Annotated in this window: 46 protein-coding genes and 1 other RNA gene (2 of these 47 cut by a window edge); 27 read left to right on the top strand and 20 right to left on the bottom strand. The window is 33.1% G+C overall.

The annotated features are described in order from the left end of the window. Both LG651_RS08470 and LG651_RS08475 read left to right on the top strand, forming a co-directional pair. A protein-coding gene (locus LG651_RS08470; protein ID WP_226696040.1) for a cysteine desulfurase family protein crosses the window boundary here: on the top strand, positions 1 to 848 show its 3' portion. 292 nt of this gene lie to the left of the window's left edge; the window shows 848 of its 1,140 coding nt (coding positions 293–1,140); its start codon lies off the left edge, out of view; it ends in the stop codon at positions 846 to 848. Between the two features lie 90 nt (positions 849 to 938). After that, on the top strand, positions 939 to 2,384 hold the full coding sequence (locus tag LG651_RS08475; protein WP_226695707.1) for a hypothetical protein: 1,446 nt from the start codon (positions 939 to 941) through the stop codon (positions 2,382 to 2,384). A 6-nt stretch (positions 2,385 to 2,390) separates the two neighbouring features. Here the strand turns inward: LG651_RS08475 and LG651_RS08480 are convergent, their stop codons facing one another. Together LG651_RS08480 and LG651_RS08485 are read right to left on the bottom strand one after the other, a co-directional pair. Continuing rightward, positions 2,391 to 4,853, bottom strand: coding sequence for a TonB-dependent receptor (locus LG651_RS08480; RefSeq protein ID WP_226695708.1), 2,463 nt, complete (start codon positions 4,851 to 4,853; stop codon positions 2,391 to 2,393). Positions 4,854 to 4,865: 12 nt separating this feature from the next. After that, complete coding sequence (locus LG651_RS08485) at positions 4,866 to 6,554, bottom strand: M23 family metallopeptidase (protein ID WP_226695709.1); 1,689 nt, start codon at positions 6,552 to 6,554, stop codon at positions 4,866 to 4,868. 174 nt (positions 6,555 to 6,728) lie between these two features. Here LG651_RS08485 and LG651_RS08490 point away from each other — a divergent pair, with 174 nt between their 5' ends. The 4 genes from LG651_RS08490 to rny all read left to right on the top strand — a co-directional run bounded on the left by LG651_RS08490 (position 6,729) and on the right by rny (position 9,137). Beyond that, the gene (locus LG651_RS08490) at positions 6,729 to 7,019 is read left to right on the top strand and encodes a hypothetical protein (protein WP_226695710.1); all 291 of its coding nucleotides are present in this window, start codon (positions 6,729 to 6,731) and stop codon (positions 7,017 to 7,019) included. A 12-nt stretch (positions 7,020 to 7,031) separates the two neighbouring features. Next, positions 7,032 to 7,325 carry a cell division protein ZapA gene (locus tag LG651_RS08495; protein ID WP_226695711.1) on the top strand — a complete coding sequence of 98 codons (294 nt, stop codon included), beginning with the start codon at positions 7,032 to 7,034 and terminating at the stop codon, positions 7,323 to 7,325. A 54-nt stretch (positions 7,326 to 7,379) separates the two neighbouring features. Next, a non-coding RNA gene (gene ssrS, locus LG651_RS08500) (6S RNA) lies at positions 7,380 to 7,504 on the top strand. Between the two features lie 58 nt (positions 7,505 to 7,562). Further along, positions 7,563 to 9,137, top strand: a complete 1,575-nt coding sequence (rny, locus tag LG651_RS08505; RefSeq protein ID WP_226695712.1) for a ribonuclease Y — start codon at positions 7,563 to 7,565, stop codon at positions 9,135 to 9,137. Between the two features lie 98 nt (positions 9,138 to 9,235). Here rny and xerD read toward each other — a convergent pair whose 3' ends face one another. Then, positions 9,236 to 10,135 (bottom strand): site-specific tyrosine recombinase XerD, encoded by a 900-nt coding sequence (gene xerD, locus LG651_RS08510; protein WP_226695713.1) that lies wholly within the window; start codon positions 10,133 to 10,135, stop codon positions 9,236 to 9,238. 69 nt (positions 10,136 to 10,204) lie between these two features. Between xerD and aroQ the strand changes: the two genes are divergently transcribed. From aroQ to LG651_RS08530, 4 genes are all read left to right on the top strand, one after another. Next, positions 10,205 to 10,624 carry a type II 3-dehydroquinate dehydratase gene (aroQ, locus tag LG651_RS08515; RefSeq protein WP_226540009.1) on the top strand — a complete coding sequence of 140 codons (420 nt, stop codon included), beginning with the start codon at positions 10,205 to 10,207 and terminating at the stop codon, positions 10,622 to 10,624. A 65-nt stretch (positions 10,625 to 10,689) separates the two neighbouring features. Further along, complete coding sequence (locus LG651_RS08520) at positions 10,690 to 11,262, top strand: RNA polymerase sigma factor (protein ID WP_226540011.1); 573 nt, start codon at positions 10,690 to 10,692, stop codon at positions 11,260 to 11,262. 68 nt (positions 11,263 to 11,330) lie between these two features. Beyond that, the gene (locus tag LG651_RS08525; protein WP_226695714.1) at positions 11,331 to 11,468 is read left to right on the top strand and encodes a hypothetical protein; all 138 of its coding nucleotides are present in this window, start codon (positions 11,331 to 11,333) and stop codon (positions 11,466 to 11,468) included. Between the two features lie 20 nt (positions 11,469 to 11,488). Next, complete coding sequence (locus LG651_RS08530) at positions 11,489 to 12,301, top strand: mechanosensitive ion channel family protein (RefSeq protein ID WP_226695715.1); 813 nt, start codon at positions 11,489 to 11,491, stop codon at positions 12,299 to 12,301. A 361-nt stretch (positions 12,302 to 12,662) separates the two neighbouring features. On the opposite strand, the gene lpdA is transcribed toward LG651_RS08530, so the two are convergent. Next, the gene (gene lpdA / locus LG651_RS08535; RefSeq protein WP_226695716.1) at positions 12,663 to 14,039 is read right to left on the bottom strand and encodes a dihydrolipoyl dehydrogenase; all 1,377 of its coding nucleotides are present in this window, start codon (positions 14,037 to 14,039) and stop codon (positions 12,663 to 12,665) included. A gap of 107 nt (positions 14,040 to 14,146) precedes the next feature. On the opposite strand from lpdA, the gene LG651_RS08540 reads away from it, so the two are divergent. Then, positions 14,147 to 15,430 (top strand): NAD(P)/FAD-dependent oxidoreductase, encoded by a 1,284-nt coding sequence (locus LG651_RS08540; RefSeq protein WP_226695717.1) that lies wholly within the window; start codon positions 14,147 to 14,149, stop codon positions 15,428 to 15,430. A gap of 3 nt (positions 15,431 to 15,433) precedes the next feature. Here LG651_RS08540 and LG651_RS08545 read toward each other — a convergent pair whose 3' ends face one another. Together LG651_RS08545 and msrB are read right to left on the bottom strand one after the other, a co-directional pair. Further along, positions 15,434 to 15,985 carry a DUF1572 family protein gene (locus LG651_RS08545; RefSeq protein WP_226695718.1) on the bottom strand — a complete coding sequence of 184 codons (552 nt, stop codon included), beginning with the start codon at positions 15,983 to 15,985 and terminating at the stop codon, positions 15,434 to 15,436. 51 nt (positions 15,986 to 16,036) lie between these two features. Beyond that, a complete protein-coding gene (msrB, locus tag LG651_RS08550; RefSeq protein WP_226695719.1) occupies positions 16,037 to 16,513 on the bottom strand; it encodes a peptide-methionine (R)-S-oxide reductase MsrB in 477 nt (158 codons plus the stop codon). A gap of 159 nt (positions 16,514 to 16,672) precedes the next feature. Between msrB and LG651_RS08555 the strand changes: the two genes are divergently transcribed. Continuing rightward, positions 16,673 to 17,506 carry a M48 family metallopeptidase gene (locus LG651_RS08555; protein WP_226695720.1) on the top strand — a complete coding sequence of 278 codons (834 nt, stop codon included), beginning with the start codon at positions 16,673 to 16,675 and terminating at the stop codon, positions 17,504 to 17,506. A gap of 64 nt (positions 17,507 to 17,570) precedes the next feature. Then, positions 17,571 to 18,863: an MFS transporter gene (locus LG651_RS08560; RefSeq protein ID WP_226695721.1), complete on the top strand. Its 1,293-nt coding sequence runs from the start codon at positions 17,571 to 17,573 to the stop codon at positions 18,861 to 18,863. 7 nt (positions 18,864 to 18,870) lie between these two features. Here the strand turns inward: LG651_RS08560 and LG651_RS08565 are convergent, their stop codons facing one another. Both LG651_RS08565 and LG651_RS08570 read right to left on the bottom strand, forming a co-directional pair. Continuing rightward, positions 18,871 to 19,254, bottom strand: coding sequence for a hypothetical protein (locus tag LG651_RS08565; RefSeq protein WP_226695722.1), 384 nt, complete (start codon positions 19,252 to 19,254; stop codon positions 18,871 to 18,873). 77 nt (positions 19,255 to 19,331) lie between these two features. Continuing rightward, positions 19,332 to 21,881 (bottom strand): ATP-dependent Clp protease ATP-binding subunit, encoded by a 2,550-nt coding sequence (locus LG651_RS08570; protein ID WP_226695723.1) that lies wholly within the window; start codon positions 21,879 to 21,881, stop codon positions 19,332 to 19,334. A gap of 260 nt (positions 21,882 to 22,141) precedes the next feature. Here LG651_RS08570 and gyrA point away from each other — a divergent pair, with 260 nt between their 5' ends. Then, positions 22,142 to 24,700 carry a DNA gyrase subunit A gene (gene gyrA, locus LG651_RS08575; protein ID WP_226695724.1) on the top strand — a complete coding sequence of 853 codons (2,559 nt, stop codon included), beginning with the start codon at positions 22,142 to 22,144 and terminating at the stop codon, positions 24,698 to 24,700. A 28-nt stretch (positions 24,701 to 24,728) separates the two neighbouring features. Then, entirely contained in the window at positions 24,729 to 25,982 is a 1,254-nt protein-coding gene (locus LG651_RS08580) for a tetratricopeptide repeat protein (RefSeq protein WP_226695725.1), read from the top strand. An 80-nt stretch (positions 25,983 to 26,062) separates the two neighbouring features. On the opposite strand, the gene LG651_RS08585 is transcribed toward LG651_RS08580, so the two are convergent. The 5 genes from LG651_RS08585 to LG651_RS08605 form a co-directional block, all read right to left on the bottom strand. After that, complete coding sequence (locus LG651_RS08585; RefSeq protein WP_226695726.1) at positions 26,063 to 26,959, bottom strand: transglutaminase family protein; 897 nt, start codon at positions 26,957 to 26,959, stop codon at positions 26,063 to 26,065. Between the two features lie 9 nt (positions 26,960 to 26,968). Then, positions 26,969 to 29,527, bottom strand: coding sequence for a circularly permuted type 2 ATP-grasp protein (locus LG651_RS08590; protein ID WP_226695727.1), 2,559 nt, complete (start codon positions 29,525 to 29,527; stop codon positions 26,969 to 26,971). A 3-nt stretch (positions 29,528 to 29,530) separates the two neighbouring features. Next, positions 29,531 to 32,869, bottom strand: a complete 3,339-nt coding sequence (locus LG651_RS08595) for a transglutaminase family protein (RefSeq protein ID WP_226695728.1) — start codon at positions 32,867 to 32,869, stop codon at positions 29,531 to 29,533. A 138-nt stretch (positions 32,870 to 33,007) separates the two neighbouring features. After that, complete coding sequence (locus tag LG651_RS08600; RefSeq protein WP_226540206.1) at positions 33,008 to 34,012, bottom strand: sugar kinase; 1,005 nt, start codon at positions 34,010 to 34,012, stop codon at positions 33,008 to 33,010. Between the two features lie 29 nt (positions 34,013 to 34,041). After that, positions 34,042 to 35,082 carry a GMP reductase gene (locus LG651_RS08605; RefSeq protein WP_226695729.1) on the bottom strand — a complete coding sequence of 347 codons (1,041 nt, stop codon included), beginning with the start codon at positions 35,080 to 35,082 and terminating at the stop codon, positions 34,042 to 34,044. A 167-nt stretch (positions 35,083 to 35,249) separates the two neighbouring features. Here LG651_RS08605 and LG651_RS08610 point away from each other — a divergent pair, with 167 nt between their 5' ends. Then, positions 35,250 to 36,629 carry a response regulator gene (locus tag LG651_RS08610; RefSeq protein ID WP_226695730.1) on the top strand — a complete coding sequence of 460 codons (1,380 nt, stop codon included), beginning with the start codon at positions 35,250 to 35,252 and terminating at the stop codon, positions 36,627 to 36,629. A gap of 1 nt (position 36,630) precedes the next feature. Here LG651_RS08610 and LG651_RS08615 read toward each other — a convergent pair whose 3' ends face one another. Together LG651_RS08615 and LG651_RS08620 are read right to left on the bottom strand one after the other, a co-directional pair. Then, positions 36,631 to 37,011 (bottom strand): RidA family protein, encoded by a 381-nt coding sequence (locus tag LG651_RS08615; RefSeq protein ID WP_226695731.1) that lies wholly within the window; start codon positions 37,009 to 37,011, stop codon positions 36,631 to 36,633. Positions 37,012 to 37,024: 13 nt separating this feature from the next. Next, a complete protein-coding gene (locus LG651_RS08620) occupies positions 37,025 to 39,787 on the bottom strand; it encodes a putative LPS assembly protein LptD (RefSeq protein WP_226695732.1) in 2,763 nt (920 codons plus the stop codon). Between the two features lie 155 nt (positions 39,788 to 39,942). Here LG651_RS08620 and LG651_RS08625 point away from each other — a divergent pair, with 155 nt between their 5' ends. The 10 genes from LG651_RS08625 to bshA all read left to right on the top strand — a co-directional run bounded on the left by LG651_RS08625 (position 39,943) and on the right by bshA (position 51,259). Then, a complete protein-coding gene (locus LG651_RS08625) occupies positions 39,943 to 41,079 on the top strand; it encodes an N-acetylmuramoyl-L-alanine amidase family protein (RefSeq protein WP_226695733.1) in 1,137 nt (378 codons plus the stop codon). Between the two features lie 48 nt (positions 41,080 to 41,127). Continuing rightward, a complete protein-coding gene (locus LG651_RS08630) occupies positions 41,128 to 42,057 on the top strand; it encodes an MlaD family protein (protein WP_226695734.1) in 930 nt (309 codons plus the stop codon). A 17-nt stretch (positions 42,058 to 42,074) separates the two neighbouring features. Then, complete coding sequence (locus tag LG651_RS08635; RefSeq protein WP_226695735.1) at positions 42,075 to 43,382, top strand: (Fe-S)-binding protein; 1,308 nt, start codon at positions 42,075 to 42,077, stop codon at positions 43,380 to 43,382. A gap of 3 nt (positions 43,383 to 43,385) precedes the next feature. Further along, positions 43,386 to 43,766 carry a hypothetical protein gene (locus LG651_RS08640; RefSeq protein ID WP_226695736.1) on the top strand — a complete coding sequence of 127 codons (381 nt, stop codon included), beginning with the start codon at positions 43,386 to 43,388 and terminating at the stop codon, positions 43,764 to 43,766. 1 nt (position 43,767) lies between these two features. Beyond that, on the top strand, positions 43,768 to 44,406 hold the full coding sequence (locus LG651_RS08645; protein WP_226695737.1) for a hypothetical protein: 639 nt from the start codon (positions 43,768 to 43,770) through the stop codon (positions 44,404 to 44,406). A gap of 4 nt (positions 44,407 to 44,410) precedes the next feature. Then, entirely contained in the window at positions 44,411 to 45,202 is a 792-nt protein-coding gene (locus LG651_RS08650) for a (Fe-S)-binding protein (protein WP_226696041.1), read from the top strand. A 45-nt stretch (positions 45,203 to 45,247) separates the two neighbouring features. Beyond that, on the top strand, positions 45,248 to 45,733 hold the full coding sequence (locus tag LG651_RS08655) for an ABC transporter ATPase (protein WP_226695738.1): 486 nt from the start codon (positions 45,248 to 45,250) through the stop codon (positions 45,731 to 45,733). Positions 45,734 to 45,815: 82 nt separating this feature from the next. After that, positions 45,816 to 47,033, top strand: coding sequence for a phosphoserine phosphatase SerB (gene serB / locus LG651_RS08660; RefSeq protein WP_226695739.1), 1,218 nt, complete (start codon positions 45,816 to 45,818; stop codon positions 47,031 to 47,033). A gap of 130 nt (positions 47,034 to 47,163) precedes the next feature. Then, positions 47,164 to 50,088: a glycoside hydrolase family 3 N-terminal domain-containing protein gene (locus LG651_RS08665; RefSeq protein WP_226695740.1), complete on the top strand. Its 2,925-nt coding sequence runs from the start codon at positions 47,164 to 47,166 to the stop codon at positions 50,086 to 50,088. 34 nt (positions 50,089 to 50,122) lie between these two features. After that, a complete protein-coding gene (gene bshA, locus LG651_RS08670; protein WP_226695741.1) occupies positions 50,123 to 51,259 on the top strand; it encodes an N-acetyl-alpha-D-glucosaminyl L-malate synthase BshA in 1,137 nt (378 codons plus the stop codon). A gap of 3 nt (positions 51,260 to 51,262) precedes the next feature. Here the strand turns inward: bshA and LG651_RS08675 are convergent, their stop codons facing one another. The 5 genes from LG651_RS08675 to LG651_RS08695 are packed head-to-tail and all read right to left on the bottom strand — an operon-like array spanning position 51,263 to position 56,515. Further along, positions 51,263 to 51,916, bottom strand: coding sequence for an alpha/beta hydrolase (locus LG651_RS08675; protein WP_226695742.1), 654 nt, complete (start codon positions 51,914 to 51,916; stop codon positions 51,263 to 51,265). Positions 51,917 to 51,920: 4 nt separating this feature from the next. After that, positions 51,921 to 52,253 (bottom strand): hypothetical protein, encoded by a 333-nt coding sequence (locus LG651_RS08680; protein ID WP_226695743.1) that lies wholly within the window; start codon positions 52,251 to 52,253, stop codon positions 51,921 to 51,923. A gap of 6 nt (positions 52,254 to 52,259) precedes the next feature. Next, the gene (locus tag LG651_RS08685; RefSeq protein WP_226695744.1) at positions 52,260 to 53,513 is read right to left on the bottom strand and encodes a dihydroorotase; all 1,254 of its coding nucleotides are present in this window, start codon (positions 53,511 to 53,513) and stop codon (positions 52,260 to 52,262) included. Then, positions 53,510 to 55,435, bottom strand: a complete 1,926-nt coding sequence (locus LG651_RS08690) for a BatA domain-containing protein (RefSeq protein WP_226695745.1) — start codon at positions 55,433 to 55,435, stop codon at positions 53,510 to 53,512. The genes LG651_RS08685 and LG651_RS08690 overlap by 4 nt, the downstream gene beginning before the upstream one ends. Positions 55,436 to 55,483: 48 nt before the next feature. Next, positions 55,484 to 56,515, bottom strand: a complete 1,032-nt coding sequence (locus LG651_RS08695) for a glycosyltransferase family 2 protein (RefSeq protein ID WP_226695746.1) — start codon at positions 56,513 to 56,515, stop codon at positions 55,484 to 55,486. Positions 56,516 to 56,590: 75 nt separating this feature from the next. Here LG651_RS08695 and LG651_RS08700 point away from each other — a divergent pair, with 75 nt between their 5' ends. Continuing rightward, positions 56,591 to 57,671, top strand: the 5' portion of a protein-coding gene (locus LG651_RS08700) for a M61 family metallopeptidase (RefSeq protein ID WP_226695747.1). 815 nt of this gene lie beyond the right edge of the window; 1,081 of the gene's 1,896 nt are visible here — the first part of the coding sequence; its start codon is at positions 56,591 to 56,593; the stop codon falls past the right edge of the window.

Below are 57,671 nucleotides of genomic sequence, written 5' to 3' on the forward strand. Positions count from 1 at the left end.
ATCATGCTGTTTTAAATACGGTTAACATGTTACATGAAAATTATGGTGTAAAAGTAAGTTATGTAAAACTAGAAACAAGTGGTGATATAAATTTAAATCATCTTGAAACATTAATGCAAACCAAAGCTAAAACTTTGGTTAGTTTAATGCATATAAACAACGAAATAGGCAATGTTTTAAATTTACAAAGGGTTGCTAATTTGTGTAAAAAAAATGATGTTTTATTTCACAGCGATGCGGTTCAGTCTGTAGGTAATTATAAACTTAATTTAAAAGAAATAGCTGTTGATTTTATTGTTGCTTCTGCGCATAAATTTCACGGTCCAAAAGGTGTAGGATTTGCTTTTATTAGAAAAAATTCAAATTTAAAACCTATTATAATAGGTGGCGAGCAAGAGCGGGGTTTGCGTGCCGGTACAGAAAGTTTACATAATATTATTGGTATGGAAACGGCTTTAAAAATCGCTTTTGAAAACTTAGAAAGTACTGCAAATTACATCACAGACTTGAAACAATATTTTATAGAGCAATTACAAAATAAAATACCAAACGTCGATTTTAACGGCACTAGTAGCAATTTAAATAATAGTGCATACACTATATTAAATGTACAGTTACCCTATTTAGCAGAAAAATCGAATATGATTTTATTTCAACTAGATTTAAAAGGTATAGCTTGCTCAAGGGGAAGTGCATGCCAAAGCGGAAGTGAAAAAAAGTCGCATGTTTTAACCGAAATTTTGAATGAATCGGAATTGCAAAAACCTTCATTAAGATTCTCATTTAGTAAATACAATACAAAAGATGAAATAGATTATGTAGTTGAAGTATTGAAAGAATTATACTGATGCATATTATGTTAAAAATCTTTCATTATTTCACTATCGTGTGAAAAATCTTTAACTTAGTAATGTTGATTATTTCAAATAAACTAAGTTATGAAGAAACAATTACACCTTTTAATATCTCTATCGGTACTACTTTTACTTTCCTTAAAAGTAGATGCACAAGTTGGAATTGGAACAACTACACCCGATGCTTCTTCTATTTTAGATATAGAATCTACAACCCAAGGTGTTTTAACACCTAGAATGACTACTGCGCAGCGTTTGGCGATAGCAACACCTGCCGAGGGACTTTTAGTGTTTGATACCAACGAAGATGCATTTTATTATTACGATGCAACTGCAACTAATTGGGTTAAATTGGAAGGTGCCGTTATGAGAGATAATTATAAACTAGTAAAAAGTGTGGCCGATTTAGCTGATGAGCTTGCAGCGGGTGGTGGTATAGAATATCAACTTACCTCAAATACCTATTACGAAATAAATGGAACTATTAATTTAGCTTTTCCTATAAATTTAAATGATGCTTATATAGCTGGCGAAGATACAAATGAAGATGTACTTATAGGTACAGGTACTATTTTCTCTGGTGCTACAGGAGGCTCTATTAGAAACCTTACACTAATAACTTCGGGGGCTGTGTTTAATTTAAATGGTACAGGAGCAGAAAACTTAATATTTCGAGATTCTTTTGTAGCGAGCTCTGGTAGCGTAGGAGCAATTTCAAATTTTAACCTAGTTTTTATTAGTACTGCTCAATTTTTAGGTAATACTTCAGGTATAGTTTATACCAATATTAATAAGTTGTTATTAAATACTTTAGGTTGGAATGGAACTAACGGTGGAATTTACGAAACTTTTACAGGTAACTTTGATGTTATAACCAAACAAGGAGGTTTTAGTGAAGTTATTGGAGCCACGGCTGCCATAGATGTAACCGGTATTACATCAACTACTGGGGGGTATTCTATACGTATTGTAGATTTTTATGGAGGAGGAAATTACATTAATGGTAGTTCCCCTTACACCGGATATAATTTTACGAGAGATTGGGATGTAAATAGCCCAGGTATACCGGTTGAAACCGATGGAGTTGCTTCAGGTAATTTTTATTATGACGGACCTGTGACAACGGGATTCTCTCAGACTATTGCAGCAAATGGAATTGACTTTCCAGTTCAAGGAACAGGTACTTTTACTGCAAATAATTTACTTCGGTTTGATTCGAACGTTATAGGAAATACATTAATTTACGACGGAGCAAAGGATAGAAAATTTCAAATTAATGCTTCTTTGTCAGTTAGAGTAGGAAGTGCTTCTGGCGATTTTTATGCTTTCTTTATAGCTAAAAATGGTACTGTTATAAACGAATCGAGAGCTTTAATTCGGATTGATAATAATGATCAAATTCAAAACGTATCATTAAATGCTAATATAGAACTTGTTTATCTGGATGAAATAGAAATTTATGTTCGACGCCTAACAGGTGTTGGTTCTGATACGTTAGTTATATTCTCTGAAAATTTAAGTATTAATTAGTGTAAATTAAAACCGCATTCGTGTTCTTACATTAAAAACACGAGGTGTTAAATAGTTAGGAATTGCGTATTGTGTTTTGGTGTAAACATCGCGCACCCAAGTATTCGTTATAGAGTTTTGAACATCGAACATATTAAAAATTTCGAATCCAAATGATAGCTCTTTAAAGGGCTTTTTCCATCCTTTATTAAATTGTTTTTGGTTATCTACCAAAACATATTGTAAACCTAAATCGGCACGTTTATAATCAGGTAAACGATTTTGATATACATAAGGATCGGCATAACTTGGTGATCCACCTGGCAATCCAGTGTTATAAACTAAGTTTAAGTAAACCTTTAAGTTAGGTAAGGTTGGAACATAATCTTGAAACAAGGCAGCAAACTTTAAGCGTTGGTCTGTTGGTCTGGCAATATAGCCACGATTGTCCAAGTTTTCTTCGGTTTTTAAATAACCAAAACTAAACCATGATTCTGTACCCGGAACAAATTCACCATTTAAGCGCATATCTAAACCATAAGCGTAGGCTTTTGCATCGTTATTCGCTCTGTATCGAATACGTACATTTTCTAAGGTATAGGTGTTAACATCGCTTAACCCTTTATAATACATTTCTGTGGTAAGCTTAAAAGGGCGGTCCCACATTTTGAAACTATAATCATTTCCTAAAACCACATGAAATGACTTTTGAGCTTTAACATTAGGTTGCACTTCACCATTCGAATCTCTAAGCTCCCTATAAAATGGCGGTTGATAGTATAAGCCCCCGGCCAATCTAAACAACATGTCTTTTTCCCAATCTGGTTTTATGGCAAATTGTGCTCTTGGGCTATAAACAGTTTGGGTATGCGTTGATAATCCTTCGCCACTTACAGTCCAATTATGCGCTCTTAATCCAGCATTGTACCAAACCTCGCTATTGCCAATGGTGCTCCGCTTGCTCCATTGTGCATAGGCTTGAAAACGGTTTATTGAAGTGTTGTTGGTGGCGCGAACGTTTTGATATGGCTCTAAAGGTCCTGTGTAGGGTGTGTATGGTTGCTCGTTTATTGGAGTGGTTTTTGGTGGACGAATAGAAAATCCTGCAGAATCAATGACTTCCCATTCTACTAACCGGTCTCGAATGTCTTCGTTGGTATATTTTAAGGCCCATTCAATTCTGTGCCCTTTTATATTTAAATCGCCTTTGTGTTCAATATTTGTAATTAATGCATCTAAATCGTTTCTTCCATGATTTAATTGGCTACCAACACCTTCGCTAAATTCTACTTCACCTAAATTTTCATCGCCGATATTTGAGTTAACTTCACCAAGTCTGTATTGCGCCAAAATATCGAAATACTCTTCTTCTGTAGTATGATATGTTGATGCGGTTAAATGTAAATTTAACTTATCGTTTACAAAATAAGAACCTTTAAAAGCTCCAAAAAGTGTTTGGTATTGATCTTTTTCCTGTCCGTCGTAAAAAACTAATAAAGCAATAGGGTCGGTAAGAGTACCAAAATTCGTTTGTCTGGTTTGTGGTTGGTAGTTATATTTATTTAACGAAGCATTTCCTAAAAAACTTAAATGGAATTTACTAGAAAATTTATAAGTAAAAAAGCCTTGAGCATCAGCAAAAACTGGATTAAAATTAGTTTCTGTTTCTTTAGCATCAACAAGTAAACTATTATCTCGATATCGTAAACCTACAATACTCGAAAATTTATTGTTTTTACTTGTGTTTTCTACCGATACACTTGCCCCTAATAAACTTAAGTCGGCATTAGCTTCAAATTCGTAAGGTGTTTTATAGGTTATATCTAACACAGAAGACAATTTGTCGCCGTATTTGGCTTGAAATCCGCCTGCCGAAAAATCAACATTTTGTACCAAATTTGTATTTACGAAACTCAATCCTTCTTGTTGCCCAGAACGAATTAAAAACGGTCGATATACTTCAATGCTGTTTACATAAACTAAATTTTCGTCGTAATTTCCACCACGAACCGAATATTGTGTGCTCAATTCATTATTGTTACTCACACCAGGTAAAGTCATTAACAAGTTTTCTACACCAGCATTGGCACCGGGAATATTACGAATTGTTTCGGGTTTTAAGGTTACAACACCTTCAATGGCTTTACGGCTAGTATTGGTAACTACAACGGCTGCAATTTGCTCAATAGTTGTGCTCATTACAGGGTTAAATTCGGTTTCTTCTGCATTTTTTAAGTTAAACGTACTGGTTACTTTTTTATGAGAAAGGTGCGTAAAGGTTAGCGTTATATTTTTATTTGCTGGTATTTTTAGTAAGTAAAAACCATTAGCGTTGGTTTGTGTACCGTAGTTAGCTGTTTTTATATTTACATTTTCAATGGGTAGGTTATTTTCATCTAATATAATACCCTTTACAATTGCAGTTTGAGCAAAAATATTAACTGAAAACAGTAAAAATAGAGTAGTAAAAAATAAATGTTTAAATTTCAATGGTTGGCGAATTTATTTTCTGTATAATGTAGCTTCAAAAGTAGAACTATTTCCAACATTATCGGTAACAATCACTTTTAATTTATTATTGGTTTCTTTTATATTTAGATCGTTAAAATCGAAGGCTAGTAAATTTTGTTTGTATTCATATTCCATTAAAATCCATTTATCGTTTAGGGTAGCGCGATAGCTTTTAATACCAGACTCTTTATCTTGTATGTTTAATTTTAAAAATCTGTAATCGCTAATCCATTGCTTGTTTTTAAAGTTAGTCGCTTTTATTTTTGGGGCAATGGTATCTGTTGCTAAAGTATAAGTACCTAATACTTTGGTATGTGCAATTAATTGATTTGTTTCGTGTTTTGTTGATGTGTAGATTGGAACATTTTTTTTATCTCCAATTAAACGTGCGATATATAATTTGTTTTGATCGGCTTTTTTATATCGGCTAACGTTAAAATGTAAGCTAAAACTTTTTTTTGTGGGTAAAATATTTTCATGCAATATTAACGTGTCGTTTTTCACATTAAAATCTAAATAAAAGTCTTTATAAAAGGTATAAGGTTTAAAGTTAACAGAAACAATATCCTTTTTTAAATTAGTAGTTTGGGAAGCATTAATAAAATAAGGTGTCGTTTTTAATGTTTGTTTGTTTAGTAGTTCTTGTTTTGTACCTTTTATATTAATGGTAACCCAGGCTTCATTATTTTTGTAGTCTGCAACTCTTATTTTGTAAACAGCATAGGTACTATCCTTAATGGTTAAAAAGCCGTTATTTTCAACATTTTTGTATAAACTTAGGGTGTTATTCTTTATAAATAGTTTCTGGATGCGATCTCGATTATTAATATAGTGTTCATAATCTATAAGCTGATTAAGATTTCTAGTTTCATCAAAAGAAAATTTACTAAAATCAATTTCAAAATTTCTATTTCCGTTAAATACAGTTTGAATGTTGTAAACGCCGTTTGAATTTGTGGCAAAATCTTGTCTATCAATTGTTTCTATGCCAAAACCAATTACGCCAATGGCCTCAATGTTTTCAACTGCATAATCTCCATTTTTTAACGGAATAAGTTTTAATTTCTGTTTTTTGTTCGATTTGTTTATTATGGCATCTTCACTTAGTGGGTAAGCATAAATTGAATGAACTAGAGGGTAAGAAGAGTCCTTAACATCAATACCAAAGAGCATAGGATTAATTGGGTGTTCTGCTTTATTTCTAATTTCGTAATGTAAATGTGGGCCACCAGAACCACCGGTATTTCCACTGTACGCAACTAATTCACCTTTTGTAACAAGTAACTCTCCGGCTTTTGGAAACAACTCAATTTCGTACGATTCTTGTTCGTATTGATGTTTTTTTACATAGGCTTCAATTTCTGGAGCAAATTTTTGTAAGTGTGCATAAACAGTAACATAACCGTTTGGATGCGTAATGTATAAAGCTTTGCCATATCCAAAATGCGACACTTTTATACGGCTCACAAAGCCATTGGCAGAAGCGACTACATGCAGTCCTGTTCGCCCTTGAGTTTTTATGTCTAAACCCGAATGAAAATGATTAGATCGTAACTCAGCAAAAGTACCAGATAAAATTATTGGAATTTTTAAAGGATTGCCAAAATAATCTTGCGGGTAAGGATTTTGCGCAAAAAAGACGAGAGGGTAAATAAAGAAAAGGGACAGGATTAATTTCATAGCAAATTATTAGGCTAAAGTAAATATTTGGGATGAAAAACACAAAGCAGTTTAAAAATAAGGAAAATTCAACTTTTTTTAATAATAAACGCATCATTTAAAATTTTATTAAAAAACAATTGTAAAATTTAACTAGGTATGTTAACTTTGTTAGATAAGTATTGAATTTTGTAAATGAGTAATATTGAAGATATTGTAGTTTCGTTAGAAAACAAAATAAACAAAGTATTACATCAACTAGAGCTTTTAAAGCAGGAAAATTTTAAATTAAGCAATGATTTAGAAGCTTCGAAGCAACAAATTTTAACTCAAAAAGAGCAATTAGCAAATTGGGAAGAAAAATATGAAGCTTTAAAAATTACAAATGCAATACTTGGTAGTGACGAGAATAAAAGAGAAACTAAGCTTAAAATAAACGCATTAATCCGAGAGATAGACCATTGTATAGGTCAACTATCAGACTAAGCAAAATAATCAATGTCAAAAAAGCTTAAAATAAAGCTATCTATTGGAGATAGAGTTTATCCTTTAACAATTGACCCAAGTCAAGAAGAAGGTTTGCGAAAAGCAGCAAAAAACATTGATGTTTTAATAAAACAATTTGAGCAAAGTTATTCTGTTCGAGATAAACAAGATGTTTTGGCCATGTGTGCCTTACAGTTTGCGACTCAAGTAGAACAGAAATCTATAGATAATACGATTGTAAACGAGCATACAGAACAAAAACTAAATGCTTTAAATAATTTGTTAGACAATTATTTACAATCTTAACGTTCTTTAAAATAAACAAAAGTTACTGCCTGTATTGGTTATTTTTTTTGATAAACTCAACGTTAATTCTTTAAAAAGGGTGAGTTTAAGTTGTAAAAGCATGCTGCTAGTGCCATTTATGGTATCTCGAGCAGACCCTTGATCAGCTTGTTAGCCCTAAACTTGTTTTTAAGGAGTTTATACAAAACTTTATACCGATGCAGGCTTTTTTTATATATAAATTTTCAAAAATTAACGATGGATAACTTAATCATATTTGTGGTAGGTGGTGTAGTAGCAGGCCTTGTAATTGGCTTTATAATTGCAAAAATATTAGAAAAAAATAAGGCTTCTCAAATTATTAAAGAGGCAAAAAAATCGGCTTCTTTAATATTAAAAGATGCAAAAAATGATGGCGAGAATATTAAAAAAGATAAAATATTACAAGCCAAAGAAAAGTTTATTGAACTTAAAAGCGAGCATGAAAAGGTTATTTTATCTCGCGATAAAAAAATGGCAGAGGCCGAAAAACGTACACGAGATAAAGAGTCTCAAGTTTCAAGTGAATTATCTAAGAATAAAAAACTTAGTCAAAGTCTTGAAGATAAAATCAAAGATTACAATTACCGCTTAGATGTTTTAGATAAGCGTCAAGAAGAAATAGATAGACTTCACAAAAACCAAGTACAACAACTTGAAGTTATTTCAAGTCTTTCAGCAGAAGAGGCAAAAGAGCAGTTGGTAGAATCTTTAAAAGGAGAAGCCAAAAATGATGCTATGGCATTTATACAAAGCTCACTTGAAGAAGCTAAACTAACTGCCGAACAGGAAGCTAAGAAAATTATTATTAACACCATACAACGCATTGGAACTGAAGAAGCGGTAGACAATTGTGTATCTGTTTTTAATATAGAATCTGATGATGTTAAAGGTAGAATTATTGGACGTGAAGGGCGAAATATTCGAGCTATTGAAGCTGCAACAGGAGTAGAAATTATAGTTGATGATACACCTGAAGCTATTATTTTATCATGCTTCGATTCTGTACGTCGTGAAGTAGCACGTTTATCGTTACACCGATTAGTAACCGATGGAAGAATTCACCCTGCAAGAATTGAAGAAGTGGTTAGAAAAACCAGAAAACAAATTGAGCAAGAAATTATAGAAGTAGGAAAGCGTACCGTTATAGATTTGGGTATACACAACTTAAATCCGGAACTTATAAAAATGGTTGGTAGAATGAAATACCGCTCATCTTACGGGCAAAACTTATTACAACACTCACGTGAAGTTGCTAAACTTTGTGGTGTTATGGCGGCAGAATTGGGCATAAATCCTAAATTAGCTAAACGAGCTGGTTTACTTCATGATATTGGTAAAGTGCCAGATGCGGAAGCAGACATGGAAACGCCTCACGCTATTTTAGGTATGCAATGGGCAGAAAAATTTGGTGAAAAGCCAGATGTTTGTAATGCAATTGGAGCACACCACGACGAAATTGAAATGAAATCGTTATTAGCGCCTATTATTCAAGTTTGTGATGCTATTTCTGGTGCACGTCCAGGTGCAAGACGCCAAGTTTTAGATAGCTACATACAACGTTTAAAAGATTTAGAAGATATTGCTTTTGGTTTTAATGGAGTTAAAAAAGCTTATGCTATACAAGCAGGTAGAGAACTACGTGTTATAGTAGAAAGTGAAAAAGTAGACGACCAAAAAGCTGCGGATTTATCGTTTAACATATCTCAAAAAGTACAAACAGATATGACGTATCCTGGGCAAGTAAAAGTTACTGTTATTAGAGAAACAAGAGCGGTAAATATTGCAAAATAATATTATGATTCGTTTGAGCGGTAATTAATAATTTACTGTTTCAGTGTATAAAAAATAAAAATCCAAATTCATAAACATTTGAATTTGGATTTTTTGTTTTAGTGATTTCTTGGGTGAAATTCTTCAATAACTTTAGTTAAATGGCTTTTGTCTAAATGCACATAAATTTCGGTGGTAGTTATACTTTCATGACCTAGCATAAGTTGTATGGAACGCAGGTCGGCGTCATTTTCTAATAAATGAGTGGCAAAAGAATGCCTAAAGGTATGTGGAGAAACATTCTTTTTTAAATCTATAGCTTTTGCTAAATTTTTAATAATGGTAAAAACCATAGCCCGTGTTAATTGCCTGCCGCGTCTGTTTAAAAACAGAGTATCTTCAAAACCCGATTGTATTTTTTGATGATTTCTAATGTGTTTTATATATATGTTAATATATTTTTGTGTTGCATTAACTATGGGTACAAAACGTTGTTTGTCGCCTTTGCCTGTTACTTTAATAAAGCCTTCTTCAAAAAATAAATCAGATAATTTTAAGTTTATTAATTCACTAACTCGCAGTCCGCAACCATATAATGTTTCTAACATGGCACGATTGCGTTCACCTTCAGGTTTACTTAAATCTATGGCTTTTATTAGGTTATCAATTTCTTCTTCAGAAAGTGTATCGGGTAGTTTTCGTCCAATTTTTGGCGATTCAATTAAATCTACAGGGTTGGTTTCGCGATAATCTTCAAAAACTAAATAGCTAAAAAAGCTTCTTAATCCAGAAATAAAGCGCGATTGAGAACGTGCGTTTAATTGTTTTGCGGTTTCATAAACACAACGTTGCACGGTTTCTGTATTAATATTTACAGGAGAAATTTCAATATTATTAGCTTTTAAATATTGAATAAGTTTTAAAATGTCTAGAGCATAACTTTCAATAGAATTTTCCGATAATCCACGTTCAATTTTTAAATACGTTTTATAATCCTTTAAAGCTGCTTGCCATTTCATTCTTCAAAATTACTAAAATATCTGTTTAGAAGGTATGTTGAATAATTTCAAATTTTTTACATTTACTTTATGAAAAAACTTATCATAATTAACGGACCAAATTTAAACTTATTGGGTAAACGCGAACCCGAAATTTACGGTAGTTTAACCTTTGAAGATTATTTAGAGGATTTAAAGTCTAAATTCCCTAAGGTTGAGATTAGTTATTACCAATCTAACGTAGAAGGGGAGCTTATAAATAAGTTGCATGAAGTAGGTTTTAGTTTTGATGGAGTTATATTAAATGCTGGTGCTTACACGCATACTTCTATAGGTTTGGGCGACGCCATTAAAGGTATAGAAACTCCTGTTGTAGAAGTACATATTTCTAACACTTTTGGCCGCGAATCGTTCAGGCATCAATCTTATATTTCACCAAATGCAAAAGGTGTAATTTTAGGTTTTGGCATGTTAAGCTACGAATTGGCAATAAAAAGCTTTTTAGATTAAACCGTATATTTATGTGACTCAGTTAACTATACTGTGTCACAATGTAATTGAACCTTATTTTTGCATTGGAAGAATTAAAGATAGATAAATCCTTAGAAGATGAAAAGCTTGTAGCTTTAATCATTCAATCAAAAAGTGCCGAATTGTTTTCTGTTATCTACGATAGGTATTCAGAAACTGTTTACCATAAGTGCCTTAGTTTTGTTAAAAACAAAGAAGAAGCTCAAGATTTAGCCCACGACATTTTTGTGAAGCTTTTTGTTAAGTTAAAAATGTTTAATTTCAAATCTAAATTCTCAACATGGGTTTACTCATTTACCTATAATCATTGTGTTAATTATGTGCAGCGCGAACAAAAAAAGCGCAGAGATAAATTTTTAATAGCCGATGATTTAGGAAATTACTCTAAAGAGGTTGAAGAAATTGATGAAGAAGTTATTTTTAGCATGAAAGCCGATAAACTTCAAAAAAGTTTAGAGCTAATAAATCCCAATGATAAAATGATTTTGTTTATGAAATATCAAGACGATTTATCTATTGAAGATATTCAAAACGCTTTAGGTATTGGTAAAAGCGCTGTTAAAATGCGCTTAAGTAGAGCCAAAGAACGATTAGTTAAAATTTATAATGACTTTTGATTATGGAAAATCCGTTTAAAAAAGTAATACATAATGAAAAGCTACCAGACATTATCAAAGAAAGGGTAATGAATGATATTGATATTGTAAAACTAGCTTTAGATTTTACAGATTTGATGGTAATTAAATACCCTGATGCTGTTACCGATTTTTTAAAAAATGATGATGAGGATGATTTTAATGAAGATAAAAAACAAATTAATTAAACCCATAATAACCCTTTACAATGAATACAATTAAGCTAGATTTTACACTTCTAGAAACTATAGGTAACAATGTTTACAATGCATTGCCAAAGTTATTATTAGCCATAGCCTTAATTATTGCAGCATGGTTAATACTTAAAGCGGTTATGTTTGTTGTAAAAAAATCTTTAAAATTTACAAAGATAGATGTACTATCTGAAAAGTTAAACGAAACGCCTTTATTCGGGTCTAATTTTAATATACAACTAGATAAAGTTATATTAATATTTGTAAAATGGTTTTTAATACTCATTTTTTTAATAATAGGTTCAGATTTTTTAGGATTAAGTTTTATAAGTAACGAAGTAAGTAAACTAATAAACTTTTTACCAAAAATATTTACAGCATTAGCCATTTTTGTTTTTGGTATTTATGGAGCTAACTATTTAAAAGAATCTATTCGGTCGTTATTAAAGGCTGTAGATGTTGGAGGTTCTAAAGCCATTAGTCAAGTGGTTTTTATTCTTGTAGCTTTAATGGTGTCTATATTAGCATTAAATCAAGCAGGTTTAGATACCGAGATTATTACAAAAAATATATTTTTAATATTAGGTGCTGTACTAGCAGCCTTTACAATAGCTTTTGGTTTAGGTTCTCGCGATATTATTTTACGTTTACTTTTAGGATTTTATTCTAAAAAGAATTTTAAAGTAGGCCAAAGAGTTTCTATAGACGGAGAAGAAGGCGTTATTATTGCTATTGAGAGTATTAGCATGGTAATTCGTTTCGCCGATAAAAAAGTAGTCTACCCAATAAAATACATTTCCAATAAAAAAATTGAAATTTTAGAATAAAAATTGTGACCTTTTAAAAAGTGCTGTGTCTTATAATAAAGATTCGTTTGAATAATTTATAAGATGATAAATAAATTCGCACTTGTTATTATTAGTTTACAAATTGTTTTTATTGTTGTAATGACGGTTCGTTACTATTATTCCAGTAAATTATTGAAAGAATCGAATAAGCAAAAAATTAAAAACATTAAAAGAGGGAAATAATGTTTTTAGCCCCAAATTGCTTATGGTTTTAACTTATGTTGCAATTATATTGTTATGGTTTGGTTAGAGATGGTTATGGTTAATTTCTTAATTGCAACAATACAAAAAGGCTCAATATTTACATTGAGCCTTTTTTTTATAAAAACATAATTTTAATTTATATGTGTATACACTCGTCGTAAGCATCAGCTACAGCTTCCATAACCGCTTCACTCATGGTTGGGTGAGGGTGAACAGCTTTTAAAATTTCATGTCCAGTAGTTTCTAATTTTCTTGCAACAACGGCTTCAGCAATCATATCTGTTACGGCTGCACCAACCATATGGCAACCTAACCATTCGCCATATTTAGCATCAAAAATTACTTTTACAAAACCTTCTTTGTTTCCGCCAGCACTTGCTTTACCAGATGCAGAGAATGGGAATTTTCCAACTTTAATATCTAATCCTTTTTCTCTTGCCGCTTTTTCTGTTAAACCAACTGATGCAATTTCAGGAGTACAATAAGTACAACCAGGTATATTACCATAGTCTAAAGCTTCAACATGCATTCCAGCTAATTTTTCAACACAAATAATACCTTCAGCAGAAGCTACGTGAGCTAAAGCAGCGCCAGGTGTAACATCGCCAATAGCAAAATAACCAGGAATATTAGTTTGGTAAAAATCGTTAACTAAAATTTTATCTCTATCAACTACAATTCCAACATCTTCTAATCCTATGTTTTCAATATTAGTTTTAATACCAACAGCACTTAAAATAATATCGGCTTCAAGAATTTCTTCGCCTTTTTTAGTTTTTACGGTAGCTTTTACACCATCTCCAGAAGTATCTACACTTGTTACTTCGGCCGATGTCATAATTTTTACACCATTCTTTTTAAACGAACGCTCTACTTGTTTCGATACGTCTTCGTCTTCAACAGGAACAATATTTGGTAAATATTCAACAATAGTTACTTCGGTTCCCATAGAGTTGTAGAAATATGCAAACTCTACACCAATAGCACCAGAACCTACAACAATCATTTTCTTAGGTTGTTTTGGTAAACTCATAGCTTCGCGGTAACCAATTACTTTTTTACCATCTTGTGGTAAGCTTGGTAATTCTCTAGAACGAGCACCAGTAGCAATAATAATGTTATCGGCACTATATTCAGTTCCATCAACATCTACTTTTTTACCTGGCTTTATTTTACCATAACCATTAATAACGTCTATTTTGTTCTTCTTCATTAAAAACTGAACACCTTTGCTCATACCATCTGCAACACCACGACTGCGTTTTACAACAGCATCAAAATCATGCGAAGCTTCTTTTACGTTTAAACCGTAATCTTCAGCGTGCTTTAAGTATTCAAATACTTGAGCAGATTTTAATAAAGCTTTTGTAGGGATACAACCCCAATTTAAACAAACACCTCCAAGATTTTCTTTTTCAATAATAGCGGTTTTAAAACCTAGTTGAGATGCTCTAATAGCAGTAACGTAACCTCCTGGTCCACTACCAAGAACAATAATATCGTATTTATTCATTTGTTAAATTTTAGAGTACGAATTTACGAAATCGATTTTTAATAATGAATTTAGAAGGCTTTAATTTTATATCTTTAATCTTACATTTGTATCGAAAGATTTAATTTATGAATATTCCCAAAACGAGTTTCCCAAGAGTTGTAATTATCGGAGGTGGTTTTGCTGGTGTTGCACTAGCAAAAAAATTAGCAAAACAAGAAGCGCAAGTTGTTTTATTGGATAAACATAATTACCATACGTTTCAACCACTGTTATATCAAGTTTCAACTGGAGGGTTAGAGCCAGATTCTATTGCATATCCAATACGTAAGGTATTACAAAATTTTCCTAACTTTTATTTTAGATTGGCTAATGTTGAAGAAATTGATACCGAAAACGAACGCGTAATAACCAATATAGGAGATTTAGATTTTGATTATTTAGTTGTTGCATCTGGATCGGTTACAAACTATTTTGGAAATACTGAAATAGAGAAAAACAGTATGGCTATGAAAACCATACCGCAATCGCTAAATTTAAGAAGTTTAATTCTGGAAAACTTTGAAGATGCGCTGTTAACTTCAGATTTAAACGAACGCAACGCCTTAATGAATTTTGTTATTGTTGGTGGTGGCCCCACCGGGGTAGAGCTAGCCGGTGCATTAGCCGAAATTAAAAAAGGCATTTTACCTAAAGATTACCCAGATTTAGATACGCGAATGGCGCAAATTCATATTATTCAATCGGGAGATCGTATTTTAAAAGGAATGAGCGAGAATGCCTCGAAAAAGGCAGAAGATTTTTTAGAGAAACTAGGTGTAAATATCTGGAAAAATGTTCGTGTAACAAACTATGATGGTGAAACCGTAACCACAAATGGCGAACTGTTGCTAAATGCTAAAACAGTTGTTTGGGCAGCGGGTGTAAAAGGTGAAACTATAAAAGGTTTAAATAGTGAAGATTTTATAACCAGAGGAAACCGAATGGTTGTAAATGAATTTAACCAAGTAAAAGGGTTTGATAATATTTTTGCAGTTGGCGATGTAGCTTGTATGAAAACTGAAGATTTCCCTCATGGATTACCAATGATGGCGCAACCAGCAATACAACAAGGCGAACAATTAGGTGATAACTTAATAAAACTTGTTGAAAATAAACCTATGAAGCCTTTTGAATACACAGATAAGGGCGCAATGGCAACAATAGGAAGAAATAAAGCGGTTGTAGATTTAAAGAAATTTAAATTTCAAGGCGTTTTTGCTTGGTTTGTTTGGATGTTTGTACACTTATTCTTTTTAATTGGTTTTAGAAACCGCATGGTGGTTTTTATAAATTGGGTTTACAACTATATTCGTTTTGATAGAGAAGCACGACTTATTATACGTCCGTTTAAAAATAGAAACATTGAATAGTTTTTATAAATCGTCGGTAAAATGACGATTTTCTTTTTCTTGACTAAACTTTGAAGCATTATATGTTTTTGAATCGCCTTTTGGAATAGATAGAGATTTCCATTCGTAACCCTTTAACAGTTTTCCAAGAAAAACAATTTGCCCAATATGATAACTGTAATGCGCTAGTTGTCTATTTATAGCTTCAATTACTGTGTGACCACCGTTTCTTATGTAAATTATTTCATTTAGATTGGTTTCATTTAAAGAAGAAATGGCTTTAAATAAACAAGACCAGCCACTTTCCCAAGCTGCAACTAAAGCTTTAAAAGATGTAAAGGAATCGATAAACTCTTCATCTCTATTACGCCATGCCTTTTCACCATCTTCAGTTAAAAAATTTGTCCAACGGCTTAACATATTACCAGACAAATGTTTAACTATTACGGCAATGCTATTGGCGTTTTCATGGCTTTGCCATTGCGTATCCTCGAATGTTAATTGTTCAAGGGTTTTATCGCCTAAACTTTTATAATATTCAAATTGTTTTATAATACTTGTTAGGTAACTTTCCATATCATATATTTTTATATAATATTGAAAATTAACAAGTAAAACGTTATAAAGCTATTCTTTTGGTATAAATTTTAAGGCAGCACCATTTATACAATGACGTTTTCCTGTGGTATCTCGGGGGCCATCATTAAAAACATGACCTAAATGCCCGCCACAAACCGCACAGTGTTCTTCAGTTCTAGCATAACCAATTTTATAATCTGTAGAAAAAGCTACATTACCTTTAATTTCTCTATCAAAACTAGGCCAACCAGTACCAGAATTAAACTTGTGTTGGCTTTCAAATAAAGGCGTATTACAACCTTTGCAAACATAGGTGCCTTCTTCTTTATTTTTGTTTAACTCGCTACTAAAAGCGCGCTCCGTTCCAGCTTGTCTTAATACATAAAATTCCATGTCTGTTAACTGAGCTTTCCATTCAGCTTCTGTTTTAGTAACCTTAAAAGTTTCTTTAGAGTTTTTGTTTTGCGATTCGCCTTTACAGTTAAATATTAGCAAGGTTGAAAAAATGAATAATATCTTTTTCATGTAAATTATTTTTTAAGTTAAGTCGTATATATGTTTACAAAATAACAGCTTAAACTAATAATTTTATGTTTAATTTAAGTTGTGACTAATTAAGTTAAATTGTGTCATAAAATACGACATTGATTTACTATTTTTATAATCTATTAAAACCATATAATAATGAACACTAAAAAAATATTAATAGCAGTAGGGATACTTTTTTTAATAATTTCCTGTGCTACCAATCCGTTTACAGGTAAAAAAACAATGGCTTTTGTTTCTAACGACCAGTTGTTTCCATCATCGTTTTCACAATACAATCAGGTGTTAACAGAAAGCAAAGTTATTACAGGAACCTCTCAATCTGAAATGATAACTAGAGTAGGGCAACGTATAGCAGTTGCTGCAGAACGTTATTTAACAGCAAATGGTTTTGAAGGCTATTTAAACGATTATAAATGGGAATATAAATTAATAGAGTCTGAGCAAGTTAACGCTTGGTGTATGCCAGGAGGAAAAATTGCTTTTTATACAGGTATTTTGCCAATTGCAGATAACGAAACAGGTGTTGCTGCCATAATGGGGCACGAAGTAGCTCATGCATTAGCAAACCACGGGCAACAACGTATGAGTGCTGCTTATTTACAACAAGGTTTAGCTGTTGCAGGTAATGTGGCTTTATCAAGCGACCAACAAGCTTTAAGTATATTTAATCAATCTTTTGGTGTAGTATCTAATGTGGCAGGTATGTTACCTTTTAGCAGAAGTCATGAAACTGAAGCAGATAAAATTGGCATTTATTTAATGGCAATTGCAGGGTATAATCCAGATGAAGCTTCAGTGCTATGGGAACGTATGAAAGCACATAGTGGAGGACAATCTACTCCAGAGTTTTTAAGCACTCACCCAAGTAACGATTCTAGAATAGCAAACTTAAAATCTTTATCACCTCATGCTAAAAAAGAAGCAGAAAAATACGGAGTATCTTCATTTAGACCGTTAGGAGACTTTTAGTTTAAAATATTTAATTACTTTAGAAGCTGTCAATAAAATACATTGACAGCTTTTTTTATTTATTATGACAACACTTAAAAAAGGAAGTGAAAAACTTTTAAACGCTTGGGCCTTTTACGATTGGGCAAACTCGGTTTACACTTTAACTATTGCCTCTTCAATTTTCCCAATATTTTATTCAGCATTATTTATATCAGAAATTAAAACTATTGAAGCTTTTGGTATAGAATTTAAAAGCACAGCTTTAATAACTTTTGTAACTGCTTTTACATTTTTAGTAGTTGCTTTTACATCGCCTATTTTATCTGGAATTGCAGATTATGTAGGAAATAAAAAGAATTTTATGAAATTCTTTTGTTATCTAGGTGGTGCAGGTTGTATTGGGTTGTACTGGTTTAGTTTAGATAGGATTTATTTAAGCGTTCTTTTTTATTTTATGGGTTTAATAGGCTATTGGGGAAGTTTAGTGTTTTATAATTCGTATTTACCTGATATTGCTTTTGAGGAACAACAGGATAGTATAAGCGCCAAAGGGTTTTCATTAGGCTATTTTGGTAGCGTTATATTACTTATCGTTAATTTAGCGATGGTAATGAGTCAAGAGGACGGTGGCGCAAAAATGGATATGATGCGTTATTCTTTTATAACGGTAGGTATTTGGTGGATTGGTTTTAGTCAATACAGTTTTTATTGGTTACCAAAAGGTGTTTCATCGGGGCATAAAATAACTAAAGCAATATTATTTAATGGCTTAAAAGAGTTAAAACAAGTATGGAAACAACTTAAACAAAACTTAAGATTAAAACGATACTTATATGCTTTTTTTGTGTTTAGTATGGCGGTACAAACCATTATGTTGGTTGCAGTTTATTTTGGTGAAGAAGAAATTGCTTGGAGTAACGACGATGCGAAAACAACCGGACTAATTGGAAGTATTTTAATTATTCAACTTGTTGCCATTTTAGGTGCATTTTTAACATCAAAAGCGTCATCTAAATTTGGAAATATAAAAACACTCATTTTTATAAATCTAATTTGGATGAGTTTATGTTTTTATGCTTTTTTTATGAAAACGCCTGTTCAATTTTATATTGCAGCCAGTATTGTTGGGTTAGTAATGGGAGGTATTCAATCTTTATCTCGATCTACTTATTCTAAGTTTTTGCCAGAAACCGAAGATTCAACTTCATATTTCAGTTTTTACGATGTTGCAGAAAAAATAGGAATAGTAATTGGTATGATAATTTTTGCCTTTATAGACCAAATTACAGGAAGCATGCGTAACGGTATTTTATTTTTATTTGTATTCTTTTTAATAGGTATTGTTTTGCTTTTACGTGTGCCTAAAAGTGAATAAGTTAATTTTAAATAATTTTATTATATTTAGTTACAATATTTTCAGCCCAAATAATAGCTTCGTTAAGGTCTGTAAAAATTTCAAAAGGTTTATTTATAAATAATTTTTCTACTTCGGCATTATTTATAGATAAATTGCTTGTTGATACAACAGAAAACCCAGCTAAGTTTGGTATTTTAGAAGTTTTAGCGTAAACCTCTGGATTTACAGCATAAGAATTTACTCTGTTAGTAATATAAACAAAAGGTTTTATAGGGTAGTATGCATCAGCAATATCTATTAAAATATTATTTGATACTTCTGTAATAGTCTCACCTTCATTTATTTCAACTATTAAATGGCTTTTATAAATTTTTACTGTTCCTATTTCAAGATCTAGGGCTTTTATCATAAATCATAATTTATCTGTAAGAAAAAAGCCCAAAAGTACACTTTTGGGCTTACATAGAATTATAATTTAAGACTTTGTTATGATTCTGTAGATTTTTTAGCTTTATCAATAGAAATGACTAATTCGTCCTTGTTTTCATCAAAATCTAATTTTATGCCATCGCCTTCCTGTAAATTAGAGGCAACAATTTCTTCAGCTAAAGTATCTTCAACATACTTTTGTATAGCTCTTTTTAAAGGTCTTGCTCCGTATTGTTTATCAAAACCTTTATCGGCTATGAAATCTTTGGCAGCATCGGTTAATGTTAAATTATAACCTAAGCCATTAATTCTGCTTAATAGTTTCTTTAACTCAATATCAATAATTTTACTTATGTCTTCTTTTTCTAAAGCATTAAATACAATTACGTCATCAATTCTGTTCAAGAACTCTGGAGCAAACGATTTTTTTAACGAATTTTCTATAACACCTCTTGCATTTTCGGCTTCTTGCGCTTTTTGTGATGCTGTACCAAAACCAATACCTGTACCAAAGTCTTTTAATTTTCTAGCACCAATATTCGAGGTCATTATTATTATAGTGTTTCTAAAATCAATTTTTCTACCTAAGCTATCCGTTAAATAGCCATCATCTAAAACTTGAAGCAACATATTAAATACATCTGGATGTGCTTTTTCAATTTCATCTAAAAGCACAACAGCGTAAGGTTTTCTGCGTACTTTTTCTGTTAATTGTCCACCTTCTTCGTAACCAACGTATCCTGGAGGAGCACCCACTAATCTGGAAATTGCAAATTTTTCCATGTATTCACTCATATCTATTCTAACAAGAGAATCTTCACTATCAAATAATTCACGTGATAGTATTTTGGCTAATTGGGTTTTACCAACACCTGTTTGCCCTAAGAATATGAAAGAGCCAATAGGCTTGTTAGGGTCTTTTAACCCTGCGCGGTTACGCTGTATGGCTTTAACCACTTTAGCAACAGCATCATCTTGACCAATTACTTTGCCTTTTATAAGATTTGGTAATTCGGCAAGTTTGTTAATTTCGGTTTGTGCAATACGGTTAACAGGTACGCCCGTCATCATTGAAATAACATCAGCTACATTATCTTCGGTTACAATTTCACGATGTTGTTTCGTGTCTTCTTCCCATTTTTCTTGAGCTATAGATAATTCTTTTTCTAAACGTTTTTCATCATCTCTTAAACGCGCAGCTTCTTCATATTTTTGTTTACGAACGACGGCGTTTTTAAGTTCTTTTATATCTTCAAGCTGCTTTTCTAACTCAATAATTTGTTTAGGAACATCAATGTTAGTTATGTGAACACGAGATCCTGCTTCATCTAAGGCATCAATAGCTTTGTCTGGTAAAAATCGCTCAGACATATATCTATTAGTTAATTTTACACAGGCTTCAATGGCTTCTGGTGTGTAATCAACGTTATGGTGTTCTTCGTATTTACCTTTAATGTTGTTTAATATTTCAATAGTTTCTTCAACACTTGTAGGCTCTACAATTACTTTTTGAAAACGACGCTCTAAAGCACCATCTTTTTCTATGTATTGTCTGTATTCATCAAGTGTAGTAGCTCCAATACATTGAATTTCACCTCTTGCTAATGCAGGTTTAAACATATTTGAAGCATCTAAACTTCCCGTAGCTCCACCGGCGCCAACAATAGTATGAATTTCATCGATAAATAAAATAACGTCGTCATTTTTTTCAAGTTCGTTCATTACGGCTTTCATGCGTTCTTCAAACTGTCCACGATATTTAGTACCAGCAACTAAACTTGCTAAATCTAGAGTAACAACGCGTTTGTTAAATAAAATGCGCGATACTTTTCGTTTTACAATTCTAAGCGCTAAGCCTTCGGCAATGGCAGATTTACCAACACCAGGTTCACCAATTAATAACGGATTGTTTTTCTTTCGTCTACTTAAAACCTGAGATACGCGTTCAATTTCTTTTTCTCGACCAACAACAGGATCTAATTTACCATCTTCGGCTAAAGCTGTTAAATCGCGGCCAAAGTTATCTAAAACAGGGGTTTTAGATTTTTTATTAGACTTGTTTGATGGGGTATTAAATACATCTTTAGAACCATCGTCGCCAGAAGCCGTATCATCGTCTTGAAAAGACTCTGATTTAGGTTCTATATAATTGTTGTCATTATTTGTAATCATAAATTTAAATTGTTCTTTAACATTGTCGTAGTCAACTTTTAACTTATTTAAAAGTTTGGTAGTTGGGTCGTTTTCGTTTCGTAAAATACAAAGTAGCAAGTGTGCGGTATTAATAGAAGTACTCTGGAAAAGCTTAGCCTCTAGAAATGTTGTTTTTAAAGCACGTTCTGCTTGTCTTGTTAAATGTAAATTCTTTTTTTGGTTTGAAGCAACAGAAATACTTGGGTTTGCCGGACTTAAAATTTCAACTTTACGTCTTAAATGATTTAAATCAATATCTAGGGCATTTAAAATATTTATTGCTTTACCATTGCCATCGCGAAGTAAACCAAGCATTAAATGTTCGGTACCTATAAAATCGTGTCCCAAACGCAAAGCTTCTTCTTTACTAAATGCGATTACATCCTTTACTCTTGGTGAAAAATTATCATCCATATCTTGTGTCCTTTCTGCATTAAAAATAATAAAACATTTTACTAAAGGCAAAAACTATACCTAAAAATGTCTGTTTGTGGCTAATTGACGAAAAATTATTGAAATAATCAAAATCTTTAACGAGATACTTATTAACCAAAATTAGGATTATAATTGTTAATAAAAAAAAGGTAAAAAAGAGCCTTTATAGCTTATTAAAACTAATGAAATACTTATATTAGCACGTTTTGAAATTGAGATAAAATTAAATTAAATTATATATGGCAGAAGGAGAAAAACTCATCCCTATTAACATAGAAGATGAGATGAAATCGGCTTACATTGATTATTCAATGTCGGTCATTGTGTCACGTGCGTTACCAGATGTAAGAGATGGATTTAAGCCAGTACACCGTCGTGTACTTTACGGTATGCATACTTTAGGAGTTAGATCGAATGTAGCTTATAAAAAATCGGCAACTATAGTAGGTGAAGTGTTAGGTAAATATCACCCACATGGAGACTCATCGGTTTACGATACTATGGTGCGTATGGCGCAGGATTGGAGTTTACGATACTTATTGGTAGATGGACAAGGAAATTATGGTTCTATTGATGGTGATAACCCTGCAGCAATGCGTTATACCGAAGCTAGAATGCAAAAAATTTCGGAGGACATGTTGGCAGATATCGATAAAGATACTGTAGACCATAAGTTAAATTTCTCTGACGAATATAAAGAACCAACCGTTTTACCAACCAAAATACCAACGTTATTGGTTAATGGAGCCTCTGGTATTGCCGTTGGTATGGCTACAAATATGCCACCTCATAACTTAACCGAAGTTGTTGATGGAACCATTGCTTATATTGATAATACCGATATTGAAATAAGCGAATTAATGCAGCATATAAAAGCTCCAGATTTTCCTACCGGAGGAACCATTTATGGGTACGATGGGGTTAAAGAAGCTTTTGAAACTGGCCGCGGACGAATTGTAATGCGCGGAAAAGCTGTTATTGAAGAGGTAAATGGAAGAGAGTGTATAATAGTTACCGAAATACCTTACCAAGTTAACAAAGCCGATATGATTAAAAAGACGGCTGATTTAGTTAACGACAAAAAACTAGAAGGAATATCAACTATTCGCGATGAGTCCGATAGAAATGGTATGCGCGTAGTTTATGTTTTAAAGCGTGATGCAATACCAAATATTGTATTAAATAAACTTTACAAATACACAGCTTTACAGTCATCTTTTAGTGTAAATAATATTGCTTTAGTAAACGGGCGTCCGCAGTTATTAAACCTAAAGGAACTTATACATTATTTTGTAGAGCACAGGCATGAGGTTGTTACTAGGCGTACTCAATACGAATTACGTAAAGCGGAAGAACGCGCACATATTTTAGAAGGTTTAATTATTGCATCAGATAATATAGATGAAGTAATTGCGCTTATTCGTGCCTCGTCAAATGCAGATGAAGCCAGAAATAAATTAATAGAACGTTTTGAGTTAACCGAAATTCAAGCACGTGCTATTGTAGAAATGAGATTACGTCAACTTACAGGACTAGAGCAAGATAAATTGCGCACAGAGTACGAAGAGTTGATGAAAACCATTGAAGATTTAAAAGACATTCTTGCAAAGAAAGAGCGCAGAATGGACATTATAAAAGAAGAATTAACCATTGTAAGAGATAAGTATGGAGACGAGCGTCGCTCGGTTATCGAATATGCAGGCGGAAGCTTGAGTATTGAAGATATGATTCCTAACGAAAAAGTAGTTATTACAATTTCTCATGCAGGTTATATTAAACGTACTTCGCTTAACGAATATAAAACACAAAATAGAGGTGGTGTTGGTCAAAAAGCATCAACAACTAGAAATGAAGATTTCTTAGAGCATTTATTCGTGGGTACAAACCATCAATATATGTTATTCTTTACCCAAAAAGGAAAATGTTTCTGGATGCGTGTTTACGAAATACCAGAAGGCAGTAAAACCTCAAAGGGAAGAGCTATACAAAACCTTATAAATATTGAACAAGACGATAAGGTAATGGCCTTTATTTGTACTCAAGATTTAAAAGATGAAGATTACATAAACAGTCATTATGTAATTATGGCTACTAAAAACGGACAAGTAAAGAAAACTGCTCTAGAGCAGTATTCGCGTCCACGTACCAACGGTATTAACGCCATTACGATTAAAGATAACGATGAGTTACTTGAAGCTAAATTAACTACAGGTAACAGTCAAGTTATGTTAGCACTTAAATCGGGTAAAGCAATTCGTTTTGAGGAAGCTAAAACTAGGCCAATGGGGCGTGGTGCTTCTGGGGTAAGAGGTATAACTTTAGCCCACGATAAGGATGAGGTTATTGGTATGGTAACCGTAGAAAATCCGCAAGAAGAAACAGTTTTAGTCGTAACAGAAAACGGTTACGGAAAACGTACATTTATTGATGATCCAGAAGATGGAGAAGCAGTTTACCGTATAACAAACCGTGGAGGTAAAGGGGTTAAAACCATATCTATTAGCGAAAAAACAGGCGATTTAGTAGCTATAAAAAGTGTAACAGATAACGATGATTTAATGATTATCAATAAATCTGGTATCGCTATACGTCTAGCTGTTGAAAATTTACGTACAATGGGTAGGGCAACACAAGGCGTTAAACTTATAAATCTAAAAGGTAAAGATTCTATTGCTGCTGTTGCTAAAGTTATGCATGATGAAGATGAAGTTGTAGAAGATGAAAATGCAGAAGGAATAGAGAATACAGGAGAAGTTCAAGATGGCACAACTCTTGATAATTCATCAACCGAAGAATAAACATTAAATAAACTTAATATTAAAAAAAATGAAAAAACAATTAATTTTTGCTTTAGCCTTATCAATGAGTGCCTTTTCATTTGCACAGAAAAAAGAATTGAAGGCAGCAGAAAAAGCAATTAAAAGTGCTAATTTCTCTGAAGCTAAATCGGCTTTAAGTGCTGTTGAACCTATGATTGGCTCTTTAGATGAAAAATTAAAGTCAAAGTATTACTTATTAAAAGCTCAAGCGTTATACTCTAACGGTAGTGCAAATGCAGCGGATATAGACAGCGCTATTGAAAATCTTGATAAGGTTGGTTCGGTTAATGCTCCAGCGGCATCTGAATTAAAATCTTCTATGGTAAGTGAGTTTCTTAAAAAAGGTAACGAAGCTTATGAAGGTCAGGACTTTAAAACAGCGTCTTCAAACTTCGAGAGAGCTTATAATTTAAAACAAACCGATACCGTATTTTTGTATTATGCGGCTGCTACAGCAATAAATGTGCAAGATTACGACAGAGCGTTAGGTTTATATGAAAAGCTTAAAAATTTAGGGTATACAGGTATTTCAACGCAGTATTACGCGACTAATGTAGAAACTGGAGAAGAGGAAATTTTAGGAGATAAAAACACTCAAAATTTATATGTAAAAGCTAAAAGTCATATAAACCCAGGTGAGCGTAAAACTGAATCAAAATATCCAGAAATTGTAAAAAACATAGCTTTAATTTATGTTTCTAATGGTGATAATGAAAAGGCTTTAGAGGCTATGGCCGAAGCCAGAGCTAAAAATCCAGAGGATATTAATTTACTTTTAAACGAGGCGAACATTTATTATAAAATGGGAGAGACTACAAAGTTTAAAGATTTACTTGAAGAAGCTACTTCTTTAGATCCAAACAACCCAGAATTACGTTATAATTTAGGCGTAATTGCAACAGAATCTGGCGATTTAGAAGAAGCTAAAAAGCAATACGAAAAAGCAGTAGAATTAAATCCTAAATATGTAAATGCATATATTAACTTATCGGCTTTAGTTCTAGAGCAAGAAGCGCCATTAGTAGAAGAAATGAATGGTTTAGGAACCTCGTCTGCAGATGATAGACGTTATGAAGAATTGCGTTTAAAAAGACAAGCTATTTATCATGAAGCGGTACCATATTTATCTAAAGCTTTAGAGCTTGATGAGTCTAACATAAATGCGGCTAAAACCTTAATGAATATTTATAGTATTTTAGGAGAAACTGATAAGTATAAAGAGTTAAAAACTAAAGTTGAAACTCTTGAAGCTGGACAATAATGTACTAGTTATACAGTATATAAATAAAAAAGCCACTTATTGAAAGTGGCTTTTTTTGTGTTTTAATTTATAGTTCCAGGTTAAGAAATAATAGGTCGTAAATCTACTTCCACATTCATTTTATTGCGACCAGTACTATAAATTACGCCTTTTAAAGGAGGCACATCATAATAATCTCGACCATGAGCAACAACTATGTGTTGGTTTTTAGGCATTTGGTCGTTTGTGGGGTCAAAATCTACCCAGCCAAAATTAGGAATATAAACAGAAAACCAAGCATGAGAAGCATCGCTACCAATTAGTTTTTCTTTACCTGGTGGCGGTAATGTTTCTATATAGCCACTAACATATCTTGCAGGTAAGCCCACAGATCTTACACAAGCAATAGCAATTTGAGCAAAATCTTGACAAACACCTTTTTTCTTTTTAATTACATCTTGTATTGGAGTGGCTACGTTAGTTGCTGTTGTATTAAACTCAAAATCTGTGAAAATACGATGCATTAGTTCGTATGTTGCTTCAAAAACAGATCTATTAGGTTTAAACGAAACCTCTGCATAAGCTTTAATTTCTGGAGTTATTTTTGCAATTAAAATAGATTCTAAAATAAATTGTTTTACTGAAATTAATTCTGGTGTTGTCTGCTTAAAATAGCTTAAACAATCTGTTAGCGTAATTCCTTTTGCAGGAATATTTTCATCTATATTAGGTGCAGCAGTATAATCTCTTAATATTTTACTTGTGGCTGTAACTTTTAATTCTTTATGGTGTTTTTGAATTGAAAATCGCGTAATGTTATTTCCAAAAAAATCTAACTTATTACTAATTTCTGCGGGTGTAGGCGAAATTTCTAAACTATAATCTAATAATGTTTGTCCTAAAAAGTTTTTAGGTTTAAGTGTAGCCAAATTGTGGCAAAATGTAACACCATATTCGTAATTATAACTTGTAATATGTGATAATTGATATGTAGTCATTATTATTAATTATGGTAACGGAAAACTTTGTGTAACTAACTGCGTTTGTTGATAAGCGTGATTAAAATAGGTGTCGGAAATAGCAAGTGAAGTTTCGTGTAATAAATCACTAAGTTCTGCTAAAACAGCATCTAAATTCTCCCGAACAGATTCAGTATCATCTAATTCAATTAAACTTTTAACATTTAAATTTTTAACAATATTATAGGCCTTATTAATTGTTTCTTTACAAGGTGTTGTTGTTTCCAGTTCGTTGTTTGGCAACCTATCTAAATCTTTTTTAATTCTTTTTATTTGGTAAGTTAACGACTTAGCATATTCTTTATCTAGTATAACTAAATTTATTACATTTTCTATGCTTAAATACGAGCGGTAACTGTAACGGTATATGTTTAAACTTTCGTGGCTAGATAAAAAAGATTCTAATATTTCGTATTGTAAAAGCTCATCATAATTAGGTACTAATAATGAACGACATTTTGCTACATGCATCATGGCTTGTTCGGTTTGTAAGCCTATAAAATAGAGTAGTAGCCCCTGGTTTACTAATATGCTTTCTTCAATTAACCCCATAAAAGCAATTAAACGGGTAATTACTCTATCTAACAATTTGGTTAACGATATTATTGAGTAATTTTTTTCTTCTTTAAATTTTGCCCAAAGTTTTTTTATACTGTCGAACACTCTCCACATATCTTTAGACCATAAGCTTCTTAAAGAGTAGTATGAATTATTAAAGCTCGACATGGTTTGTGCAAAACTTCCAATTCTAGTTTCGTCTATAACTAAAGAAGCCAGTTCTTTTAATGGGTTTTTAAGTTTTTCTTCTGAATTGTCTCCAGAAAACCCAGGAAATGTAGAGGTTATATTAGTTACAGATTTGTATAGTAGTATTAAGCTTTCAGAATCTGTTGCTGAAGCATCATAATGCTGTTGATTCATTCGATTCAAAACCATACGCAAATACCTGGCAGTAACTAAAGCTCTGCCTAAATAGCGCCCAGACCAAAATAAGTTTTCGGCTGTATTACTAGGTAAATTATTAATATCTGCAATATCAATTCTACAAGAATTATCCCAAGAATAACTTTGGTAGTTTGTTTCTTGCTTATCTGTAACTACCCAAAAGTCCTTACTTATTCCGCCGCGTCTGTTCGATACAAATAAAGTTTCTCGTTCTGCAGCAACTCTTACCAAGCCACCAGGCATCACTTTATATTTGTTTTTGTTTGCTATAGAAAAAATGCGACACATTACTTTACGAGGCTCTAATGCTCCGTTAATGAAATTGGGAGCTGTAGAAAACGAAATTTTTGCTTGTGCTACAAATTTATAGGGCGCTGCTAAAATTTCTTCTCGCAGTTTTGTTAACTCTTTTTCGTTTAAAAACTCGCAAAAGAAAATATTTTCTCGGTTCGATCGGTCAATGCGTTTTACAACAAGTTCGTTTAAATTGCTTAATACATAATTAAGTTCTTTTTTTTGCCCACACCACCAAGAAGCAATTTGGGGCAAAATTAAGTCTTCATCAAAAAAGTAGTTACAAATTTGATTCATAAAAGGAATCAGACCTGAGTTTTCTATAACACCGCTTCCTATAGGGTTTACTATAGCAACTTGTTTGTTTCTAATAATATCTAATAAACCAGCTACTCCTAAATATGAATCTTCTCTTAATTCTAATGGATCTAGAAAAACATCATCAACACGTTTTAAAATAACATCTATTTGCCTTAATTCTTTTAAGGTTTTCATCCAAAGTTTACCATTTCTAACTACTAAATCATTTCCTGTAACCAATGGATAACCTAGAAAAGATGCCATATAAGCATGTTCAAAATAGGTTTCGTTTAAAGGGCCTGGTGTTAAAATAACAATATTAGGATTGGCTTTGTTTTGTGGAGCACAGTTAATTAGCATTTGGTTAAATTCGTAAAAGAATTTAGACGATTGCTTAACATTGATGTTTTTAAAAGCTTCAGGAAAAATGCGACTAAGTGAGTAGCGGTTTTCTAGAGCGTAACCCATCCCAGATGGGGCTTGAGTTCTATCGTTTACAACCCACATACGGCCATCTGGCCCTCTAGAAACATCGGTAGCGTGTATTAGCAAATGTTTTTCGGTGTTATAAAACACTTTATCGCATTGCCTTAAAAATCCCCTATGTGCATAAACTATTTCTTGTGGTAAAATACCATTTTTTATTAGTTCTTGCTCACCATAAATATCTTTTAAAATTAAGTTTAAAAGCTCCGATCTTTGGGTTATCCCTTTTTCTATATTTGTCCATTCGGTTTCATGTATTAAAAAGGGCACCACATTTAAATCCCAAGCGCGCTGAATTCCTTTTGGGTCGTTATAAACGTTATAAGTAACACCATTTTCTTCCATTAGCCAATTAATCTCCTTTTGCTTGTTTGAAAGGTTTTTAAAACCAATTTCAGATAAGTTAGCGAGTAATTTTTGCCAATTAGAATTAATGGACATATTAGATTTTAAAACTTCGTCATAACTCCTAAAATCTGAAAAATAATTTTGAAATAAAGTGCTATTAGGGTTGGTTGGCATTATTTATTTTCTTCTTAAATCTAAAGTATTAGGAAATTCTGAATTGAACTCAATTTCTCTAATGTTGAAATTATTTTTGGATGTTGAATTGTTTTGAAATTTTTCAATTTCTTTTTGGTCTACAACATACCTTTTGGGTTTAAAAACTTCGCCTTGAGCTTGCCCAATTTCCCAAAAACGATTGATACGTCTTGATTCTGCTTCGTAACTGTTTACAGGATAAGTGTCGTACGAACGTCCACCAGGATGCGAAACAAAATAAGTAAAGCCTCCTAAAGACTGGTTGTTCCATGTGTCTACAACATCAAAAACAAGTGGTGTATCTACGCCAATTGTTGGGTGAAGTGCAGAATAAGGATTCCAAGCTTTATACCTAATTCCTGAAACGTATTCGCCTTTTATTTTGGTTTTTTTCAAAGGTATTTTAATACCGTTGCAAGTTACGTTATATCTTTCACTTATAAAATTAGATACTTTTATTTGTACACGCTCTGTTGAAGAGTCTACGTAACGCGATGTACCTGCACCACTCATTTCTTCACCTAAAACATGCCAAGGCTCTATTGCTGCTCGAAGCTCTAAATGAATGTCTCCAACTGTTTTTAAGCCAAGTAACGGGAAGCGGAACTCAAAAAACGGATTAAACCATTCGGTTTTAAATTCATATCCTGCTTGGTTTAATTGTTCAACAATGGTATTTATATCGTCTCGAACAAAATGTTCAATTAAAAACTTATCGTGTAATTCTGTGCCCCAACGAATTAATTTATGTTCGTATGGTTTTTTCCAGAACCATGCAACAAGGGTTCTTACTAATAAGTTCTGCATTAAACTCATTTGGGCGTGCGGAGGCATATCGAAAGCGCGAAGTTCCAATATTCCTAATCTACCAGATGAAGAGTCGGGTGAGTATAATTTGTCTATACAAAACTCGGCACGGTGTGTGTTTCCGGTTAAGTCGGTTAGTAAATGACGAAAAAGTCTGTCGGTTAACCAAAATGGAACATCGCCATCTTTTGGAATGTTTTCGAACGCTATTTCTAGTTCGTATAAGTTCTCTAAACGGCCTTCATCTACACGAGGTGCTTGACTGGTAGGACCAATAAAAGCGCCAGAAAATAAATATGATAAACCTGGATGATGCTGCCAAAACGTTAGTAAACTACGCAATAAACTTGGTTTACGAAGTAAAGGACTATCTGCCGGCGACACACCTCCTAAAGTAACATGATTTCCGCCACCTGTTCCGGTGTGTTTACCATCCACCATATATTTTATCGTGCCTAAACGCGATTGTTTTGCGTTTTCGTAAAGTTTTAAAGTGGTGTTAGCAAGTTCGCTCCAATTTTTAGCTGGGTGTACATTTACCTCAATAACTCCAGGGTCTGGGGTTATTTTTAAGGATTCCAATCGGTTGTCTTTTGGTGCGCTGTAGCCCTCTAAAATTACAGGAATTTTAAGTTCGGCCGAAGTTGCTTCAATTGAAGCGATAAGATTTAAAAATACTTCAGCAGATTCTGTTGGAGGTAAAAATAAGTGTAATTTGCCGTCTCTTATTTCAGCACAAAGCGCTGTTCTAATAAAAAATTCGTTATCGTATTGTTTTAATTGATTTTTTAAAAATTTATCACGACGAATTAATACCGATGAAAAATATTGTGGTAATTCTTTTTGTTTAGAAAACTGATCTGGAATTAAAACAGGGAATTCTTGCTGATTGGCTTTTCTAATTAAAGAATCTAAAGGTAATCTTAAACCAATAGGTGAATTTCCTGGTATTAAGAATAAATGATTTCTTCTAAAGGTCCATTCGCAGGTAAACCATTTATCTTTATAATTGTTAATTGGCACAACATAACCTACTGGTTTTGATGTTCCATCTTTTAAAAGTTTTTGTAGTTTATCTTTAACCAACATATTACCATTTTCCTTTGTAGGATCGATGTCTATTGGCATTTTACCTTCTTCCCACATAAAATAGAAACTATCTTCATAAGTTGGAAGAATTGTGTTTTTAGTAATGCCTAAGTATGTGGTTAGGGTTTCTAAAAATAATTTGTCGGCATGTTCAGGTAATTGGTTGTTTTCGGCAAAAACAGAAAATAGCGCTTTATTTCTATTTCGCCACATAGATTTACCGTCTTTACGCCAACATAATTCAATGCTCCATCTGGGTATAGGTTCTCCTGGATACCATTTGCCTTGAGCTTGATGTACAATACCGTTACTACTAAATTCGTCGTAAAGTTTGTTGGCTAATTTTTTTGCTAATTCTCGTTTGTGTGGTCCGTCTGCTTCGGTGTTCCATTGGGCAGATTCCATATCGTCAATAGATATAAAAGTTGGTTCGCCACCCATGGTTAACCTTACATCTCCTTTTTCTAATTCTTTATCTACTTTAAAACCTAACTCGTAAATGGCTTTCCATTGGTCGTCGGTATAAGGTTTTGTAACTCGCGGCGATTCAAAAATACGTTTCACCGAATTTTCAAATTCAAATTCGGTTTCACAAACATCTGTCATTCCTGTTACGGGAGCAGCGCTTTCAAACGAAGGTGTACAAGCTAAAGGTATATGGCCTTCGCCGGCTAAAAGCCCTGAAGTAGAATCGAAGCCAATCCAACCAGCTCCAGGAACATAAACTTCTGTCCAGGCGTGTAGGTCTGTAAAATCTTGTTCTGGGCCAGAAGGACCATCAAGTGATTTTTCATCTGGCGCGAGCTGAACGATGTAACCAGAAACAAATCGGGCTCCAAAACCTAAATGGCGAAGCGCTTGAACAAACAACCAAGCATAATCTCTACAAGAGCCACTTTTTTTTGTTAATGTTTCTTCACAGCTTTGAACACCAGGATCTAGCCTAATGTTATATTTTAGGTATTCATAAATCTTTTTATTTAGGTCTATTAAAAAATAAATTGTTTTACGAGGTGAAGTATCAACAGTTTTTAAAAAATCTTTAAGTAACTCACCTTTTTCTGTAACTTCTAAATAAGGCAGTAATTCTTTTTTTGTGGTTTCAGCGTATTCAAAAGGGTATTCTTCGGCATAGTCTTCAACAAAAAAATCAAACGGATTAATAGTTTTTAAATCAGCAATTATTTCTACATCAACCGAAAGCTCTTTGGTTTTTTCAGGAAATGTTAATCGGGCTAAATAATTTCCAAAAGGATCTTGTTGCCAATTAAAAAAATGCTTTTCTGGCTTTATTTTAATGGAATAAGACTCTATTGGAGTTCTGCTGTGTGGTGCAGGTCGTAGTCGAAAAACATGAGGAGATAGAGAAACCGAACGGTCGTATTTGTAAACAGTTTTATGTGAAATAACAACTTTTAACGCCATAGAAATAAGTTTTGTTAATTAACTACAAATTAAACATTTTTAAGCACGAAGCCGACGAATCTAACTTTAAATAAACTTAAAATTAAATTATTATTAAAATGGTATTTTTAAACTGTAAATTTTGATAAATTGATAAATCTATCTGTTGAATCTTCCTGAAATATTACCTTCTAAAATAGCGGTTACTTCATCTACGGTAGCATAATTAACATCGCCTTCGTAGGTATGTTTTAAAGCACAAGCTGCACTGGCGAATTCCATGGCTTTACCATCATTATATTTTTGTAAGCCATAAATTAATCCAGCAGCAAAAGCATCACCTGTTCCAATTCTATCAATAATATGTGTAATATCTAAATCTGTAGTTTCATGAAATTCTATACCATTCCACATTCTGGCTCTAATTTTATGCCATGAAGCATTTATTGCGGTTCTAATTTTATCGAAAACTTTTTCAATGTTTGGGAATTTTTCCATTAAAAGTTTACTAGCTTCAATAAACTCATCGTTAGAGTAGCCATATTTAGTACCTAAAATTTCGTTTATTTCATTAATTCCTCCAATAAAAATTGTTGAATATGATACGAGGTCGGTTAATACTTCTTTTGGTTCTTTACCATATTTCCATAGGCCACTGCGGTAAGTAGGATCTGTAGAAACAGGTATCCCTAATTTTTTAGCTATTACTAAACCTGCTTTTAAAGTATCGTAGGCACCTTGCGATAGTGCAGGCGTTATACCTGTCCAGTGAAACCATTTTGCTTTGGGTAATAACTTTTCCCAATCAACCATATCAGGTTTTATTTCAGAAAAGGAAGAGTGCGACCTGTTGTATGAAATAGAGCTAGGACGCATCACAGCACCTACCTCTAAAAAGTAAACACCTAACGGTCTTGGAGATCGAACTATTGCCGATGTACTAACACCAAATTTTTGAATGTATGATAGAGCAGTATCTCCAACAAAATCATTAGAAACACAACTAATATGTTTAACAGGTTCACCAAAATTAGCGATAGAAAGACCAACATTTACTTCGGTACCGCCAAAATAAAATTCTAATAAATTCGCTTGCTTAAATTTTTTGTTTCCCTCAGGAGATAACCTCATTAATACCTCTCCAAAAGTGATTATTTTTTTCATGTGTTAGTCGTTTTATACTAAGTTAAAACTTATTTTGAATAAATTTTGTTTTCTTGTTCGTTAACTCTAATAAAAGTTGTTCGTTTAGTTAATTCTTTAAGTCTAGAAGCCCCAACATAGGTGCAGGTGCTTCTAATGCCTCCTAAAATATCTTGCAAAGTATGTTCTACGGCACCTTTATAAAGTACTTCTACTGTTTTGCCTTCGCTAGCTCTATATTCGGCAACACCACCAACGTGTTTTTCCATGGCAGTTGAAGAGCTCATGCCATAAAACTGTTTATATGTTTTTCCGTTTTTCTCTATTATTTTTCCACCGCTTTCATCATGTCCTGCAAGCATACCTCCAAGCATAACAAAATCTGCGCCCGCACCAAATGCTTTTGCAATGTCACCAGGAGTTGTACAACCGCCATCGCTAATTATTTGTCCGCCCAAGCCATGTGCAGCATCGGCACATTCAATAATTGCAGATAATTGCGGATATCCAACACCTGTTTTTACACGAGTGGTGCAAACCGATCCTGGACCAATACCAACTTTTATTATATCTGCACCGCAAAGTAATAGTTCTTCTACCATTTCGCCAGTAACCACATTGCCAGCAATAATTACTTTTTCTGGGTAAAGTTCACGAGTTTGTTTTACAAAGTTTGCAAAATGCTCGGAGTAACCATTAGCAACATCAATACAAATAAATTTAATATTAGGGTTTTGTTGAATAATTTTAGAAAGTTTTTCGGAATCACTTTCACCAATTCCTGTACTAACCGCAATAAAATCGCTCGTTTCATTGGTTAAGGTAGATGCAAAATTGCGCCAATCGTTTAGGTTATAATGTTTATGAATGGCGGTAAATAGCTTTTTTTCAGATAGAGCTTTTGCCATTTCAAAAGTGCCAACAGTATCCATGTTTGCTGCAATTATAGGAATACCTGTCCATGTTTCTGGGCTATGTAAAAACTTAAACTGGCGTTCTAAACTTACTTCCGATCGGCTTTTTAAAGTAGACCTTTTAGGACGAAACATAACATCTTTAAAGCCTAATTTTATATCGTATTCTATGCGCATAAAAATGATTGAAAATCTAATTTGAAGATTATGAAATTTGAAAAATCTGGCTTAAAAATAATCAAATTAAACCAATACTTTTGATAATTATAAATTTTATGGATAAGTTTGTTTAAATGTGAATTTTAATGGGGTTTTCTTCAAAATTTAATAGAAACAAGCGGACTTTGTCGTATTTTGTTTTATTTTCTATAGTGGTAATTTTCGCTATAGCCTATTGTTATTTAGAGCAAATACTTAATGTTGAAACTACGGCAGTAATGCTTTTTGTGCTCGCTGTAACTCAAGTTTTTGTGCTTCAGTTTTTTTTAAAAAATCAGCTTAAAAGTAATATCATAACTAAAAGTCAGAAATTAAGAATTCAAGAGTTACACAAGAATTTAGATAAATCGGACCAAATTTTTCAAGACAAATCAATAAATCTTATAAACATGAGTTATGAGGTTAGAACGCCTTTAAATACTATTTTGGGAATGTTGAAAATGTTGTCTGAATCTGATTTAGATGAAGACCAATTACTCAAGGTTGAAATTGCCGAATACTCATCAAAACATTTACTGCAGTTTTTTAATTTGGTTGTTAGCAACGAGGAAATAAAAAAGAACGAGTTTGAACTTAATAAAAAAGCAGTTGACTTAAAAGCAGATTTACTAAACCTATTTAAAGTTTTTGAATACCAAGCCTGGGAGCATGATTTGGATTTTGAATACGAATTTTTGTCTGAAGAAAAGAATGACAGATTCTTGGTTATTGCCGATTCGGAGCGCATTCAATTAATATTAATTAACTTAATTAATAATGCCATTAAATTTACCGATTCTGGTAAAATTTCTATTATTGTCGATCAAACCATTGAAATTAATGACGAGCAAATTATTAGCTTTTATATAAAGGACACTGGTATTGGTATGAAACCAGAAGAAATTAAGTACTTTCTGGGAAATACCAAGAATAAGCAAATTAACAACGAGTTTATTAATGAATATCGAGGTTGGGGCGTAGGCTTATCTATTTCGTACCATTTGGTTGAAAATATGGGCGGGGAATTAAAGTTGGAAAGTAAAGAAAACGAAGGAACTACTTTTTACTTTAGTTTACAGCTTAAAAAGACTTTAAATATAAAAACTGAAATAGAACAAGTAGACTCTTTAGCCATTAGTTTAAATAAAATAAAAGTTTTGGTGGCAGAAGATAACCGTATGAACCAAAAGGTTATTCAGTTTTTGCTTGAAAAGCACGGGGCACAATGTACTTTTGCTAAAAATGGCCTTGAGGCAATAGATTTGTACAAGGTTTTAAATTTTGATATGATTTTTATGGATATTTACATGCCAGATATGGATGGTTATGAAGCTACCAAAAGAATTAAAGCAACTAAAAAATATGCCCAAAATAACACACCTATAATAGCTGTTTCTGCAAGTGCTTTTGAAGAAGATATAACAAAGGCTAAAGAAGCTGGGATAAATGAGTTTTTGGCAAAACCAATTGATGTAGAGAGGCTTAAAAAATTACTTCACGAATATTCTAGTGCAGGTGTGGCGTAAGTTAAAGCACCGCTATCATACTTATTTCAACGTTAACGTTTTTAGGTAATTTTGCTACTTGTACGGTTTCTCTTGCTGGAGCAGTTGTTTCATTAAAAAAGCTTCCGTAAACTTCGTTTATTTCTGCGAAATTATTCATATCATTTATAAATATAGACGATTTAACTACATTCTCAAAAGTGAGATCTGCAGCTTTTAAAATAGCGTCTAAATTTTCCATTACCTGCTTAGTTTCCGTTTTAATATCGTTTAAAACTAAATCGCCAGTGGTTGGGTTAAATGCAATTTGACCCGAGATATATAAGGTGTTGTTCGCTAAAACAGCTTGATTGTATGGGCCAATAGGTGCCGGAGCCTGTGTTGTAGTAATTATTTTTTTCATAAGTTGATATAGATTATAATGATCGGTCTGGTTGACGGCGTTTTTCGTATTTTAAATCGGATAACAAGCTTGATTTAATTCCGATAAAAAAGTTCCATGAGGCATTGGCACTAAATGGAATCCAGCTAAAATTCATTCGCCAACTCATGAGTTCACGCTCAAAACGTAGCTGAGTATAGGTAAAACCTGCATTTTTTAAATCGTAACCAGATGAGGCTCCGATAGACCAGTTTTCGGTAAGTTCTACATCGCCAGAAAACATTAATGAATGCGATGATATTTCGTTTTGTCTGGCAGAGTTAGAATAATTTACCGCATAAGCTAATCTTAAATTCCAAGGGATTTTAAAATTATAAAACGCTTTCGGGACATCATCCTCTTTTTGCTTTTTTTCTTGAATTTGGTCGTTGGCAAAATCTTGAGGTACACCAAATAAATCGTCATCTCGACCTCCGCTTTGTATATTTTCGTTTATACCACGCTGTTTATCTTCATCGTTCTTTTTGTCGCCCGATTTACTGGATATAGACCAACTTGCGGTTAAATTTGCACTAGTAAGTCTAAATAAGCTTCCGCCGTTATCAATGTTAAACTTATCAATTTTAGTGTTATTGTTATCAAGCGCATAAGGATCTAGAGTGGCGCCGAAGTTTACGCTCATTTTATTGTTAAAAAACTGTGTTCCTCCAGTCATTCTTAGTGCACTCCATTGCAAGGAATCTCCAGCAAAGTTATAAGCCGTAGAAAAGTTTAGGTTATTAAGTAGTTTAACCGTTTTTGGTTCGGTTGCGGTACTATCTTTATCTCTAACTTTAGCTTCAAAGTTGTTGGCTAAAGAAATACCCATAGAACTAGAAAAGGTTTGATTTGGTGTTCCAAAAATACTTTGCTCAAATCGTGTATACTCAACATCGCTTGTTGTTAAACCATCGGCGCTAACCACTTCGTATGTGTCGTAATATTGATCGAATGCAGGATTTATACTATAACTAATAGATGGCCGCATAACATGCCTTATTTTTTGAAGTTTTGGAGTTTTGTCTTTCTTCTCAAAATTAAACATACCATAAATTGTAGTTCCTAAACTGGCGCTAAAGTTGTATGTTCTAAAGGCATCGAAACCATTTATTGTGTCTGTAATTACTTCACGATTAACTTCGTCGAATTGCTTTTCGATGGTTTTAAAGTTCCAAACCTCATTGTAATTAGCACTTGTGCTTACGCTAAAGTATTTAAATAATTTAAAGTTTGTACTTAACGGTATAGTATGCTGTACACCTAATTCTGCTTCTTCAAACATTTCCTTTTTAAAGAATAATGAATCTGTAGTGGTAATTTGGTTTTCTCCTCGAACGTTGTATTGTAAGTTTATATTTTGAATTAACCCTTTTTTAGTGCCTTCTTTTGGTGCTAATGGGTATATTCGGCCAACACTTGCTTGTAGCGTTGGTAGCGTCATGTTTATAACTTGAGTATTGGAGTTTTGAGAGTGTGTAGCGGCTAAACTATAACTTACTTCGGGCTCTCCTGAAAATGTTTTAGAATATGAAATTGAAGACGAAAGCGTATTATTTAAATATGATCCTGCATTTACTTGATTTATTGAGTTTTGATAGTAACGACTACTACCTAAGTTTACAGATGCCGAAAAACGGGAACTCGGACTTGCTTTTGAGTCTTGACTGTGCGACCAACGAATGTTATAAATTATGTTTCGAGAATAATCGGAGAAACCACGTTCGCTGTTTATTAAATTTTCGTAACGTAGGGCAAAATTACCTCTGTATTTATAGCGTTTATTATATGCATTTTCAATACGTAAACCATAACTACCGTTGGTGTAATAATCGCCCATTACAGCCAAATCTACATAGTCGTTTATGGCGAAATAGTAGCCTCCATTTTGTAAAAAGAATCCACGTGTATTATTTTCTCCAAATGTAGGGAAAATAACCCCAGATGTGTGGGTTTCGCTTTGAGGGAAAAAACCAAAGGGCAGACCTAACGGAGTTGGCACGTCGTAAATAAACAAATTGGCAAAACCAGTTACAATTTTTTTACCAGGTACAATTTTAGCTTTTCTAAGTTTTATATAGTATTCTGGGTCTTCTAAGTTATCGGATGTTGTGTATTTTGCATTTTTTAAAAAATAAACAGAATCGTTTTCTTTTTTAGTAATATTAGCAATAACAGTTCCTTCACCTTGAGCCGTTTTAGAATTGTAAATTAAGGCTTTTTTCGATTTTGTGTTAAATAAAATAGAATCTGGTTCTACTTCGTTATTCGATTGTTTAAAAACGGGTTTTTGCGTATAATTTCCAGTAGAATCAACAATACCCTTTGCATACACGGTATTGTTTACATGATCGATTATTATCATGCCCGCTTTAATATTCATATCGCCATAATCAATCGAAGCATTATTATATAAATACAGTTTGTGGTCTTTTTGGCTAAATCGCGTATAATCATCAGCATGGTAAACTACCTTATGCTCAAGCAATTCTTTTTTTGGTTTAACCGAGTCTATTATAGTAGAATCTTGTTCAATTTCTATATCCGTAAGCTCTAAAGTAGTAAGAGAGTCTGTTTCTTTCAACACTACCTCTTTTTCTGTGCGCTTAATGCTTGGGTTCTTTTTTGGGATGTCTTGTGCATAGCTTAACATGTTAATAAACATTGTAAAACTTAATGCAAAAAGTATTTTAATGTTGTTTGTACGCAACGCTTTTAAATGTATTTTTGTAAAAGTATGGCTCGGTTTTTGAATTGCCAAAATTACATATATTTTTCTGGGATTGATTTAATATTTAATTAAAAATTTTAATTAATAAAATTCCGTTTTTTTATAGAGTGCAAATATTAACTTTAATTCGTATTCTTTCAAAAAAAAGTATAAATTTTAATAAACCGTGTTATAAATAAATATTCATGGAACTATATAAAAAAAACAAAATTCATTTTTTAAAAACGTCGCGAGTATACCTTTTCGTATGCTTTATAATAGTATTAACATTTTCTTCATTTAAGGCACAAAGTAAAACTTATCAAAATAAAGAATTTGTTGTGGTTCTTGATGCAGGTCATGGCGGCAAGGATTCTGGTAATACTGGAAGCGGTTATAAAGAAAAGGATATTGCTTTAAAAGTGGTTTTACAAGTAGGTAAGGTATTAGAGAAAAACCCTAATATTAAAGTGATATATACACGAAAAACCGATAAGTTTATAGATCTTTTTGTGCGTGGTAAAATAGCAAATAAGGCAAATGCCGATTTGTTCGTGTCGGTGCATTGTAATGCGCACAAGCCAGGATCTACTGCTCACGGTACCGAAACTTTTGTTTTAGGAACGCATAGAAACGAAACCAATTTTAATGTTGCTAAAAACGAAAATTCCGTAATTTTTATGGAAGACGATTACGAAAAAAACTATAACGGGTTCGATCCTAATTCTCCAGAATCTGTTATGAGTATTCTTTTAAGTCAGGAAGAGTATTTAGACCAAAGTATTATGTTGGCAAGTGCTATTCAAAAAAAGTTTACTAATGACTTAAAACGTAAAAATAGAGGTGTAAAACAAGCCGGATTTATTGTATTGCATCAAACAGTAATGCCCAGTGTTTTAGTTGAATTAGGCTTTTTAACTTACAAACAAGAAGGTGCTTACCTAAATTCTTCTCGAGGGCAATTACAGATTTCTTCTGCTATTACCGATGCTATTTTAGATTATAAAAAGAAATTAGATGGCAATGTTGAAACTATTTTTGAAGATCATAGCACAGGTTCTCAAAATATTTCGGAAAATGGCGTTTCTTTTAAAATTCAAATTGCAGCAAGCTCTAATGCGCTGGAAACGAAACCTTATAATTTTAATGGTTTAAATAATATTTCCAGAATAAAGGAAGGTAACCTTTATAAATATTTTTATGGGCATACCACTAATTATGAGCAAACTAAAACCTTAGAAGAAGAAGCAAAGAAAAAAGGGTACAGGTCATGCTTCGTTGTGGCTTTTAAAGATGGTAAGAAAATAGAAATTGTAGATGCCTTAAAATCGCAGGCTAATTAATAATGTTTCTTTTTAAATTTGTTTTAAATTTGTTTAAAAACTATTATTTTGAAAATATCAAAAGAAATCAAAACAGGCGTTTTAGTTGTATTAGGAATTCTCCTTTTTATTTTTGGATTTAATTATTTGAAGGGACAAAACTTACTGGATTCTAACAATGTTTACTATACCGAGTTTAATTATAATGCTTTAACACCATCTTCTATTGTAACAGTAAAAGGAAATCCCGTTGGTAAAGTCAGTAAAATTGAGTACGATTTTAAAACTGGCAAAACTAGAGTTGCTTTTTTTGTAAACGAGCAGTTAGAATTTACTAAAAAAAGTAAAATTCGAATGTACGAAACTGGGCTTATGGGAGGTAATGGTTTAGCCATTATTATTAGTAAAGAAGGCGAATTGGCAAAACCAGGCGATGTACTTGAGTCGGAAGTTGAAGTAGGATTAGTTTCGAGTTTATCAAAAAACTTTTCTGGTTTAAGCAGCGATTTAGATCTTACACTAAAATCTGCCGATACACTAATGTCTAGCTTAAATAAGTTGGTTAAGGACGATAGCAATCAAGGATTAAAAGCGACAATTTATGAGCTTAATCAAACACTGAAGTCTTTTAAAGGAACCTCAAATTCTGTAAATAGTTTAATTGGAAAAAATGATGAATCTATTGAGGAATTATTAGCTAATTTCAAAGCTATGAGTGCCGAATTGTCTGTTGTTGTTTCCGAATTAAAAGAGGCAAATTTAGGCAATACCATTACAACCCTAAACAGTACATTAACAAACTTAAATGGTGTTTTAGAAAAGGTAAATAAAGGCGACGGAACCTTAGGTAAACTTTTAGAAGACGAAGGATTATACAATAATTTAGAAGGGGCAACAAAAGAATTAGAAGCATTACTTCAAGATATTAAGTTACATCCAAAACGTTATTTTAGGATTTTATCGAAAAAAGAAATACCTTACGAGGAACCAAATAACTAATAAACTAACTAAACTGAATGAAATTTATCCCTAATATCCTTTTTTTAATAGCATTAATTACGGGAATAGTTTTTTTTGCTAAAAATGTAAAAAAACTTATTCGTAATATTAAATTAGGTCAAGATGTCGATGTTAGCGGCAATAAGTCGCAACGTTGGAAAAACATGGCGATGATAGCCCTAGGACAAAGCAAAATGGTGCGCAGACCAGTAGCAGGTATTCTGCATATAATTGTTTATCTAGGCTTTATAATTATTAATATAGAAGTTTTAGAAATTATTATTGATGGTATATTTGGTACCCATCGTGTTTTTTCATTTCTAGGAAGTGTTTACGGTTTTTTAATTGGTAGCTTCGAAGTTTTGGCTGTTTTAGTAATAATATCAATTTTAGCTTTTTGGGCGCGCCGAAATATTATAAAAATAAAACGTTTTTGGAAAAGCGAAATGAAAGGCTGGCCAAAAAATGATGGAAATTACATTTTATATTTCGAGCTTGTTTTAATGAGCCTATTTTTGGTAATGAATGCCACCGATCTTCATTTTCAAACCATGAATTCGGGTAACGTAATCAGTCAATTTATTGCGCCTATATTTTCTGGTTTATCAGAAGGAGTGCTTCATATAATTGAGCGTAGTGCTTGGTGGTTGCATATTCTGGGTATTTTGGTGTTTTTAAACTATTTATATTACTCAAAACATTTACATATTTTATTAGCTTTCCCGAATACATTTTATGCAAAATTAACTCCTAACGGGCAATTTAATAACTTGGAAGCAGTTACAAATGAAGTAAAAATGATGATGGATCCTAACGCAGATCCCTTTGCAGCTCCGGCCGAAGGAGACGACGATGATGTACCTGCAAAATTTGGGGCTTCAGATGTTGCCGATTTAAACTGGGTACAACTTCTTAATGCTTATACCTGTACGGAATGTGGAAGGTGTACTAGCGAATGTCCGGCAAACTTAACAGGAAAGAAACTATCTCCGCGTAAAATAATGATGGACACGCGTGATCGCTTAGAAGAAGTTGGTAAAAATATCGATGCAAATAATGGTGAATTTAAGGATGATGGTAAACAGCTTTTAGACGATTACATAACTCGCGAAGAACTTTGGGCTTGTACAACTTGTAACGCCTGTGTCGAGGCTTGTCCGGTAAGTATTAATCCGCTGTCAATAATTTTAGATATGCGTCGTTATTTAGTTATGGAACAAAGTGCGGCTCCAACCGAGTTAAACAATATGATGACCAACATTGAAAATAACGGAGCCATGTGGCCATATAATCAAATGGACCGATTAAACTGGAAAGACGAATAATGTATGAAAACCCAACTTACCATAGCGTTAATGTTGTTTTTGGCTTTTTGCCGACTACATGCGCAGGTAGGTTATCAACGTGATTCGCTCCAAATTAAAGCATATGCTACCATAGATTATATAGATGGAAATGCAACTGCTATTAAAGTAAAACATGTGTTTTGCGACTATTGTTCAGAATATCAAAAAGAAAAAATATCGGAAGAAGCGAAACGACAAACTTTTTTAATTAGAAATGCAAAAGGTGTTCGAATGTTAAATGGTGTTTATCGACACGCCGTTTATATTCGAGTTTCTAAAGAAGACTTTGCCAATTTAAAAGAAGAAGAGGAGGAAAGTGAAAACCAAGATGAATCCAACAAAAACACATCAAATAAATATTAAAATGAAGTATTTTAAATTATTGTTTTTAACATTAGTATTATGTTTTACTTGTCAAGGTTTTGCACAGAGCAACACTTCCGAGGTTACAGAAATAAAAACTATTGCAAATGCTATGTTAAACGATGTGGCAACAAAAAATTATGATGCACTTATAGATAAAATGCACCCGAAGGTTTTTAGCATTGTACCAAAAGAGTCTTTAAAAGAAATTTTTAAAAGTACTTTTGAAGGTAATGGAGCGGTGTCCATAGATATGCCTGAGGAAAAACCAGACTTTAAAGTATCTGAGGTATTTAATATACAAGATACCTTAAAATATGCTTTTATTTCATATGATATGAAAATGAAAATGACTTTTAAAGAGCAAGAGTTTGATGAAGCTTCGCAAGACATGATGAAAAATATTATGAAAGCGAAAGGCATGGAAGTAAATTTTATTTCTAATAATACACTTGATGTTTTTGCTAATAATAGCATGACTATAGCTTTAAAAGATAAGGCAAGTAATAACGAGTGGACGGTTTTAAATTACGATGCCGATTCACCGTTGGTGTATCAAATTTTACCTTCAGAATTGTTAGAAAAAGCTAAAGAATACAAGCAAAATTTAATGCTTGAAAGCACAAAAAAATCAGAATAGTACCATGAGCGAAACATTAATAGTACCAACTATGGCCGATTTAATGGCTGCAGGAAAAACACCAGAAATACTTTTTTGGGTTGGTTCTGCGGGTAGTTACGACGATAGAGCAAAAAAAATTACAAGAGCATTTGTTAAAATTTTAAATAAAGCCAATGTAGATTTTGCCGTTTTAGGAACTGAAGAAAGCAGTACTGGTGATGCAGCAAAACGTGCCGGTAATGAGTTTTTGTTTCAAATGCAGGCCGTAACTAATATAGAAGTTTTAAATGCCTACGAAGTAAAAAAAATAGTAACAGCCGATCCGCATTCGTATAATACAATAAAAAATGAATACCCAGAATTAGGTGGTAAATACGAGGTGTTGCATCACACGCAATTTATTAAGCAATTGTTCGATGAAGGCCGAATAAAGCCCTCAACAAAAACCTATAATGGCACACGCGTAACATTCCACGATCCGTGTTATTTAGGACGGGCCAATGGTGTTTACGAAGTACCTCGAGATTTATTAAAATTGGCAGGCGTAGAATTGGTAGAAATGAAACGCCATAAACGAACCTCATTATGTTGTGGAGCTGGTGGGGCACAAATGTTTAAAGAACCAGAAAAAGGAGATAAAGATGTAAATGTGCTTCGTACAGAAGATGCTCTTAAAACGAATCCTAAAATTATTGCTACTGGTTGTCCATATTGTAATACAATGATGACCGACGGAATAAAATTTAAAGAAAAAGAAAGTGAAATTGCGGTTTTAGATATTGCTGAAATTATAGCGAATTCACAAGATTTATAACATTTTATGCAAAGCATCGTCTAAGCATATCACATTTAAATAAAAATGCTAGTAGATTTTAATACATTACCAGAAACTTCAAGAGTTTGGATATATCAATCTAACCGTTCTTTTACAGAAGAAGAACTTCATGAAATACAAGATAAATTAAATGTTTTTATTGAAAGCTGGACCGCTCATGGAAGCGATTTACAAGCGGCTTATACCATAAAATATAAGCGCTTTATAATTATAGGATTAAACCAAGATCTTAACAAAGCTACAGGTTGCTCTATTGATGCGTCTGTCCGTTTTATCCAAGATTTAGAACAAACCTATAAGGTAGATTTAATGGATAAAATGAATGTATCTTATAAACAAGGTGAGTTTGTAGCGTATAAATCACTTACCGATTTTAAAAAAATGGCTAAGGATAAAGCCATTTCAAAAAAAACAATTGTATTTAACAACCTTGTTGCTAATATAGCCGAATTTAATGAAAATTGGGAGGTACCAGCAAGCGAGAGTTGGCATAGTCGTTTTATTAAATAATTTAAAAGTAATTTACCTTAAAAAACTTTTATAATTCAATAAGAATAGGCATTTTTACAGCTTATTACAGTTTTAATAAATTATGGCTAACGATATTTTTTTACTGAATATTTCAGGACAAGATAAACCAGGTTTAACAGCAGAATTAACTAGTGTTTTAGCAACTTACGATGGTAAAATACTAGATATTGGTCAGGCGAATATACACGATACCTTGTCTTTAGGTTTAATGTTCGAAATTGAGTCTGGCGAAAAATCTTCTGCAGTTCAAAAAGAATTACTTTTTAAAGCTTACGAACTTGGTGTAACCGCTAAATTTTCACCTATTTCTTTGGCTAATTACGAAGATTGGGTTAGCCAACAAGGTAAAGACCGCTACATTGTAACCATTTTGGGCGAAAAGCTTGCCGCGAACCAAATTGCAGAAGTTACCAAGGTTATTTCAGAAAAAAACTTAAATATCGATGCTATTAAGCGATTAACTGGGCGTTTATCGTTGGTTAAAGCAGAAGAATATCCTCGAGCTTCAATCGAATTGTCTATTCGTGGACGTTTGGAAAAAAAATCGGATTTAACCGAGAAATTCATGCAAATTTCACGCGATTTAGATGTGGATATTGCGTTTCAAGAAGATAATATTTACCGTCGTAACCGCCGTTTGGTGTGTTTCGATATGGATTCTACACTTATTCAAACCGAAGTTATCGACGAGTTAGCAGAACTTGCAGGAGTTGGTGAACAAGTAAAAGCTATTACCGAAGCAGCCATGCAAGGCGAAATAGATTTTAACGAGAGTTTTAAACGCCGTATGAAACTTTTAAAAGGTTTAAGCGAGGAAGTGTTGCAAGGTGTTGCCGAAAGATTACCTATAACAAAGGGTGCTCGACGTTTAATAGATACTTTAAAAAGCTACGGTTTTAAAACTGCAATACTTTCTGGTGGTTTCACTTATTTCGGACATTATTTACAAAAAGAACTTGGTATCGATTATGTATATGCCAACCAATTGGAAATTAAAGATGGCGCTTTAACCGGTAACTATTTGGGCGATATTGTTAATGGCGCTAAAAAAGCCGAATACTTAAAAGAAATTGCCGATAAAGAAGGTATTCATATTAATCAAACCATTGCAGTTGGCGATGGTGCTAACGACTTGCAAATGCTAAATCTTGCAGGGTTAGGTATTGCTTTTCATGCTAAACCAAAGGTGAAGGATAATGCGCAAAGCTCAATTTCTAGTATTGGACTCGATGGCGTATTGTATTTGTTAGGCTACCACGATAGGCATATCGATTTGTAATTATAAAGGGTTAATTATTTCTTTATAAATCTATCTTAAAGTCTTTTAAACTTCTTTTTAAAAGTATTATTTTGGCATGATTATTTATGTAATAATGCTATTACATCATAATTATTAATTAATACTTTTTATGCGTTATTTAGTTTCTAGTATACTATTTTTTCTAATTTCTTTTTGTGCTTATAGCCAGTCAATAAATCCATTATTGGCCGAAGATGTCGAAGCTCAAAAAAAATGGGTCGATAGTGTATACAATGCCATGACTTTACAGGAAAAAGTTGGGCAATTGTATATGGTTCAGGTAATGTCTAACCAAAATGAAACCAAACAACGAGAAATAATCGATATTATAAATAAACACCACATTGGTGGTATTATTTATTCGCTTGGTGGTCCTGTTAGCCAAGCCAAATTGAATAACGAATTACAAGCATTGTCTAAAATTCCGTTATTAATTGGTATGGATGCCGAATGGGGATTAAGCATGCGGCTAGATTCTACTTATGCTTTTCCTTGGAATATGACACTTGGTGCTATTAAAAACAAAGCATTAATAGAACAAACAGGAAAACATATAGGCGAGCATTGTAAACGATTAGGTGTGCATTTTAATTTTGCTCCAGATGTCGATATTAATACCAATCCCGATAATCCTATTATAGGAAACCGATCCTTTGGTGAAGATCGTAACAATGTTACCGAAAAAGCTTCGGCATTTTTAAAAGGCATGCAGGGAGCTGGTGTTTTAGGAAATGCAAAACATTTTCCTGGGCATGGCGATACCAATCAAGATTCTCATAAAACACTACCATCAATTAGTTTTTCCGAAAAGCGCATCGATTCTATAGAGCTTTATCCGTACAAAAAATTAATAAACGACGGACTTGCAAGCGTTATGGTGGCACATTTAAATGTACCGAGTTTAGATGCTTCTGGGGTGCCTTCATCTTTATCTAAACCTATTGTAACGGGTATTTTAAAAGAAAAATTAGGTTTTAAAGGATTAATTTTTACTGATGCTTTAACTATGAAAGGTGCAGCAAATTTTGATGAAGTTGGAGCGATCGATTTAGCCGCATTTAAAGCTGGGAATGATGTGATGTTAATGTCTGAAGATGTTGAAAAAGGCGTGTCTAAAATTATTGAAGCTTATAATAAAGGTGATATAAGTGAAGAACGATTAGCGTATTCTGTAAAAAAGATTTTGCAAGCGAAATACAAAGTTGGGTTGCATAATTACGAACCAGTTGGGTTGTATAATTTAACAAAGGATTTAAATAGATTAAGCGACGACATATTGTATGAAGAGCTTATGGAAAATGCCATAACTCTGGTTCAAAATCGATTAAATGTGGTTCCTATTCAAAATTTAGAGCAACAAAAATTAGCTTATGTTGGTTTAGGTGACGCTAGTGGCGAAGTATTTTTTAATGCTTTAAAACGTTATGCAAAAATTCATAAAATAGAAGCAGATACGCCCAATAATTTTGACGATTTAACTTCTAAATTACAAGCTTACAACACCGTTATTATTGGTTTACATCGTTCCAACGATTCGCCCTGGAAACCTTATAAATTCACTAGCGATGAAATAGCTTGGATAGAGTCTATAGCCAAAACTCATAAAGTAATTTTGGATTTATTTGTAAAACCATATGCACTTATGGATTTAAAAAATATCGATGAAGTAGAAAGCATTTTGGTAAGTTACCAAAATAGTGATACAGCGCAAGAAACATCGGCCGAAATTATTTTTGGAGCACTTGGAGCAAAAGGAAATCTGCCAGTTTCGGCTGGCGACCATTTTGTGGTTGGCGAAGGTTTACCTACAATAGCTGTAAAGCGATTGGGCTATAGTTTCCCTGAACGCGTAGGGGTGAATTCTGAAAAATTAAATCGCATTGATTCTGTTGCCAAAGTAGCGGTAGATTCTATGATGACACCAGGTATTCAATTGCTGGTTGCTCGCGAAGGAAAAGTTATTTACAACAAAAATTTTGGTAAGCATACTTATAAAGGTCATGAAAAAGTGGGGTTCGATGATATTTATGATTTAGCATCATTAACAAAAATTTTGTCCACATTACCTTTGTTAATGGAACTTGAAGAGCAAGGTGTTATTAATTTAGATACGAAATTGTCAACCATTTTACCAGAATACAAATCGTCGAACAAGGCCAACGTTACAATAAAAACTATGTTGTCGCATTATGCCCAGTTACGCCCTTGGGAGCCGTTTTATTACAAAACGTTAGACTCTGTTACCAGACGACCAAGTGACAAATATTATAGAAACCAACGTAGTGAGGCTTTTAATGTTGAAGTTGCTAAGAATTTGTATTTACGTACTGATTATCAGGATTCTTTACCCGAAATTATTAAAGATTCTGAGTTGTTAAGTAGGTTAAGATATAGGTATAGCGATTTTCCATATTATATTTTAAAGAAATTTATAGAACAACATTACGACCAATCGTTAGATGAATTGATTCAATCACATTTTTACGAGCCTTTAGGAGCAAATTATACCATGTATAATCCTTATAAGCGCATAAGTAGTAAAAAAATTGTACCGACAGAGATTGACGATTATTATCGCTATCAAGAGGTTCGTGGTTATGTTCATGATATGGGAGCCGCAATGCAAAATGGGGTTGGAGGTCACGCAGGCGTGTTTAGCAATGCCAACGATGTCGCAAAAATTATGCAAATGTATTTACAAAAAGGCTTTTATGGCGGTAAACAGTATTTAAAACCTTCAACGGTCGATAAATTTAATACCTGCTATTTTTGTGAAAATTATAACCGACGCGGAGTTGGGTTCGATAAACCTCAATTAGGAGATTCTGGGCCAACATGTGGTTGCGTTAGCATGTCTAGTTTTGGGCATTCAGGGTTTACAGGAACTTACACTTGGGCAGATCCGGAGGAAGAATTAGTGTATGTGTTTTTAGCAAATAGAACGTATCCAACTTCGGCTGGTAAAAATTTATTATTACGAGAAAATATTAGAACCGAAATTCAACGTTTAATTTACGAAGCTATAGAAGATTAAAAACTTAGCTATTTTAGTATATAAAATTTAGAAGATGAAAATAGGAATCGTGTGCTACCCAACTTTTGGAGGTAGTGGTGTAGTGGCAACAGAGTTAGGGTTAGAGCTTTCTAAACGCGGCCATGAAGTACATTTTATAACATATAATCAACCCGTAAGATTAGAGTTAATTAGTAACAATGTACATTATCACGAGGTAAATGTGCCAGAATATCCATTATTTCACTATCAGCCGTATGAGTTAGCTTTATCGAGTAAATTAGTGGACATGGTAAAGCTTTATAAAATAGATATTCTTCATGTGCATTATGCAATTCCGCATGCTTATGCTGCTTATATGGCGAAAAAAATGCTTCGTGAAGAAGGTATTTTTGTTCCTATTGTAACTACGCTTCATGGTACAGATATAACGCTCGTTGGAAATCATCCATTTTACAAACCTGCTGTTACATTTAGTATCAACAAATCAGATGCTGTTACGGCGGTTTCCCAAAGTTTAAAAAACGATACACTTCGACTATTTGATATTCAACGTGAAATTAGCGTAGTTCCAAATTTTATAGATTTAGAAAAATATGGCGATCACTTTACAGATTGCCAGCGAAGTATGATGGCAAAACCTGAAGAACGTATTATAACGCATATAAGTAATTTACGTCCGGTAAAACGCGTGCAAGATGTAATTTCGGTGTTTTATAATATTCAAAAGGAAATGCCAGCAAAGTTAATGTTGGTAGGCGAAGGGCCAGAACGTGAAAAAGTAGAACAACGTTGTAAAGAACTGGGTATTTATGAGAAAGTAGCATTTCTTGGAAAAAGTAATGAAATCGATAAGATTTTATGTTACAGCGATTTATTTCTGTTACCTTCTGAGGCTGAAAGTTTTGGTTTAGCAGCTTTAGAAGCAATGAGTTCTAACGTGCCTGTAATTTCTAGTAATGCAGGTGGAATTTCTGAAGTAAATAAACAAGGGGTTACAGGGTTTTTAAGTAATGTGGGTGATATTGATGATATGACAAAAAATGCGCTTTACATTTTAAAAGATGAAAAACGTTTAGAGACTTTTAAAGCAAATGCTAGAGCTGAAGCTTTAAAGTTTGATTTACATACTATTGTGCCACAATACGAAGCTATTTATGAAGATACATTGAGTAAATGCTTGGTATTGTAAAAACTAAATCCTAGCTTTTAACCATTCTTTAAACTCAAAAAAGTTTTGTGGCGCTACACCGTGACCAACAGGAAACTCGTTGTATTTATGTTTTATATTTAAATGCGTTAAAAACGGCGGTGTTTGTTGTGCCCAAGTAACTGGAATAACTTGATCTACGCTACCATGAGAGGTGTAAACATCTAAATTACTATAATCTTTAGTTTCTATATCTTCAGGTAAAATATCTTTGTTAATATAACCACTTAAACCAATAACGTTTTTTACTTTTTCAGGATAAGTTAATGCTACCGAAAAACTTAAAATACAGCCTTGGCTAAAACCTAAAAGTGTTACATGGTTTTTATTTACCGGATAAGTTTCAACCGCTTTATCAATAAAATTGGCAATTAAATCGCGCGATTGTATGGCTTGTTCGTTATCGCTCCATTTTCCTTTTTCAGCATCAAAATTTATAGCATACCAAGCATTACCATAAGGTTGCATTGGGTAAGGTGCTCGTACCGAAATAATAAACAATTCTTCTGGCAATTCTGTCGCAAAGGAGAACAAATCGTTTTCATCGCTTCCATAGCCATGAAACATGATTAATAAAGGCGCGTTTTCTTTTAAACTTGATGGTCTTGTAATGTGATAAAGTGGGAGAGATGTATTCATAATATTAGCTACCTAAATTTGCAAAAAGTTTTTGATATAAATTACCAATTAAAGGCACTGCAACAGCTTTTTTACCAACAGCATTGGCAAATCCGAAGATAAATAGCACACAAAAAAACAGATAAAAACCTAAAGTGGCGTACCAACTGTCAAAATTTCCAATAACATAGCCTAAAACAAAAAAGGTTAACCATAAACCAAGGGCTTGCCTTATATGGAAACTAGCAAAATTACTAGGCTTTTCGCTATTCATGTAATACGAATAAATCGTTCCAAAAATGGTAATATAACTTATTATTGCTTTTTTATGGCCGGCTTCAATATCTGGAGTTGTCATTAAATTTTAGTTTAAATATGCTTGGTTATTTGCTATTATGCCATATACCTTTCCTTTTAAAGTTTCGTTTTCAAAAATGGCATTTTTAGAGGTTGAAACCACATTATTCTTAGTAAATGTATATTTCTGGTCTGGGTTGAATAAAGTTAAATCCGCTTTTGCTCCTATGGATATTGGTTGTTTTTTCAAACCAAAACGTTTTGCACCTTTGGTTAGTAACTCAACAGTTTTTTTAAGCGTAAATATATTTTGTAAGGCCCCAAAAGCGCTTTCTAAACCTATAGTTCCATATGCAGCATGGTCGAATTCTATTTTCTTTTGTTCCACATCAATAGGGGTGTGGTCGCTAGTAACAAAATCTATTGTGCCGTCTTTTACCGCTTCAATTAAAGCATCAACATCGGTTTGTGTGCGTAATGGTGGCATCACTTTATAATTGGTATCAAAGTCAGTTAAAACATCATCTGTAAAATATAAATTGTGAATCGCCACACTACAAGTTACATCTAATTTTTTCTGTTTTGCTTCCCGAATTAAGGCCACCGATTTTGCCGTTGAAATCGTTGGAATATGCAGTTTTCCACCGGTGTATTCTAATAAAAATAAATCGCGGGCTACATGTAATTCTTCAGCTAAAGCGGGAATACCTTTTAAGCCTAATTTAGTGCTCGTTATATGCTCGTTAACAACACCTTTTCCTGCTATTTTACGCTCAAAAGGAAACGAACAAACTAATCCGCCAAAATTACTAGCGTATTGCAAGGCTATTTTAACTAAGTTTGGGTTTTCAATAGGTTTTTTATAGTCGTAAAACGCTACAGCACCTGCGGTGTGCATATCGTAAAGTTCGGCTAAATCTTCGCTCTCACTTTTTACGGTAAGGGCACCAATTGGCAATAAATTTACAATGTTGTTCGCCGATTTTGCATTTATAAAAGTGATGTCGGCATTCGAATCGATTACTGGATTTGAATTTGCATTTAAAGCAATACTTGTAAATCCAGATGATGCTGCAGTTTTTAACCCGTTGGCAATAGTTTCGCGTTCTTCGTAACCGGGTTCTCCAAAACTCACACTACTATCGAACCAACCTTGCGATACATGAAGGTTTTTTAATGAAACTTCCTCGTAGTTTTTCGAGTTTTCAATAGTTTTATCAATTTGGGTAATTACACCATTTTCAATTAAAATATCTTGAGTGGTGTTGTGAAAATCACTCTTAGAATCTAGTATTGTAGCAGATTTTACAAGTATGTTCATTTAAAGTATTTTAATATGAGCATTTCAATTAGCAATAATGCTAGCGCAAAAATAACAAACCATTTCCATAGCGCATTAACATTTGTGTTACTTTTTATGGTATCGAAAATATCATTAATTGAATTGCTGTAATTTATGTTTTCAAGAATTGATAAATCGCCGTAAACCAAATCACTTTCATCGCGGTTATAATTAAAGCTAACATTGCTAATGGTTTCTGTTTGTTGGTTTACGTTGTAGGTTCCAGAAACTTCAGGATTTTCATGAGTTGTAACCACAACTTTATTGTTAAAATATTGTTGCTTTGGAATTAAGTTGATGTCTTTATTAACTAGGGTAAGTACTTCGTCCTGTTGTAATTTTGTGTCAACATCAATGGTGTTTTCTGTACCAATTTGGTAATAAAGTTTAGGTATTTTAAAGCTTTGTTTCCCAATGTTATAAAGCGTTGGTACAATAAGAGGCGAATTTTTAAAGTTTGAATTTTTACTATTAAAGGCCGAAGCAAACACGTAAGTATTTTGGCGCTGACCCAGAAATAAACTCTTATCTTCAAACTGTAAAACCGGAGCTATTCCTGCCGAAGCTATTTTGTAAAAACTATTTACTTTTGGGTATTGAAAGTTGTTTACTTGTTTTTCGAAAACACCATTATTAAAAAGTGAATGCCCGTAATTTATGGTTGTTATGCGTTTTTCGGAAGCAATGAAACTTGAATAATTAAATTGAAAGCCATTTAAAAACGGGTTGTAAGCATCAATATTTGTGTTGGTTGATGGAATTACAATTAAAGCACCACCTTGATTGGTAAATTGCTTTAAAGTTGCGGTTAAAGAAACAGGTATACTATTCAACTCATTTAAAACAATTAAATTTTGTTCGCTAATACTGTTGTAATTTAGTTGGTTTTCGGGTGTAGAGGAATAATTAAATTCATCTTTTGTAAAAATACGTTTTAAGAAGCTGTCGTTAGCGCCATTTATGGATAAAACATTAATTTTTTTTGTACTGTTGATGTTAAAAAATAAAGTGTTATCAAAATCTAAGCTCGAATCATCAATTTCTATTTTACCGTTTATAACCTGGTTTGCAGGAAGCGAAAAGGTAGTTTCGGCTTCTTGATTAATTGACACTGATGTTTTGGCAACGAGTTTATCTCCATTAAACAAAGAAATCGGTAAGTTTTCAACCGAAATACCACTATTTTTTAAAAGTACTTTAAGCTCGATTATGGTTGCTGTGGTTTTACTAATATAAGCACTATCAATGGCAATGTTGTTGGTATTTACAGGTTGTAATTTTACCAAATGTAATTGTGTAAGTGAATCGTTTTCTGCTTCAAGATTTAAATTACTTTTCTGAAAATCGCTGATCATCAGAAAGTTTTTAAGTGTATTTTTTTTATTAGAAAAACTCGACTTTCCTTGTAATAAAATGGCATTAAGATTTGTAGTGTTTGCTGAATAATTTAGCTGTAACAAATCGTTTTTTATGGCCTTTATTGTCGTGTTTTTAAAGCTCGTATTGTTTGTGAAAATTGAAATGTTTTCGTCTTCAGGAATATTTGTAATTAAGTCTTGAATGGCGCGTTTAAACAATTCGCCTTTAGGCCCTTTGGCCTGCATGCTAAAGGAATTGTCTATATAAATTACGGTTTCCTTTTCAGCTTTAAAGGTGTTGGTTTTAGCAATAAATGGTTGCGCAAAAGCCAGTACTAATGCCGCTAAAAGCAATAACCTAGTTAAAAGCAATAGCCATTTTTTTAATTGTTTGTTTTTTCGAGTTTGTTGTGTGGCTTCTTTTAAAAAGGCCACATTGGTAAATGCAATTTTTTGAAACTTTCGAAGCTGAAAAAGATGAACAATAATAGGGATGAGCAGAAGAAAAAGAGTGTAAAGAATTTCGGGGTGTTTAAACTGCATTCCTATTTATTATTTTTCAAATATAGAAAATGCATACGACAAATTTTATTAACAAAAGAAAATATAATCAATTACAGGTTGCTTTTTTATGGTTGCCATGTATTTATGGATTTCTTTTTGTGCAATTTTATTAGCTACGGTGACGATACTTTGCGAATTTTTAACCGAAGCTAAATTCATAAAAGGTTGTAATGTAACACCATAAATTGCTTTTCCAATTTTGTTTGGGTTATCGCAAATCCAAGTAAACGGAATATTCTTTTCTACCAAGGTTTTCGCAATGAGTTTACCTTTGTGACCTGCACCCCAAATTACTAAATTTTTATTAGGATTATAATCGATGTCTAAAAAGTGCATTAATTTTAAATCGATAAAATGGTTTAAGGCATAATGCTCATGGGTTCGCGAGGTTCGGTAGCTATAATCGCGCCAGTAATGCAGTAATTGGTTACTTGGTATGCATTTGTATTTATTTTTATAAAACCTAAATGTTAGGTCGTAATCTTCTGGGTATACATTGGGGTTAAAGGCGCCGCATTCTATTAAATCCTCACGATGCAGCATCCAACATGGTGAAGCGATAACGCATTCTTTATAAATTTCGTTGTAATTGCTTCCGGTTTTCGTGAGGTTGTTAATCCAAGTTTCATATTGTTGGTAACCGTCGCTAATACCAGCATCAGAAAAATATTTTACTAATCCGGTGGCTACGTGTTTTTTTCCGTGTGTTTTCAGTTGGTTTACTAATGCTTCAAGTTTATTATCCGTCATAATATCATCGCTATCCATTCGGGTAATAAATTCGCCAGTACTGGTTTTAAAAGCGAGTTTTAAGGCATCGATAATGCCATTTCCTGTGTTTTTAAGTAACTTTATTCTCGGCTCATTTTCCGCGAAAGCGTTAACCACATCATAACTATTATCGGTAGAATGGTCGTCGATAATAAGTAATTCCCAGTTTGTATAGTTTTGATTAATAATAGATTGGATACACTCGCCAATAAAGGCTTCGGTATTTTTAAACGGTGTTAATATGCTAACTAAGTTTTTTTGCATTTGGCGAATATACAGAATTCTCATTTTAACATAATGTTAAGAGGAATAACAGTAACATATTGGTACTTTGCACGTCACATAAAAATAAACTCTAAATAAATGAATATTAAATTTTTTCCTGCTTTAATTGCAGCAGGTATGGTATTAGCCAGTTGTGGCGGTGCAAAAATACCTGCCGATTTAGCTACTACTTTGCCAATTGAAACCTCAATTAATTTAACCAATGTAAGCGACGACAAGGCGCCTGTAACTATTAATCCAGGACGTTTTGTTACCGAAACGGTTACATACAGATTGCCAAGAGTAGTGCAAGGAACCTACGCTGTAAGTGATTTTGGTAAGTATGTAGATGATTTTAAAGCAATTGATTACAACGGAAACGAATTACCGGTAACAAAAGTTGATACGAATACATGGACAATAAGTAATGCTACACAATTAGACAAAATAACCTATTTAGTTAACGATACTTTTGATGAGGAAAAGGTGGGAGGAATTGGTAAAGAAGTGCCTTTTTCGCCTTCAGGTACGAACATAGAACCTAAAAACTATGTGCTAAACTTACATGGTTTTATTGGGTATTTCGATTCGTTAAAAAACAATCAGTATAAATTAGATGTTACGGCAGCGGCCGATTTTAATCGTACCTCGGCTTTACAAACCATAAATTCTATAACTAGTGAAGATGGTAAAACGCTTACCACAAGTTATTTTGCACCGCGTTATTTTGATATTACAGATAACCCAATGATGTATGGTAATTTAGATGTTGAAGAATTTGAAGTAGGCGATATAAAAATTGTTTTAAGTGTGTATTCACCAAATAAAGTGCATTCTGCAAAATCATTAAAAGAAACGGTTTTTAAAATGATGAAAGCCCAAAAAGCCTATTTAGGAGATATAAATTCTACACCGCGTTACGATATTTACTTGTATTTATCGGAAGGAAAGGAGGACTCGCCAAAAGGTTTCGGTGCTTTAGAGCATCACACGTCAACTGTAGTAGTTTTACCAGAAGCTATGGACGATGAAGCTTTAGCAGAAAGTATGACCGATGTGGTTTCGCATGAGTTTTTTCATATTGTAACGCCGTTAAGCGTGCATTCTGAAGATGTACATTATTTTGATTACAACAACCCAACCTTCTCGAAACATTTATGGATGTATGAAGGTATTACCG

It is taken from the genome of Neotamlana sargassicola (assembly GCF_020523965.1).
GTDB lineage: Bacteria > Bacteroidota > Bacteroidia > Flavobacteriales > Flavobacteriaceae > Neotamlana > Neotamlana sargassicola.

Coding starts and splice junctions, on each gene's coding strand:
- LG651_RS08475 (WP_226695707.1), top strand. CDS start 939: ATGAAGAAACAATTACACCTTTTAATATCTCTATCGGTACTACTTTTA.
- LG651_RS08485 (WP_226695709.1), bottom strand. CDS start 6,554: ATGAAATTAATCCTGTCCCTTTTCTTTATTTACCCTCTCGTCTTTTTT.
- LG651_RS08490 (WP_226695710.1), top strand. CDS start 6,729: ATGAGTAATATTGAAGATATTGTAGTTTCGTTAGAAAACAAAATAAAC.
- LG651_RS08495 (WP_226695711.1), top strand. CDS start 7,032: ATGTCAAAAAAGCTTAAAATAAAGCTATCTATTGGAGATAGAGTTTAT.
- rny (WP_226695712.1), top strand. CDS start 7,563: ATGGATAACTTAATCATATTTGTGGTAGGTGGTGTAGTAGCAGGCCTT.
- xerD (WP_226695713.1), bottom strand. CDS start 10,135: ATGAAATGGCAAGCAGCTTTAAAGGATTATAAAACGTATTTAAAAATT.
- aroQ (WP_226540009.1), top strand. CDS start 10,205: ATGAAAAAACTTATCATAATTAACGGACCAAATTTAAACTTATTGGGT.
- LG651_RS08525 (WP_226695714.1), top strand. CDS start 11,331: ATGAATGATATTGATATTGTAAAACTAGCTTTAGATTTTACAGATTTG.
- LG651_RS08530 (WP_226695715.1), top strand. CDS start 11,489: ATGAATACAATTAAGCTAGATTTTACACTTCTAGAAACTATAGGTAAC.
- lpdA (WP_226695716.1), bottom strand. CDS start 14,039: ATGAATAAATACGATATTATTGTTCTTGGTAGTGGACCAGGAGGTTAC.
- LG651_RS08540 (WP_226695717.1), top strand. CDS start 14,147: ATGAATATTCCCAAAACGAGTTTCCCAAGAGTTGTAATTATCGGAGGT.
- LG651_RS08545 (WP_226695718.1), bottom strand. CDS start 15,985: ATGGAAAGTTACCTAACAAGTATTATAAAACAATTTGAATATTATAAA.
- msrB (WP_226695719.1), bottom strand. CDS start 16,513: ATGAAAAAGATATTATTCATTTTTTCAACCTTGCTAATATTTAACTGT.
- LG651_RS08555 (WP_226695720.1), top strand. CDS start 16,673: ATGAACACTAAAAAAATATTAATAGCAGTAGGGATACTTTTTTTAATA.
- LG651_RS08560 (WP_226695721.1), top strand. CDS start 17,571: ATGACAACACTTAAAAAAGGAAGTGAAAAACTTTTAAACGCTTGGGCC.
- LG651_RS08565 (WP_226695722.1), bottom strand. CDS start 19,254: ATGATAAAAGCCCTAGATCTTGAAATAGGAACAGTAAAAATTTATAAA.
- LG651_RS08570 (WP_226695723.1), bottom strand. CDS start 21,881: ATGGATGATAATTTTTCACCAAGAGTAAAGGATGTAATCGCATTTAGT.
- gyrA (WP_226695724.1), top strand. CDS start 22,142: ATGGCAGAAGGAGAAAAACTCATCCCTATTAACATAGAAGATGAGATG.
- LG651_RS08580 (WP_226695725.1), top strand. CDS start 24,729: ATGAAAAAACAATTAATTTTTGCTTTAGCCTTATCAATGAGTGCCTTT.
- LG651_RS08585 (WP_226695726.1), bottom strand. CDS start 26,959: ATGACTACATATCAATTATCACATATTACAAGTTATAATTACGAATAT.
- LG651_RS08590 (WP_226695727.1), bottom strand. CDS start 29,527: ATGCCAACCAACCCTAATAGCACTTTATTTCAAAATTATTTTTCAGAT.
- LG651_RS08595 (WP_226695728.1), bottom strand. CDS start 32,869: ATGGCGTTAAAAGTTGTTATTTCACATAAAACTGTTTACAAATACGAC.
- LG651_RS08600 (WP_226540206.1), bottom strand. CDS start 34,012: ATGAAAAAAATAATCACTTTTGGAGAGGTATTAATGAGGTTATCTCCT.
- LG651_RS08605 (WP_226695729.1), bottom strand. CDS start 35,082: ATGCGCATAGAATACGATATAAAATTAGGCTTTAAAGATGTTATGTTT.
- LG651_RS08615 (WP_226695731.1), bottom strand. CDS start 37,011: ATGAAAAAAATAATTACTACAACACAGGCTCCGGCACCTATTGGCCCA.
- LG651_RS08625 (WP_226695733.1), top strand. CDS start 39,943: ATGGAACTATATAAAAAAAACAAAATTCATTTTTTAAAAACGTCGCGA.
- LG651_RS08635 (WP_226695735.1), top strand. CDS start 42,075: ATGAAATTTATCCCTAATATCCTTTTTTTAATAGCATTAATTACGGGA.
- LG651_RS08640 (WP_226695736.1), top strand. CDS start 43,386: ATGAAAACCCAACTTACCATAGCGTTAATGTTGTTTTTGGCTTTTTGC.
- LG651_RS08645 (WP_226695737.1), top strand. CDS start 43,768: ATGAAGTATTTTAAATTATTGTTTTTAACATTAGTATTATGTTTTACT.
- LG651_RS08650 (WP_226696041.1), top strand. CDS start 44,411: ATGAGCGAAACATTAATAGTACCAACTATGGCCGATTTAATGGCTGCA.
- LG651_RS08655 (WP_226695738.1), top strand. CDS start 45,248: ATGCTAGTAGATTTTAATACATTACCAGAAACTTCAAGAGTTTGGATA.
- serB (WP_226695739.1), top strand. CDS start 45,816: ATGGCTAACGATATTTTTTTACTGAATATTTCAGGACAAGATAAACCA.
- LG651_RS08665 (WP_226695740.1), top strand. CDS start 47,164: ATGCGTTATTTAGTTTCTAGTATACTATTTTTTCTAATTTCTTTTTGT.
- bshA (WP_226695741.1), top strand. CDS start 50,123: ATGAAAATAGGAATCGTGTGCTACCCAACTTTTGGAGGTAGTGGTGTA.
- LG651_RS08675 (WP_226695742.1), bottom strand. CDS start 51,916: ATGAATACATCTCTCCCACTTTATCACATTACAAGACCATCAAGTTTA.
- LG651_RS08680 (WP_226695743.1), bottom strand. CDS start 52,253: ATGACAACTCCAGATATTGAAGCCGGCCATAAAAAAGCAATAATAAGT.
- LG651_RS08685 (WP_226695744.1), bottom strand. CDS start 53,513: ATGAACATACTTGTAAAATCTGCTACAATACTAGATTCTAAGAGTGAT.
- LG651_RS08690 (WP_226695745.1), bottom strand. CDS start 55,435: ATGCAGTTTAAACACCCCGAAATTCTTTACACTCTTTTTCTTCTGCTC.
- LG651_RS08695 (WP_226695746.1), bottom strand. CDS start 56,515: ATGAGAATTCTGTATATTCGCCAAATGCAAAAAAACTTAGTTAGCATA.